Origin of the sequence: Flagellimonas sp. CMM7, from assembly GCF_021390195.1 — a bacterium.
In the GTDB taxonomy this organism is placed as follows: Bacteria; Bacteroidota; Bacteroidia; order Flavobacteriales; family Flavobacteriaceae; genus Flagellimonas.
Genome location: NZ_CP090003.1, coordinates 936,714 through 994,384 on the forward strand (window position 1 = coordinate 936,714; position 57,671 = coordinate 994,384).

The following is a 57,671-nucleotide window of genomic DNA, read 5'->3' on the forward strand; positions in this document are numbered from 1 at the left end:
CAGGGTTTCACTTGATGCATACCCCCAGTATTTAGTCCGCACTTCTTTATGGAGGTATTCCGCAAGGGCCTCTGCCAAACGGTCTGCCAAAGCCTTAATCATTATGGAACTGTAATCGTCAAGGTTCTTTTCAAATTCTGCAGCCAATTCTTGAGTGCCAAATCCGGTAGTAACGCAAAAACAACCCATATAATCTTGAATCCCCGTTTCTTTTGGAGCGATAAAATCTGACAGTCCTATGTTTGGGACTCCCGCTCTTTTTTTAAGTTGCTGACGAAGGGTTCTAAAAATATATTTGGGATCTTTGTTCTCGACTGCGCTCGAACTGACAGGAGAGGCAATAACCTCAATATCGTCGTTATTGATGGTGTTTGCAGGAAATAAACCAAAAATAACTTTGGCTTTCAACAATTTTTCATCCAAAACTCGCTTCAGCATAACCTGTGCATCTTCAAAAAGTTCTGTAGCTTGATTTCCAACTACATTGTCTTTTAAAATGGCTGGATATTTTCCATGTAAATCCCAACTTCTAAAGAAAGGTGTCCAATCTATAAAGTCCCTAAGTTTCTTTAAATCAAAATCTTCCCATACCTGAACACCTAATTCATTTGGTTTTTTGATATCTGAAGCGTTCCATTCTATTTGAAGTTTATTTTGTCTGGCTTCTGCCAATGTCAAATATTCTTTTTGTTTGGTTCTATTCAAAAACTTATCTCTAAAACTCTCATAATCCAACTTGATGGATTTTTTATAGTTATTAGAAGTCTCTTTCTGTAGTAAATCTCCAACAACTGTCACTGCTCTTGAAGCATCGTTAACATGAACCACTGCTTGACTATATTGAGGATCAATCTTTACTGCGGTATGAGCTTTACTCGTAGTAGCACCACCTATTAACAGGGGAACAGTAAATTCTTGTCGTTCCATTTCTTTGGCCAAAAAGACCATTTCATCCAGAGATGGTGTAATCAACCCACTTAAACCAATAATATCGACCTGTTCTTCTTTGGCTTTTTGAATGATTTTTTCAGGGGGAACCATGACCCCCATATCTACAATTTCATAGTTGTTGCAGGCAAGAACCACACTTACGATATTTTTTCCAATATCGTGAACATCTCCTTTAACAGTAGCCATTAACACCTTTCCAGCTCCTTGTGAGGTGTTAAGATCAGGATTGTTCTTTTTTTCTTCTTCTATAAAGGGTTCTAAATACGCTACGGCTTTTTTCATCACTCGTGCCGATTTTACCACCTGGGGAAGGAACATTTTCCCACTTCCAAATAAATCCCCTACCACATTCATTCCGGTCATCAAGTTCCCCTCGATAACCTCCAACGGTCTGGAAGCATTTGAGCGTGCTTCTTCAATATCTTCAAGAATAAACTGATCAATTCCTTTCACCAAAGCTCTTGTGATTCTGGCCTGCAAAGGTTCTTCTCTCCAAGACAAATCAACTTTGTTTTCCTTTGCCTTCCCTACAACAGTTTCTGCAAATTCCAATAATCGTTCGGTAGCATCATCTCTGCGGTTTAGGATTACATCTTCAACATGTTCCAACAAATCTTTTGGAATATCATCATAAACTTCCAACAAAGCGGGGTTTACAATACCCATGTTCATTCCTGCATTAATGGCATGATACAAAAACACAGAGTGCATTGCTTCCCTGACTGGGTTATTTCCTCTGAAAGAAAATGAAACATTGCTCACTCCGCCACTAACACTGCAGTGAGGGAGATTCTCCTTTACCCATTTAGTTCCCTGAATAAAATCCAAGGCGTTTAACCGATGTTCTTCCATTCCGGTTGCAACAGGGAAAATGTTAAGATCAAATATGATATCCTCAGCTGGGAATTTGACCTGATCCACTAAAATTCGATACGATCGCTCCGCAATCTCTTTACGTCGTTCCAGATTATCTGCCTGACCTACCTCATCAAAAGCCATAACGATAACAGCAGCACCATATCGTTTTATCAATGTAGCTTGATGTATAAATTGCTCTTCTCCTTCTTTTAAACTGATGGAATTTACTACGCACTTTCCCTGAACTACTTGAAGACCAGCTTCAATGATTTCCCATTTGGAACTATCTATCATTATGGGAACCCTTGCTATATCTGGTTCGGCCACAATTAAGTTTAAAAACCTGACCATGGCTTCTTTTCCATCAATAAGGCCGTCGTCCATATTGATGTCTATTACCTGAGCTCCTCCTTCTACCTGGTGTCTGGCTACATCCAACGCCTCATCAAATTTTTCTTCTTTGATTAACCGAAGGAATTTTTTTGATCCAGCCACATTGGTTCGTTCCCCAACATTTATAAAGTTGCTATCCGGGGTAATAACTAATGGCTCTAGTCCACTAAGTTTTAAATATTTTGGTTTGATCTTAGTCATTAGCTATAATGTAATACTTTAGGAAAAGGGTCGTAAAAATGATGTAATAACTTTTTCCACTCTTGATAATCCTGGGATTGACGAAAACCTATTTCATGATCTTCCAAAGTTTGCCAGTTTACCAAAAGAATATATTGGTCTTCTATTTCAATACACTTTTTAAGTTCGTGGGAGACATACCCTCGCATTGATGAAATTATTGAAGAAGCTTTAACATAGTTTTCTTCAAACGCCGTCTGCTTCTCTTGTTTAACTTGTAAAATAGCTACTTCCAAAATCATACGTTTTCTACTAAAGCCTTACGTGGTTCATATTCTATTGTCAAATCCGCAATGGCCTTAATGTGCTCTGGGGTAGTTCCGCAACAACCGCCCACAATATTTACAAGACCTTTTTCCAAGTATTCTTTTATTTGACTTGCCATTTGCTCAGGAGTTTCATCATATTCCCCAAAGGCGTTTGGCAATCCAGCATTAGGATGGGCAGAAACCCCATAATTTGTTTTTGCTGATAATACCTCTAAATGAGGTACCAGTTGTTTTGCGCCTAAAGCGCAATTAAACCCAACAGAAATAATAGGAATATGAGAAATGGATATTAGAAAAGCTTCTGCCGTTTGACCAGATAAAGTACGCCCTGAAGCATCGGTTATGGTTCCACTGACCATTATGGGCACTTTAATACTTCTTTCCTCTTTGACTTCTTCAATAGCAAACAATGCCGCTTTGGCGTTTAAGGTATCAAAAATGGTTTCTACCAATAAAACATCTGCTCCCCCATCCAACAATGCTTCCACCTGTTCTTTATAGGCTATCCGTAATTCATCAAAAGAGACTGCTCTATATCCAGGGTCATTTACATCTGGTGACATGCTGGCTGTTTTATTCGTGGGGCCAATACTTCCTGCAACAAATCTTGGTTTATGAGGTTCCCTTGCCGTGAACTCTTCAGCTACTTTTTTGGCAATTTTGGCAGATTCATAATTGAGTTCATAGACCAAATCTTCCATATGATAATCCGCCATGGCGATGGTCGTTCCAGAAAATGTATTGGTTTCTACAATATCTGCTCCGGCTTCAAAATACTTTTTGTGTACTTCCGCAATGGCATGTGGTTGGGTCAATGATAAAAGGTCGTTATTCCCCTGAAGAGGATGTTTCCAATCTTTGAACCGCTCCCCTCTAAAATCTTCTTCCTGAAATTTATACCGTTGCAACATGGTACCCATGGCACCATCCAACACTAAAATACGCTCTTGTAAAACAGCTTCAATATTATTCATAACACAATTACCCTTTATTAAGAGTTATACTATTGTATCAAGAAAAGTGTAGGAAATACAGTGAAAAGTATTCGTTACGTTATCCTTCCTAAAACCAAGAATTTGATTTAAGGTAGAATTTAGCACCTTCTTTAAGAGTAAAGGGTTGCTAAGGTTTCATAGGGTCTAATCCCTCCGCCTTTCTTGATAACAATCTCAAATTTATAAATGAACTGAGAACAAAATAACCACTCTTTGGCTTCAAAAACAACTTTAATTCTCTTTTTGTAGCGTTAAAACCTCCCTAAGTGGCCACAAAGGAAGGTTTTTGACTAACTCAAATAATCTAAAAAAACTTTAGACTATACTTTGTACCACTTCTTTTTTGGCTTCTTTTTTAGTTCCGTCAAAACCTTCAACTCCACCAACTGTGGTATATTTCATCACAAATCGTTTATCTGGGTTTATAATTTGATATGCAAACTGACACATTACGGCAGCCTCATGGAATCCAGATAAAATCAATTTTAATTTTCCCGGGTAAGTGTTTACATCTCCAATGGCAAATACTCCTGGTATATTGGTCTGGTAATCTTTTCCGTTATTTACTTTGATAGCATTTTTTTCAATCTCCAAGCCCCAGTTCCCTATTGGTCCAAGTTTTGGGGAAAGACCAAACAATGGAATAAAACTATCTGTTTCCAAATACGTTTCTCCTTTGGTTTCATTATTATGTTTGATGACAACGGCCTGAAGTTCGTTTTTGCCATGTACCTCTTTTACTTCTGCTTCGGTGTACAGCTGAATTTTACCCAATTTGGCCAATTCCGAAGCTTTTTCAACGGAATCCAAAGCACCTCTAAATTCATTCCTTCTGTGTACCAAAGCCACTTCTGAAGCCACATCTACCAAATAAATGGCCCAATCCAATGCGGAATCTCCACCACCTGCAATGACCACTTTTTTATTTCGATATACTTCCGGGTCTTTTATGATATATGAAACTCCTTTGTCCTCATAATCGCCAATATTGGGGATAATCGGTTTTCTGGGTTCAAAAGAACCTAGTCCCCCAGCTATAACCACAATTGGGGCATGATGTTTAGTTCCTTTGTTTGTGGTAACAATAAAAGATCCATCTTCTTGTTTATCTAGGGTTTCTGCACGTTCTCCTAAGGTAAAACCGGGTTCAAATGGTTTTATCTGCTCCATTAATCGATTCACCAAATCACCAGCTAAAATCTCTGGGTAAGCAGGAATATCATAAATGGGTTTCTTTGGGTAAATTTCTGAGCACTGTCCACCGGGCTGAGGCAATGCATCTATTAAATGCGTCTTCAGTTTTAGTAAACCTGCTTCAAATACCGTGAATAACCCTGTAGGACCTGCTCCTATGATAAGTATATCTGTTTTAATCATCTTATTCTTTTTCTAATAACACTATTTCTTTCTGATTGTATTCTCTTTGGACTTCCAGTATTCTTTGTCGATGACTGACCACCTCGCCAATAATAATAATGGCAGGATTGGATAACTGCTGCTCCCTTGCCTTGTACTCAATAGAAGCAACAGTACCAATACCTATTTTCTCTTTATCCGTAGTGCCATTTTGAATAATAGCAACTGGAACGTTCGATTTCCCTTCATTCTTAAAGAGCTCCATTATTTCTGTCAGCTTTGACATTCCCATCAAAATCACCACCGTGGCATTTGATTTTGCTGCCAAGGCAACATCTTTGGATAGTTTATGCTCCTTCGTAGTCCCTGTGATTACCCAAAAACTCTCTGTAGCTCCTCTTTTGGTTACAGGAATATTTTGAAATGCTGGTACGGATACCGAGGAAGAAATTCCTGGAACTACAGCTACTTCAACACCTTGTTTAGCTGCATATTCCATTTCTTCAGCTCCTCGACCAAAAACAAAAGGATCTCCTCCTTTTAATCGCACAACATGCTTATTCAAATGAGCACGACTAACTATAAGTTCATTAATCTGATCTTGCTGATAGGCATAACAGCCTTTTCGTTTACCTACAAAGATTTGCTCTGCATTTGGTGCATAATCCAACAGCTGAGGATCTACCAAGGCATCATATAAAACTACATCTGCAGCCTGCAATGCCTTCACACCCTTAAGGGTAATTAAATCGACATCTCCAGGACCTGCTCCTACTACTGTAAGTTTTCCTCTATACATGCGCCAATTCTAATTTTCTATATGCTTCCAACTGCTCCAATACTGCTTTTGCATCCTCAAGGAAGCTTTCAGCAAACGCTTGAGATGGTCTATTTTTGTTCAACTGAAGTGCTAAATCTTCAAAACTTACGGCTAAATCTATCTTGCCGGTCTCCACATACAATCTGTCAAAATCCTTGATGATACTGGCATGATTGTTCGTCTTTACTTTTTCTGAAGTTAAAAGCGCTTTGGCTGAGTTTACAATGGATTGATATGAATAGTAAATGCTTGCGGCCCATTTTTCTTGTGCTAACGCATCTGCAGCATTTTGAATCTTCTCCTCGCTTTCAAAGAATAATGTTGCTACCAAATCGACTATCACTCCTGCGCATTCCCCAATGCCAATCTCTTTCTTATATTTTTCAGCATTCCCCCAATCAATGAAATCATCTTGGGTAAGGTTCTCTATATTTGAAAGTGGCTTTAGAAAATCATAGAAGTAATGCTCTCCTTTTTCTGCATAATAATCTGCAAAAGAAGTTCCATTACCGTTTGCATTAAAATCGTCTAAAATCAATCTTAAGGCTTGAGGTCCTCTTTTACTTGGAATTTTCACCACTTTATCTGCAAATCTTCCTTTTCCATCTCCGAAGTTACCTCCGCCCAATAAAACCTGTAAGGCTGGTGCAACTAATTTATCCTTGGTACGAATAGACATTCCTTGGAAACCAATATTTGCCATATTGTGTTGTCCACAGGCATTCATACAACCACTAATTTTAATGACCACATCAGGGTTGCTGATGTATTGTGGATATTCCGCTTTAATTACGCGCTCCAATTCTTCAGCTATTCCTGTACTACTGGCAATACCTAAATTGCAGGTATCGGTTCCTGGGCAAGCTGTGATATCCAATGCTTTATTGTATCCTGCTTCTACAAACCCCAATTTTTCCAATTCTGCATAGAAAAAAGGGACTAATTCTTCTTTTACGTATGGAATTAGAATATTTTGTCTAAGTGATAATCTCAACTCTCCTGCTGCATAGTATTTTACCAGTTTCGCTAATTTCCTGGCCTTGTCAGTGTAGAAATCACCCAACAAAACTTTAATACCTATTGCAACAAAACCTTCTTGTTTTTGAGGCACCACATTAGTAGATTTCCATTGGTCAAATGCATCAGTGTCTTCAATTTCTACTAAAGGAACCTCAGCAATTGCCACTTGCGGTTTTGGATAATTTTCAAAATCAATCGGGTATGTTTGGTGCGGAATTGCCAATTGTTCTTCTTCCAACAAAGCTTTGAATCCATCCAAACCAATGTCTTTCAACAAGAACTTCATACGAGCTTTTGCCCTACTTTTTCGTTCTCCATATCTATCAAAAACGCGGATTACGCCTTCCATCAAAGGAATTATTTTATCTGTTGGCAGAAAATCATACAATTCATCCGCATGTCTGGGTTGAGACCCCAAACCTCCTGCCAACATTACTTTAAAGCCTCTTTCTCCATTTTGGATTTTGGCAATAAATCCTAAATCATGCATATAGGAAAGTCCAGTGTCTGAATCACTTGCTGAAAAGGAAACTTTAAACTTTCTTCCCATTTCCTGCCCAATAGGGTTTCTAAGGAAATATTGAAAAACGCCATGTGCATAGGGAGAAACATCAAAAGGTTCGTTTACATCTATACCGGCCGTTTCACTGGCGGTTACATTACGCACTGTATTTCCGCAAGCTTCACGCAGGGTAACATCGTCTTTTTCCAATTGCGCCCAGAGTTCTGGAGTCCGATCCAAATCCACATAGTGAATCTGAATGTCTTGGCGCGTAGTAATATGGAGTCTTCCTCTAGAATATTCATCAGAAACATCACAAATACGAAGTAATTGGTTGGATGTTACTTTACCATAGGGCAACTTAATACGTATCATCTGAACCCCTTCTTGGCGCTGTCCGTAAACTCCTCTGGCCAAACGAAGGCTTCGAAATTTCTCCTCATCTATTTTACCTCCTTTAAACTGACGAATCTTATTCTCCAATTCAATAATATCTTTCGCTACTACTGGATTTTCGATTTCTGTTCTAAAGCTTTGCATATATTTCTATTTTTCCTATCTGTTTAATAGGTTTTAAAATGTGTTTATTTAATCCCTAAGAGTGTTTTTGGTCAAATTGTTAGTTTATAAACCCTACTCCGGCGGTGTTATTTGTTCTGCTATCTAAAATGATAAAGGAACCATTGGTACGATGATCCTTGAAACGATCATAGAAAATTGGTCTATTCAATTTTAAACGGACTTTGGCAATATCGTTCATTTGCAAAGTCGATACATTTTCTTCAATACCAGAGTAATCTGGATGTATCTTGTGCTCAATGGCATCCACTTTTGCCAATACTTTGTTTACTCCATGCTGAACTACATATTTTCCTCCAGTTCTCAAATTATCCGAGTCCATCCAAGATATCGTTGCTGTTAGCTCCTTATCTATGGTAGGCAAATCCCCAGTTTTAACCAACATGTCACCTCTGCTAACATTCACCTCATCTTCCAAAGTAATGGTAACCGATGAGCGTCTTGGCGCTGTTTGGTATTCTTGATCATGAAAGTATATGTTCTTGATCTTACTGCGGGTCATAGATGGTAACACCACCACATCATCCCCTACACTCAACTCTCCACCATATACTTTTCCAGCGAATCCACGAAAATCATGGAACTCTTCTGTTTTTGGTCTAACTACATATTGCACCGGAAAACGTGGAGTGCCCACATTTGATACCGCGGCCAAATCCAAACCTTCTAAATGCTCTAATATGGTTTCACCATGGTACCAAGGTGTATTCTGAGATTTACTTACTACGTTATCTCCTTTTAGAGCACTAACAGGAATAAATGTGATTTTTTGGTCTGCGTAATCGCGTTTACCCATTAATTGCTCAAAATCAGCTTTGATAGCATTATATTTTTCTTGTGAAAAGTCTACCAAATCCATTTTGTTTACAGCAACAATCACTTCTTTAACCCGAAGAAGATTATTGATGAAAAAGTGTCTATTAGTCTGCTCTATTACCCCTTTTCTGGCATCTATTAAAATGATGGCCGCTTGGGAAGTAGAGGCACCTGTTACCATGTTTCTGGTATATTCCACATGACCGGGAGTATCCGCAATAATGTAACTTTTTGATGCTGTTGAAAAGTAAATATGAGCTACATCAATAGTAATCCCTTGCTCTCTTTCTGCCACCAAACCATCTGTAGCTAAGGAAAAATCAAGATAATCGTATCCTTTTTGCTTACTTGTCTTTTCAATGGCCTCTAATTTATCATCTGTCAACGATTTGGTATCATAAAGCAGTCTTCCTATCAAGGTACTTTTACCATCGTCCACACTACCTGCTGTTGCTATTTTTAAAACTTCCATTTTTTCTTTTTGATGGCTGTTAGAAATATCCTTGTTGTTTACGTTTTTCCATTGCTGCTTCTGAACGCTTGTCGTCAATTCTTGCGCCACGTTCGGAAATCTTAGATTCTCGAATTTCTGAAACTACCTTTTCAATGGTGTCTGCATAGGATTCTACCGCTGCTGTACAAGACATATCTCCCACCGTCCTGAACCTTACCATGCGTTCCTCTACCTTTTCGTCGTCTGCTCTAAACACCACATCATCCTCCGCAGACCAGATTAGTCCATCTCTTAAAAAGATATTCCTTGGATGTGCAAAATAGATGGATGGTATTTCAATGTTCTCTTTTTGGATATAACTCCACACATCTAATTCCGTCCAATTACTGATAGGAAATACTCTTACGTTCTGACCTATTTCAATCTCGCCATTCAACATATCGAACAACTCTGGGCGTTGGTTCTTTTCATCCCACTGACCAAAATCGTCACGAACAGAAAAAATGCGCTCCTTTGCTCTTGCTTTTTCCTCGTCTCTTCTTGCTCCACCAATACAGGCATCAAATTTGAATTCTTCAATGGCGTCCAGTAAAGTGGTCGTTTGTAACATGTTTCTACTGGCATACTTCCCCGTTTCCTCAATTACTTTGCCTTGATCTATTGAATCTTGTACATTTCGCACAATCAATTCTACTCCTAATTCCTCAACCAACTTATCTCTAAACTCTATGGTTTCTGGGAAGTTATGCCCGGTATCGATATGCATTAATGGAAAAGGAATTTTTGCTGGCCAAAATGCCTTTTGTGCCAAACGTACCAAGGTTATAGAGTCTTTTCCTCCTGAAAACAGCAATACTGGTTTTTCAAACTGCGCCGCTACCTCGCGGATAATATAAATGGCTTCGTGCTCCAATGCGTTGGCATTTGGTCTATTCAACAAGCCAAGTGTATTGGGGTTTTGTATTTCTTCTAGTAGTGTATCCAAAACTTTATTGATTTAGGTGTGTAATCCACATTCACGGTTTTCCAAAACCTTGGTTGGATCAAAATATTTATGTTCGTTTGGTAATTGATGCTCTTCCAAATAGGCATCCAATTGCGTGTCGTTCCAATAATAAAAGGGACTTACTTTGAGCACCCCATCATTACTTAAACTTAACACATCCAATGAATCTCTATGTGCTGTTTGTCCTTTTCTGAGGTTGGTAAACCATACATCTGGCTTATGCTCCTCCATTGCTCTTCTAAACGGTTCCAGTTTTACTTGTTCTGTAAACACACTATGTAAAGGGTCATCAATTTGTGGAATTCCCATTATGGAATCGCGATGTGCCGATGTCTGTTTTGGAACATATAATTTGATATTCAACCCTAAACGGGAAATCAGCTCCTCGGCATGTTTGTACGTGTTGGGGGTATTGTACCCAGTATCACACCAAAGAATGGGAATCTCTATAGAGACGTCGGTGACCGCATGAAGAATGGCAACCTCGTATGGTCTAAAATTGGTGGTGACCACCGGTCGCTTGCTATTGTTTAAAGCCCAAGAAATAATCTCCTGTGGAGCTATCCCTCTAAATTGACGGTTTAAACTTTCTATTTCTTCTTTTAAGAATGCCATATTTTCAATTGTTTATTTACCCCAGTTAATACTGTTCCAAATTCTTTCGTGAAAAAAATACAGCACCATTTTTGTAACCAGTTCAACCATTCCAATTGAGAATGCCAATGATAAGGTTCCGGTTACCACCCAAGAAATAAGAATAGTATCCAAGGTCCCAATTATTCTCCAACTAACTGATTTTGCAACACTGCGTTTGGGTTTTTCAGAAGTTTTGTCCTTTGAAAAAGTATTTTTATTTCCCCTACTATTGATTACTAACTGATCTGCTATCATTTGTAAAATTATATTCCTATAGATTTAATAGGATAATCAAAAATAGAATTATTTATCAAAGTAAATCGTTAAAAGGGTAATAAAATTACATTTACCCTATGGTTTTTGTAGATTATAACAAATGCCATATGATTTATTATAAATATTTCGACCAGAACTCAAAAAAATTGAGGAATATTAATCTAGGAAATCAAATCTGCCAAGGTGTTGTTTCGGTATACTTCGAGCGCGCTGTCCCTGACTTGGAGCATTAGTTTATTGACTGAACATTTGTTTTCATCGGGGCAATCATCACATTTTTCGTAGAAATTAAGACTTACACAAGGTACCATCGCAATTGGTCCCTCCAAAACCCTCATCACGGAAGTCATTAAAATATCTTTAGGTTCTTTAATAAGATAATATCCCCCACCCTTTCCTTTTTTGGAACCTAGAAATCCATTTCGCCTTAGCGTCAACAAAATACTCTCTAAAAACTTTTGGGAAATGTTCTCATGTTTGGCTATTTCAGCAATTTGCACAGGCTCCTTACTATCAACTGAGGCTAGATATGTAAGGGCTTTTAAGCCATATTTTGTCTTCTTGGAGAGCATCTTACGAATATAGGGAAAATTAACAATTGACTTCCCCTATATAAAGACCGTTTTGACCTTCTAGTCCAGTGCTTGCTCAATATCTGCAATAATATCATCAATATGTTCCAAACCAACGGAAATCCGCACCATACCATCAGAAATTCCAACTGACTCCCGCTCTTCTTTAGTCAATTTACTGTGGGTGGTTGATGCTGGGTGCGTCACAATACTTCTTGAATCCCCTAAATTGGCAGAAAGGGACAATAACTTAATTGCATCGAAGAACTTTTTTCCCTCTTCTATGCCTCCTTTTACTTCAAAAGCCACCACACAACCTCCAGCTTTCATCTGTTTTTTAGCTACTTCATATTTGGGGTGGGATTTTAAAAATGGATATTTTACCCAATCTATTTTTTTATGACCTTCTAAGTATGTTGCTAATTGCAATGCATTGGAGCAATGTCTATCAACCCGAAGTGCCAAAGTTTCTAAACTTTTGGATAACACCCAAGCATTAAATGGGGAGAGTGACGGTCCAGTAATACGGGAAAAACGATAAATCTTGTCTATGAGTTCACTGTTCCCAACCGTAATTCCGGCCAAAACCCTTCCTTGACCATCCATTAACTTTGTCCCAGAATGAATTACCAAATCTGCTCCAAATTTTATGGGTTGCTGTAAATAGGGTGATGCAAAACAATTATCAATAATAAATATGAGGTTATGTTTTTTGGCAATGTTTCCTAAAACTTCCAAATCCAAGACATCCACACCTGGATTTGTAGGGGATTCAGCATATATAATTTTTGTGTTGGGAGTAATTAGTTCCTCAACAGCCCCTAAATTGTTGATATCAAAATAGCTTGTGCCGATATTCCATTTGGGGAAAAACTGAGTGAAAAGTGTATGTGTTGAACCAAAAATACTTTTGGCAGAGACAATATGATCTCCACTCTGCAATAAAGCGGCAAATGTGGAAAATACCGCTGCCATCCCAGAAGCAAAAGCAAAACCATTTTCCGCACCTTCCATTTTACACACCTTATCTATAAACTCTGAAGAGTTTGGATTGGAATATCTTGAATAGATATTATGTTCTTTTTCCTCCGCAAACGAAGCTCTCATATCCTCTGCATCCTCAAACACAAAACTGGATGTTAAGTACATTGGAGTGGAATGCTCCAAAAATTGGGTACGCTCCAGCTGTGTTCTTATCGCCTCTGTTTCAAATTTTCTCTCCTTCTTCATTATATTTTTTCTGCTATTCTTAAAATATCTCCAAAAACTCCTCTTGCGGTAACAGCAGCACCCGCTCCTGCCCCTTGAATCACCAAAGGATTTTCCCCATATGATTCGGTATAAATTTCAATAATAGAGTCTGAGCCCTTAACCTGCCCTAATGCGCTTTCTTTTGGAACGGAAACCAGTTTTGCCTCTAGTATTCCCTTATCCTGTTGCAAGTCTCCATGCAAATCTCCAATGTACCGCAATACAAATCCATCCTTTTGATCTTGTTTGATCTTATCGAATTTCTCATCCATTACAGATATCGCGCCCATGAACTCTTCAAAACTGACGGACTGCAAATCTTTTGGTATTAAGTTGTCTATTTCAATGTCTGTAAACTCATTTTGAAGGTCCAATTCACGTGCTAAAATCAATAATTTCCTACCTACATCATTACCTGAAAGGTCTTCTCTTGGGTCTGGCTCGGTATATCCTTTATTCATTGCTTCTTTTACAATGGTTGAAAATGTTGCTTCTTTTTCTGAAAAAGTATTGAATATATAGCTCAAAGAACCCGAGAAAACACCCTTTATTCGGGTGATATTCTCCCCTGAAAGATGTAATAATTTTATAGTATCTATAAGCGGCAAACCAGCACCAACATTGGTTTCATAGAGATACTGCTTTTGATTTTTTTCAAGATGATTTCTAATTGATTTATAATAATCAAAACCTAAAGTATTGGCAATTTTGTTTGATGAAACCAAATCAAATCCATTTGTAATGAAAAGTTCGTAGTTGGATACAAAAACTTCATTTGCCGTGTTGTCCACAGCTATTAAATTTTCCAGATGATTCGCTTGCGCAAAAGATATGATGTCCTCAATTTGATAGGGTTTTCCTTCCGTATCCAAATCTCTTTTCCAATCTTTTGTTATCCCATTTGCATTGAGCAATACTTTCTTTGAGTTTGAGACAGCAAATACTCTAAGGTCTATTCCTTTTCGTTCTTCAATATTCTTTTCAGAGTATAAAATCTGATCTATAAGGGTCCCTCCAACATTACCATGTCCAAAAATGGCCAGATTGATTTTTTTTGCAATTCCAAAGATTTGACCATGAACCACATTTATTGCCTTATGCAAGTCAGCTTTTTTGACCACCAAACTCACATTCTTTCCTGAAACTGTATTATTAAAAAGTAAAGGGGTTATTTGGTTTTTCACCAAGGCATTGAACGGCTTATGAAACGTACTTAAATCCATACCTACAATTGAAATTACAGATACATCCTCCATCAAAGTAATCTGGTTGATATCATAGGAGCTATAATCCGTTTCAAATTCCAAATCCAATACTCTTTTTGCCTTTTGGGCCTTTTTGGATTCTACTACTAACCCAATACCTCTTTCGGAAGAGCCTTGGGAGATTATCCCAACATTTATATTGTTTTGTCCTAAGGCCTTAAAAATACGGGCGTCAATTCCTACTTTACCTAAAAGACCTCTTCCCTCAAGATTAACCAACGCAACATCCTCTATTACAGACAAGGATTTTATACCCCCATTATCAGTTTTAGGGCCTACAAGTGTTCCTCCATTATCACTATTGAATGTATTAAGAATCCGTAAGGGAATATTTTTCTCAATAAGTGGTATAATTGTCTTAGCGTGTAGAATGTTAGCTCCAAAATTTGCAAGTTCGTTAGCCTCAGCATAAGAAATAACATCAATCAACTTGGCATCGCTAACTAAATCCGGATTGGCCGTAAAAATACCATCCACATGGGTATAGTTTACCAGTTCTTCGGCATCTAAAAAATTGGCCAACAGCGCCGCAGAATAATTACTACCATTTCTTCCTAAAGTTGTAGTCTCCCCTTCTCTATTAGATGCTATAAAGCCTGTGATAATGGGTACAACGTCTGAATCCAGTTCTTTAAAACAACGAATTACATTTTCTTTGGAAATTGCTTCGTCAACCTCAGCATTATTAAATGTATCATCTGTTTTAATCAATGCTCTGGAATCAATAAGCTGTGCTTTGATTCCAGATTTCTCCAATAACGAGCTTACAACTTTTCCTGAAAGCAATTCCCCATAGGATAATAGTTCATCCTTAGTTTTTAAGCTGTAATCCCCAGTAAGTGAAACCCCTTTTAAAAGCTTTTCTATTTGCTGAAGTTCTTCTTTTATATCAATCTTAGAAGTATTGCCTTTTTGATAGCTTGAAAAAACATTTAAGTCTTCACTGAAATCCTTTCCTTTTGATGCTTTTTTAAGCATTGATTCCAATTGATCCGTTGCTTTATCTCTAGCTGAAAGTACTACCGCAAAATTCTCCCTTTCTTTTGCTTTTTTTGAAATGATATTCAGAACATTTTCAATCCCTTCTCCATTGGCCAAGGATTTACCTCCAAACTTCAGGATTTTTATGCCATCTGTTTTTCCGTTTTTTTGAAAAACTGGTTCCAAAAGCTTTTCCAATTGTTCAAATTCAATTAAAAAAGCATCATGCCCATGCAAAGATTGTATCTCGCCATATGTTACGTTTGCATTGGCCTGAGCCAAATGCCTAAAAGTTTCCTTGTTTTCTTCTGCAGTAAAAAACAAATCCGAGTTAACACCAACAATATGAATTTTTGTGTCACTTTGTTCAATCAAGTCAAAAGCATTATCCCCATTTCTGGTAACATCAATGGTCTTCAACAACTGATTCATTAGTTTATATGCCGAAAGTTGAAATCGTCCCTGAAGTTTTTCACCATGATGCATCAACCAACTTTCCACATTGAAAACCTGGAGTTCTTCATTGGTGCTTCTTTTAAAGCGTTCCTTAAAAGATTCCGGAGTACGATAACAAAGCATAGCGTGCATACGAGCATCATGAACAGGTTGCTTGGAATTCACTAAAAATTGTTCCTGAATTTGGCAATTCGCTATCAACCAATCTGTAGACTTCCAATCAGAAGCAACAGGAATTAAATGCTCTGTAATTTTTGGATTCAGTACAGTCATTTCCCATGCTACACCACCGCCCAAAGAACCACCAATAATTGCATACAGCTTTTCAATTTTAAGTTGCTTCAATCCCAAAAGAAAAATCCGTGCAATATCACCAGCAACAAAATCCTTGTAATTATCAATGACAAAACCGTCATATCCATTTCCTGGAATATTGAAAGCCAAAATGGTATAGGTATCTGTGTTGATACATTTATCCTTACCAATTAAATCTGACCACCACCCTTCTTCTCCCGTAACATTGGAATTCCCTGTAAGCGCATGATTTACCAAAACAATGGGTGCAGTATGCAATTCCCTACCAAATACTTGATAAGACAATTGTAAGTCTTGAACAACCTCACTGAGTGTATTGTAGTTTTGAATTTTTAAGTGCTGAAGCATGAAATCTTAATTATTTACTTTGCTGAAACGGATTAACCTATAGCTGTGAAAGCCTGCACCAAATCAGCCTTTAAATCAGATAAATCTTCCAGCCCGACTGATAATCTAATCAAGTCTTGAGATACCCCTGCATCGGATTGTTGTTCTTCTGTCAATTGCTGATGCGTTGTACTTGCTGGATGAATAATTAAAGATTTGGTATCACCAATATTTGCCAATAAGGAGAATATCTTGGTTGCATCAGTCAACTTTTTTGCAGCTTCAAAACCTCCTTTCACCCCAAAGGTCACTAATCCACTTTGTCCTTTTGGCAAGTATTCTTTTGCCAGCTCATAGTATTTGTTCCCTTTTAGTCCTGGGTAGTTTACCCAAGCTACTTCTTCTCTACCTTGTAACCATTCTGCCAAAGCCAAAGCATTTTCACTATGCTGCTTGATTCTTACAGGCAAAGTTTCCAGGCCTTGAATAATTTGAAAAGCATTAAAGGGACTTAAAGCGCCACCAAAATCACGCAAACCTTCCAAAATCAATTTAAACGTAAAGGCAGCTGCGCCTAATGCCTCACTATAAACCAAACCATGGTACCCGGCAGATGGTTCTGTAAATTCAGGAAAATTACCATTGGCCCAATCAAAGGTTCCGGCATCTATAATGGCACCACCCAAAGAGTTACCTTGTCCTCCAATATACTTGGTCAATGAATGAATCACAAGATTTGCACCATGTTCAATAGGATTTAATAGTCCTGGAGTTGCCACGGTGTTATCAACAATAAATGGCACTTTAGCAGCTTTCGCCTCCTTAGAAATCGCTTTTAAATCCAACACATCCAATTTTGGATTGCCCAAGGATTCAACGAAAAACGCTCTGGTATTTTCTTGCACTGCATCTTTGAAAGTAGAAGGATCAGAGGCATCTACAAACGTGGTAGTAATACCCAATCGAGGTAAGGTTACGTTTAGCAAATTAAATGTACCTCCATATAAACTGCTGGAAGCCACGATATGATCACCAGCCTTTAACAACGTCAACAATCCCGTGGAAATGGCGGCTGTACCAGAAGCAAAAACTACAGCTCCCACTCCACCTTCTATAGCAGCAAGCCTTTCTTGAAGTATTTGATTGGTAGGGTTATTTAAACGTGTATAAATAAACCCAAGTTCCGCCAATGAAAATAGATTGGCAGCATGTTCCGTGTCGTTAAACACATAAGATGTTGTTTGGTAAATAGGTACTGCCCTGGTGCCACCGGTTTGCGTGGTGTCATGTCCTGCATGCAAGGCATTGGTTGAAAATTTTTGATCACTCATGATTTTAGTTTTTTAAATTATTAGAATCGATAAAATAAAAAGCCAAACCCTACTCAATCCATAGGATGATAGGATAAATCAAAAAGTTATAAGAAAGAGAAAAAACAGCTTTCGCTATTTGTTTTTCGTTATCTATTCCACATCTGTGGATAGAATTTAGCACCTTCTTTATATGGAACAAAGGGTTGCTAAGGCTTCATAGGGTCTAATCCCTCCACCTTTCTTGATAACTATTCAATACGTGTTTGAACTTATGAGGACAAATATAAAGGCAGAATCTTCTAATATCCTAATGATTTTTAGAAATTTTGCGAATTCCACTGATTTTCCAAGGATATGACCGATAGATTTCTCATACTCAAAACATTTTAAACAAGGTTGTTACCAATCTTCCATTATGATCTGGTGATTTAAGGGACAACAGCTGTTTTGCTTCCTTTGCATTTAAATGGAATGGGGCTTTACATATATCCACGCCACTTTGTTTTTTCAATCGAATTCCCTGACCCGAAATGATATCGGTATTGGGAGAGAAATCACCTTGAGGCAAATGCTCCGTTAAAATCACATATTTAAAGTTATAGAGTTTGTCCACAATATTTCTGATTTCCGAATTCGATAAATGTTGCAGCACTTGCCTTAAAATGGCACAATCCGCTGCTGGTAATTTATCCTTCGCTATATCCAAACAACGGAATTCCAAATTTGGACTTTGGAATTTCTTCGTGTTAAAGTTGATCAGATGTTCAACAATATCCACCGCAATGTATTTTTTGGCGTCTCCAGCCAATGCTGCGCCAATATTGAAATCTCCACAACCTAAATCACAAACTGTTAATGGATTTTCAAAAGATTTTAAAAACGATTGCAAGACATCGACATACGGGTTGACCAATTCAGGAAGATGCGATCCATTCCCTGAATAAAAATCAGAACCATTGCCTCCCCAAAGCTTAGCCTCATAAATTTGTTCCATAACCGCTTTAGTGGGCCATGGTTGCTTAATTTTCTTGGCTGAAGCTATTTTCATTTTAAAATTGAAAACTCAATATTGGAGTCCGTAAAGACCGTATGGGTCTGTGTTTTAAAATCTTCTGCATCCGCTTTGAATATATTTTCAACGTAGGTTTGCGGATTTAAATCTATTAATGGAAACCAAGTGCTTTGTACCTGTATCTGAAGCTTGTGGCCTTTCTTAATGGTATGAAAAACATCTTGCAATTTAATGGTGACATCGGTCTTTTTATTTGGAGTGAATGGCTCCGGGTTTGAAAAACTGTTTCTAAATCGTCCGCGCAGCACCTCACTTCGAATCATTAAATGGTAATTGCTCATTTTAAGATGATCCTGCATTTCTTCATTGGTTTCTGTATTTGCAGGATGTACATCGATAATCTTTACAATCCAATCTGAAGCAGTCCCAGTAGTAGCTACTTTTAGCTTTGCCAAAATATCGCCTGCCAAGGTTAAATCTTCTTCCATCATATCGGTTTCAAAAACAAGAACATCTGAGCGACGGGCAGCAAAACGCTGATCATCTGTCATATATTTTCTTGGTGTAAGTACGGATTTAATATCTTCGGAATAGGGAACCGGTTTTTTGACATCACTTATAAACTTGATTCCCGAAACGTCGTTTTGCTCACTGGTTAACTCCTGATTTTCTGAAAGAAACATAGTTTGCTTTTCAATGCCTTTTGGTGGCCAAGAATCATATTCTTTCCATTCTTTGCGTCCTGAATCAAAAACATAGGCTTCAGGAAGTCCACTATTTTTGTCCCCTTCTCCTTTTAGAAAATGATTAAAGAATTTCGTTTCAATCTTTTCTTGGTAAAATTCTGATATGGAATCACCAAAATAGTAGTTGCCAACCAAACTTCTTCCATTACGTCTTGCCCAGCGCCCATGGTCCCAAGGACCAAAGACCATAGTGTTGTACCCATCAGTATGTTTTTCAATATTCTTATAAGTTTCTAAAGGACCATATAAATCTTCTGCATCAAACCAGCCTCCAACAATCATTGTAGCCACGTGTGATTTGGATTTATCCAAATGTTGAATCAACCCACGACTCTGCCATAGCTCATCGTAATTGGGGTGCTCTTTTAGTTCATTCCAAAAATAATCGTCTGTTACTCCTTCTGGTCGCATAGTAGGTGTATCAACAGTTTCGTACTCAAAAAATGAGTTGAGGTTTTTTAAAGGGCCAGCATCCAAAAAGAATTGATATTGATCCTCTGTTTGTATGTCTGGAAAAGAATACCAAGCGGTGTCAATGGGCTGGTCATTATTTGGCCGTGGCGTACCAAAAAGTGATGTTACTCTAAAATAGCTCAATAGATATGCCCCGTTATGGTGAAAATCATCAAAAAAGAAATCGCCAATACACGCTTGGGGAGAAGATGCCTTCAACGCAGGATGTGCATCAATAGTGGCATAGGTTGCGTAGTAGCCAGGGTAAGAAATTCCCCAAACACCCACCTTACCATTGTTGTTTTCAGCATTATTTATCAACCACTCAATGGTATCATAGGTATCCGTGCTTTCATCTACTTGCTCATTGGAAGTTTTATTTGGAATATAGGCACGCATATTTTCGTAATGCCCTTCGCTCAACCACCTACCTCGCACATCTTGATACACAATAATATTTCCTTCTTTCATTAAGTGAATGTTGGGCCCAATTTGTTTTCTAAAATTCCCTTCACCGTATGGTCTTGAGCTGTAAGGAGTTCGTTGCATCAATATGGGGTATTCTTTAGAGACATCCTTTGGAGAATATATAGTAGTATGTAAAGTAACACCATCACGCATCTCAATATCAACTTCCTGCTTCGTATAATTATCAGCCACATATGTATCCTCTTGTTCAACAGCATCTTGTTTAACGGTTTTTTTACAACTAACAACTGCTAACAGAAGACAAATACTTAAAAATGTAAATTGAACGGTACTTTTCATAAAGAAGAATTTTATTTCATAAAACTACTAAAGTTCATACGAGTATGCCAATAAAAAAAGGGAACCAAACAATGGCTCCCTTTTAATTTTGAAACAAAATCTAATTTATAAACCAAATGCGGTTTTTACCGCTTCGACCATATCCAGTTTCTCCCACGTAAACAACTCCACGTCCTTTTCAATCTTTCCATTATATGGCGATTCAAAAACTTTAGTAAGGGTTTGGGGTTGTTTTCCCATGTGGCCATAAGCGGCTGTCTCTAGATAGATAGGATTTCTAAGTTTTAAACGTTCTTCTATTGCAAATGGTCTCATATCAAACAACTCCGAAGCTTTTTCAGCTATTTCACCATCTGACAAACCAATATTGGATGTACCATAAGTGTCCACAAAAATTGAGGTGGGCTCTACCACTCCTATTGCGTAACTCACCTGCACTAGAATTTCATCAGCTACACCAGCAGCAACTAAATTCTTTGCCACATGCCTTGCAGCATACGCTGCACTCCTATCCACTTTACTCGGGTCTTTTCCACTAAAAGCACCACCTCCATGGGCTCCTTTCCCCCCATAAGTATCCACAATTATTTTACGCCCGGTAAGACCTGTATCTCCATGTGGTCCACCAATCACAAATTTTCCAGTTGGGTTTATGTGATAGTTGATTTGGTCATCAAAAAGAGCTTGAATGCTTTTCGGGAGTTTATCCACAACCTTTGGAATAAGAACAGAGATAATATCTTCTTTGATTCTTGATAGCATTTGATCATCCGAATCGAAATCATCATGTTGCGTGGAAACCACAATCGTATCTATACGCTGGGGCACGTTATCATCAGAATACTCAATAGTTACCTGTGCTTTTGCATCTGGTCTTAAATAACTTATTTGAGTGCCCTCTCTTCTAAGTTCTGCCAATACTTGAAGAATCTTATGAGATATATCTAATGCCAAAGGCATGTAATTTTCAGTCTCCTTGGTCGCATAACCGAACATCATCCCTTGATCTCCAGCGCCTTGTTCTTCCTTTTTCCCTCTATCAACCCCTTGATTTATGTCTTGTGACTGCTCATGAATTAAAGAAATCACTCCACAAGAATCTCCACTAAATTGATATTCTCCTTTGGTATATCCAATGTTATTGATAACCCCACGGGCAATATTTTGAACATCTAAATACGTGTGGCTTTTAACCTCCCCGGCCAATACTACTTGACCAGTGGTGACCAAAGTTTCGCAGGCTACTTTGCTTTCAGGGTCAAAAGCCAAAAAATTATCCAAAAGTGCATCACTAATTTGATCCGCTATTTTATCTGGGTGTCCTTCACTAACAGATTCTGATGTAAACAGATATGGCATATATATAAAATTTGTTGGAGGAGATTTGACGGCAAAGCCCAAAGAAGTTTACACCACTTTTTAGCATTTTTTATGGAGGTTGCAATCGGTCAAATCTTTCCTCAATAATTGAGGCCAAAAATATAAAAATGTTTTGGTCTTTAAAACCCAATAAAATTTTAAAGTTTCATTTCAAGAAAATATCCCTTTTATGCGTATTTTGTTCAATGACTAACACACATCAAAAATGAAAAACAAAATAGTACTCTCCACCCTCCTTGTCCTATTTACATTCTGCTCTTTTGGCCAAGAAAAAAAAGATGACAAAAAATGGGATGTTTCTAATCCATATACCGATTGGAAAATCAATGATATTACCTTGGAAACTGATGAAGGAACATGGATGAATCTTGACGTTAGCCCAGATGGTAGTCAAATTACATTTGATATGTTAGGAGACATTTATGTTATGCCGATAACTGGTGGAACTCCAAAAGTGCTGCGTTCTGGACTACCGTTTGAGGTGCAACCACGTTTTAGTCCAGATGGAAAAAAAATATCCTTCACTTCTGATGCTGGCGGTGGTGATAATATTTGGATTATGGACACTGATGGAACGAATGCAAAGCAAATTACCAAGGAGAAATTCAGGTTACTGAACAATGCTGTTTGGACTGCAGATAGGAATCACATCATCGCTAGAAAGCATTTTACTTCCCAACGTTCATTGGGGGCGGGAGAATTATGGCAATATCATATTACCGGTGGGTCTGGCTTGCAACTGACCAAGAGGAAAAATGACCAGCAAGATGTAAATGAGCCTTCCATTTCCAGTGATGGAAAATACCTCTATTATTGTGAAGACATGTATTCTGGAGGTTTTTTTCAATATAACAAAAACCCAAACTCACAGATTTATGTTGTTAAACGATATGATTTTGAAACTGGAAAAACCATTACTATAACTGGTGGACCAGGCAGTGCATCTAGACCAACCGTATCGCCAGATAACAGAAAACTAGCTTTTGTTAAGCGTGTCCGCACCAAAACTGTTTTGTTCATTCATGATTTAGAAACAGGGGAAGAATGGCCCATATATGATGCGTTGAACAAAGATCAAATGGAAGCCTGGGCCCTGTTTGGCACCTATCCAAATTTTAGTTGGACACCCAATAACAAGGAAATTGTCTTTTGGGCAGGTGGAAAAATTCAAAAAGTGAATATTGAAACCTTAAAAGTAGACCCTATCCCTTTCAAAGTAAATACGACACTAAAAATAGCGGAAACCCATCGTGCTAAACATCAAGTAGATTCAGAAGAGTTTACAGCTAAGGTTATTCGTCATGTAAAGACTTCACCAGATGGAAAGAGGATCGTATTTAGTGCTCTTGGACACTTATGGACCAAGACATTACCTAATGGCAAACCCAAACGTTTGACCAATAGTGATGCCCTTGAATTTGAACCTTCATTTTCGCCCAATGGAAAGGAAATTGTTTATGTTTCTTGGGATGATGAACAACTAGGTGCTATTCATAAAATAGCCTCAAATGGCGGTTCATCCACAAAAATGACTTCATCAAAAGGTATATATCGTTTTCCTTCCTTTTCTAACAATGGAAAACATCTCGTTTATGGCAAGCAAAGTGGCAATAATGACCAAGGCCGCACTTTCACCAAAGAACCTGGAATTTATGTAATGTCTGCCAATGGAGATAATACAAAGAAACTAACCGACAATGGTTTAACCCCAACTTTCGGGAAGAACGACCAACGTATTTTCTTTCAGACAGGGGGACAATTCTTTGGTGCACTTACAAAAGAATTAAAAAGTGTGAATCTTAATGGCAAGGATGAACGGGTTCACTTTAAATCTAAATATGCCAATCATATTGTACCGTCGCCAGATAATAAATGGCTACTATTCTCCAATCTGCACAAAGCATATGTTGCGCCAATGACAATCACAGGTCAAACCATTGAATTTGACCCAAAAAGCAAGGCTTTTCCAATAACACAGGTAACCAAAGATGCAGGCTATAATTTGCACTGGTCCAACAACAGTAAAAAGTTGCATTGGACCTTAGGTAGTCAATATTTTTAAATGATATAAATCAACGCTTTACTTTTCTTCAAAATTCTCCGGACAGTATTCCACCAATGACCGAGAAAGGGATTGATGTTGGTTTAATTGCCAAAACTGATAGACCCAAAGGCAGCATTGCTTTTACCAATGCCAGGATTATCACCATGGAAAATGATGAGGTTTTAGAAAATGCAACTATCATAATTAAGAATAACAAAATTGAAGCAATCGGTGCCTCATCAGAAATTTCTGTACCTGCCAACGCAACGGTATTAGATGTGAATGGGAAAACCATTATGCCCGGCATTGTGGATGCCCATGCCCATATTGGTGCTTTTAGAGCTGGCCTGAATACCAAAAAACATTGGCAATTATATGCCAATCTTGCCTATGGCGTGACGACTGCCCATGATCCATCCGCAAATAGCGAAACCGTCTTTGGGTTGTCTGAACTTGTAAAAAGCGGAGAGATGGTGGGCCCTCGTATTTATTCCACTGGCTTTATCCTCTACGGTGCGGATGGTGATTTTAAAGCGGTTATCAATAACTTGGAAGATGCTCGTTCTGCGATTAGAAGAACAAAAGCATTTGGGGCCACCTCCGTTAAAAGTTATAACCAACCACGCAGAGAACAGAGACAACAGGTTATGCAAGCAGCCAAAGAGCTAGGAGTAAATGTTGTTCCTGAGGGCGGTTCTACATTTTTCACCAACATGACCATGATTATGGATGGTCATACGGGAGTAGAACATAACATTCCCGTGGCGCCTGTATATAAAGATATTGTTACGTTATGGAGCAATAGCAATAGTGGTTATACACCTACTCTTATTGTAAATTATGGTGGAATGAATGGCGAATATTTCTATTATGAACGAGATAATGTTTGGGAAAATGAAAAACTATTGAAATACACTCCTAGACACATTATTGATTCACGCAGTCGTCATAGAACCAAAGTTCCACAGGAAGAATATAAAAACGGCCACATTTTAGTTTCTGAAACCGTAACCAAACTTTCAAATGCTGGTGTAAAAACAAATTTAGGCGCACATGGGCAATTGCAAGGCCTTGGGGCACATTGGGAACTTTGGATGTTAAAAGCTGGTGGTATGTCCAACATGGAAGCCTTAAAAGCTGCCACTATAAACGGTGCAGAATATATTGGAATGGGTGATGAAATAGGCTCTTTAAAAGTTGGTAAACTTGCAGACTTGATTGTTTTAGATGAAAATCCTTTGGAAAATATTGAAAACACCAATTCGGTCCGCTACACCATAATCAATGGACGATTATATGATACGGACACCATGAACGAAATTGGAAACGAAGCAAAAGAACGTGGTAAATTCTATTGGGAAAACAATAAGTACAACCAAGCATTTCCTTGGCATGAACAAACCCAAAGTTTTAGCATTCCTGGTTGCAGTTGCTATGCTTTAAAACATTGATAAGGGTGATTTTGTCGAAAGGTTAATAAAAGGTGCAAGGTAGGTTTTACCTTGAGCAAGATTCGTTGTATATTGTATCCCTTTCAATTAAACATAACAGTCTAATAACCATTCAACAACAAGCCCATGCACATTGCGGTAGCCGGAAACATTGGAGCAGGAAAAACTACATTAACTAATTTATTAGCAAAGCATTATAAATGGGAAGCCCATTTTGAAGATGTAGTGGACAATCCATATTTGGATGATTTCTATACGCAAATGGAGCGTTGGAGTTTTAACCTTCAGATATACTTTTTAAACAGTCGTTACCGTCAGATTTTAAAAATTCGTGAAGGGGGCAAAAAAGTTATTCAAGACCGAACCATTTATGAAGATGCCCATATTTTTGCACCCAATCTTCATGCAATGGGGTTAATGACCAATCGCGATTTTGAAAATTACTCCAGTCTTTTTGACTTAATGGAAACGTTGGTTCAACCGCCTGATCTTCTCATCTATTTACGCAGCTCCATTCCTAATTTGGTAAATCAAATCCACAAACGCGGGCGGGATTATGAAAACAGTATCTCCATAGATTATTTAAGTAGATTGAATGAACGCTACGAGGCTTGGGTAAACACCTATGAAAAAGGCAAACTTCTTATTATCGATGTGGACAACATCAATTTCGTTGATGAACCTGAAGATTTGGGTACTGTAATCAATAAAATTGATGCTGAAATTCATGGGTTGTTTTGATACAAACCTCTTCCAGATAAAAAAATAAATTCTCCCTCGATCAAAAAGGTCATTCACTCATTATGACTTTTCTTCGGATGGTTTTCAAAGTAGTTTAGTTTGGGTTTAAACACTCAACAGTATTAACTACACCTTTCATTTTGAAAGGCAAAAATTTGAAGATTATGGAACTTAAAAAAAATCAAGATTTAGAACTGAAAAGAAACAGCGTGCTCTATTTCTCCATTGGAATGGCCACAGTGTTATTATTAGCATATGTTGCCTTGGAATGGAAAACGTATTACCCAAAAACTGATTGGGATGTAGCGGAACTCAATAAAATTGATGAACTTGTTGAAGAACCACCCATCACCTTCCAAGAACTTAAACTTCCTCCACCAAAAATTCAGACACCACCAGTTATTGAAATTATTGACGATGAAGAAGATTTGGAAGAAACCGTAATAGAATCCAACGAACCTGATCAGGATACTGAGATTGCAAATATTGAAGATATAGCTGTGATTAAAGATCCTATTGATGAAGTAATACCTTTCGCTGTCATTGAAAATGTACCTGTTTTTCCAGGTTGTGAAAACGAGAGCGACAAAAGAGCTTGTTTTCAGGAAATGATGCAAAAGCACATTAGAAGAAATTTTAAATATCCTGAAAATGCAATCGACATGAACTTAGAAGGGAGAGTTCATTTACAATTCACAATTCAAAAAGATGGAAGTATTGCTGAATTAAAAATGCGAGGACCTCATAAAGTTCTAGAAACAGAAGCTGCAAGGATTATCTCGAAATTGCCTAAAATGACACCAGGAAAACAAAGAGGAAACCCAGTTAAAGTGCCTTTTTCCATACCTATTACTTTTAGACTTCAATAAAAGCAATAAAAAACCACGCATTAAGCGTGGTTTTTTATTATCCGAAAAAATATTTAAAAACTACTCTTTGGATGCAGCTTTATAAGTATCTACCAATTTTTGAACTTCTTCTTTCGTAGCTCCAGTAAATTCTTTTATTTCTTCTTTTGCTTCCCCAGCAACTTCATACGTTGATGTTACTACTGCCCTGTACAATCCTTCGGCAGTGTTGCTCATTTCAACACGCACTTGTTTTTCAACAGGTACGCTCTCTTTCATTCCTTCAGTCGTGATAGAAATTTTAGTACCATCTTCTTTTAGCATACTAACCTCATCAGCTGGAGCAAGGCTCACCAAACTTGGTGCAATAACCAAAGCAACAACAGACATCAACTTTAATAAGATGTTCAATGAAGGTCCAGAAGTATCTTTAAATGGATCTCCAACCGTATCACCAACAACAGCAGCTTTATGCGCATCAGAACCTTTACGTCCGTCAGATTCAATCATTTTTTTGGCATTATCCCAAGCGCCACCAGCGTTAGATTGGAAGATTGCCATTAATACACCACAAGTGGTTACACCAGCAAGTAGACCCCCCAACATTTCTGCACCGCCAATAAAACCAACAGCAACAGGAACGGCAATTGCCAATAATCCTGGCAATACCATTTCTTTAATAGAGGCTTTCGTAGAAATATCTACACACTTGTCGTATTCTGCAAGTCCGTCAGCTGCATCAAAAGTAGCGCGTTGTTCTGGAGTTGCTTTTGACATATCTGAATCAACAGCTCTCATTACTTCAAGTGCCGCTTTCAATTGTGGGATATCTCTGAACTGACGACGCACCTCTTCAATCATTGCCATGGCAGCACGACCTACTGCATTCATTGACAAAGCAGAGAATACAAAAGGAAGCATTCCACCAATCAAAAGACCCGCCATTATTTTTGGTTGTGATACATCAATGGAATTTACATTTGCTACTTTCATAAAAGCAGAGAACAAAGCCAACGCCGTTAAGGCAGCGGAAGCAATTGCAAAACCTTTACCAATAGCCGCAGTTGTATTACCAACAGCATCCAATTTATCCGTACGTTCACGTACTTCTGGGTCTAACTCAGCCATTTCAGCAATACCACCGGCATTGTCAGAAATTGGTCCGTATGCATCAACAGCTAATTGAATACCTGTATTGGCTAACATACCTACAGCAGCGATTGCAATACCATATAAACCTGCGAAATGGTGGGATACCAAAATCGCAGCAGCAATTAATAAAATAGGAATCATAGTAGACATCATACCCACACCTAATCCTGCAATAATATTTGTTGCCGCGCCTGTTTCTGATTGACTAACAATTGAGTTTACAGGTTTTGTACCTGTACCTGTATAATATTCTGTAATTTTTCCGACACCTAAACCTGCAACAAGACCTGCTAAGGTAGCCCAGAAAATTCCCATTGCTCCAAATGGCAAACCTTCGACGCTCTCAGGAATTAAAGCATGAATAATAAAGTAAGAAGCAACAACCATTAGGCCAGCCGAACCAAATTCACCAATATTTAATGCAGTTTGAGGGTTCCCGCCATCTTTAACTCTAACAAAAAAGGTTCCTACAATGGACATTAAAATACCTACCGCAGCTAATACCAAAGGAAGGTAAACCGCACCTAAACCTGCAAAATCAGGTGTAATAATGAATGCTCCCAATACCATGGTACCAATAATAGAACCAACATAAGATTCAAATAAATCAGCTCCCATACCAGCAACATCACCTACGTTATCACCAACATTATCCGCAATTGTTGCAGGGTTTAGTGGATGATCTTCAGGAATACCCGCTTCTACCTTACCAACCAAATCTGCACCTACATCTGCTGCTTTAGTATAAATACCACCACCTACACGTGCAAAAAGGGCAATAGATGAAGCTCCCAATGAGAATCCTGAAAGTACATTTAATACCAATCCTAAGTTTTCTGCACCCGGCCAAATAGTTTGGTACACTATGAACAAACCGCTAAGTCCTAAAACACCAAGACCTACTACGCCTAATCCCATTACTGCGCCACCTGCAAAAGCAACTTCCAATGCTTTGCCTAAAGACGTTTTTGCTGCTTGGGTTGTTCTAACATTTGCTTTTGTAGCAACTTTCATCCCAATAAAACCAGCCAAAGCTGAGCAGATAGCACCAACAATGAATGATAATGCTACCATTCCGTTAGACCCCTCTTCATTACTTCCTTTAAGGAATAAAAGGATAGCAACAGCAATCACGAAGATGCTCAATATTTTATATTCTGCTTTAAGGAAAGACATTGCTCCATCTGCAATATTTTTGGCAATCCTTGCCATTTTAGCATCTCCCTCATCCTGCTTTCCTACCCACACATTCTTAATGAATACAAAGACTAGTGCCAGAATACCAAAAACGGGCAGAAATTTTACGATTAAATCCATAGTATTATAGTTATTTTAAGAGTTTTTTAGTGGCAGCAAAAGTAGTAAAATACAGACTAATAAAAAAAATGCCCTTTTGAAAGTCAAAAGGGCATAAATCTTAAGTTGATATAGCCTTAAATTGTAAAGGTTCGTTTCTTTTTATGCTCGCTTTCGTCGTAGCGTTTTACGCATTGATGGTAAATGTCTATCGCCTCATTTACATCTCCCCAGCCACCAGTATCTACTTTCTTTTCTTCCAAATCTTTATATACTTGGAAAAAGTGTTCAATTTCTTTTAATCGATGCGGATTTAAATCACTGATATCTTCTCTTTTGCTCCAAATAGGGTCAGAAATAGGAACGCAGATAATCTTTTCATCAGGTCCTTTTTCATCAGTCATATGGAAAACCCCAATAGGTTTAACTTCCATTACCACCATTGGATATGTAGGTTCTGTACCTAACACCAATACATCCAAAGGGTCTTTATCTAAAGCCAAGGTTTCTGGCACAAAACCATAATCCCCGGGGTACATCATTGAAGAGAAAAGGGTTCTATCAAAACGGATTTTATGCAATGTGAAATCGTATTCGTACTTGTTTCTGCTACCTTTTGGAATTTCTATAAGGACATCAAAAGTAACTTCTTCTTTTTTAGACATTTTGAAGCGTTTATTTTTTGCAAAAATAGCTAGTATTACCTGAATAAGTTAAAGAAATTGTGTTCTTATTTTGAATTAAAAATTAAATCCGAACGTCCCGGTAATACCAAATGGCCGTGCATCTGGGTTATCCAAATAATTCCCTCTAAAATTAAAATCAATTCTAAGAATCTTAAAGATATTGCCTATTCCGAATGAATACTCCCAATAAATTTGGTCTTCAGGCGCGATCAATGGAATATTGGAGGGTGCATTCAAAGCTATATTTTCATCCGAGAGTTGACCCCATGCTCCTCGTATTCCCACAATTTCTCTAAGGTTTAACTTTCTTAAAAATGGGATTCTTGAGAATAACCGTCCATTAAAATTATGTTCTAAGTGTAATGTAGCATAAGTATCCGTTACAAATTCATAAAAATCCAGATTAGGAAAAGTATTATATAAGGTAAAAAGTGTCTGGTTTCCAGGAACTACGCTTAATAAACTCAACGGTACCTCACCAAAAGTTTTACCAAGTTCTATACTGCTCGTTAACCTACCAAAACCACCTATTTGCCATGGTTGTCTGTACGAAAATTGAATCTTCTCGTAATCAAAATCACTTTCCAAGAATCCACGCACTCCTTTGGTATAATTAAGAAGAAGTGTGCTATGGTCATCATTTATGCTAACACGTTCTACTCCATAACCTATAGTTCTTTTTCCAGGGGTGTATATTAAGGTGGTGTTTAGGTCAAATTGTTTTACTTCGGAAGAAATACCTGTTGGGGAATCTGGATCAATATAATCCAGGCCAAACGCATCGGGCAAAGCAGAACTCAATGTTCTGAAAGAACCGCCTAACCTTAATCTTAGGTTCTTTGCGGGTTCTACTTCAAAATTTAGTGTTGATAGATTTATATTCGTCAGCCGATCATTGGCACCAACCGTTACCAAAGATGAAGAAGCAATACTCCTGCCCAAAACATCATTGGTACTTGTGAGACTTAATCCCAACTGTTCAATATCCCTCCGATTACCCCCTGAGAAAATTAACCTTGATTTCCTATCCAATAAAAATTTAGCGGAAAAACCATGTTTGGCTTTCTTATCGGTAAATCCGTAGGCCATATATCCTTCTAAGCGCCAAGTATCATTCTGACCAAAGTAAGTTCTCGCGCCTAGTCTAACGCGAGTTCCTTCAGCGTCGTTGAACCCGAGAACACTGTAGATATTACCTATATCAATATTCCATTTATCAATCTCTATATAACCAGAACCAAGTATACTGACAATATCATAATAGGTTCTAAATTTAGGAACCGTTTTTAAGGTATCCAACAATTTAAATATACCAGATTCATCTTCGTTAAGTGTTTCAAGCCTAGCATTTTTCCAGAAGGTACTATCTCTTGAAAACACTCGAGGGTCGTAGGGGTCAGATTCAGCTTTGTAAAATTCTTCCGGACGCTCTGTATCGAATTTATAATTATCAAAAACTGTGGTCCGCTTGCCATAAACACCTCGTGATTTTTCCTTTTTGGAAAAACTAAAATCACTCAACATATAATCTCTTTTGAGCAGAAAGACAGAATCGTTAACAACATCAAATTCTTGCTCAATATAAATTTCCTTTACCCAATTTATGTTGGCACTTTTAGTTACTTGAAGGTTAATTTTTTTAATAGCGTAGGTAGTATCGGCTACCCAAAAATCCCCTTTAAACGTAAGTTCATTTTGTCGCCTGGGATAGTAAATAATATTGTAACACCACTTATTATCAATAAATGTACTATCAGATAGTACATAATTATAGGTATCCACACCTGTTTTGGAAAGCGGGCTGGTAAAACTCTTATCAAAAAACTTTAGGTAATTATCATAAATGTCATAATCTGAGTACAAATCTTCAACAAAAGCAGTTATGGCCTGGTTTCCACTAAAGCCTGAGTTTTTATTCCCCAATACATCTTCTTTTTCTTCACCTATAATATTGTCACCATAAATTTTGGAAAAACTCTCGTTTAAAAACATAGGTAGGTAGGTCTTACCTGTTATTCTTGAAGTATCCAAGTCCGCAAACATGAACTCCAAACCTTTAAAGAGTTTACTCTTGATCAAGGCACTATCTATGGTATTAAGATCAAATTCTACCTTTTCATATTTGTCGTATTGGTATTGCTTAAATTTTCGAACTCCATTTTCCCGTTTCTTTGCCCATATCTTTTTCAATATTTCTATGGCGGGATTGTTCTTTTTTGATTGTTTACCGGTGTATACGATTACTTCCTTGAGCTGCTCGGCAGATTCCTGCAAAGCAATCTCCATATTGTAGTTTACCTTCTGGTCAAGCACAATTTCTTTTGTTTCATATCCTATAAAAGAAATAAGAACTGTACTATAGGTTTCATCGGACTCTAGATAAAAACGTCCATTATCATTAGTAATAGTTCCTTCGGAAGAATCTTTAAAAATAATATTGGCAAAGGCTACAGGAGAACCTGTTTCATCCACAACAATACCTCCAACCTTTGTTTGGGAGAAAGCAAAAAAACAAGATGAGAAGAAAAAAATAAAAAGGAAGCTTTTCATGTTTTGATATCTGTAGCATTAGAAAATCCCCAAGTAGGGTTTCAGAAGTGCATGGTCAATTTGGTTTAAATGTAATTTCTTATCAAAAACTATTCCTTAAAAAAAGCCTCGTCAACTTTTGTTGAAGAGGCTAATATACTTTACAAATATAAGTCTGTTATTTATATAACACTTTCTTAACAGCTTTGATCACATCTTCATGATTTGGTAACCATTCCGCCAACAGCACAGGAGAATAGGGTGCTGGAGTATCTGCCGTGTTTATTTTTACAACTGGAGCATCTAAATAATCAAACGCTTTGTCTTGTACTTGGTACGTAATCTCAGTAGCAACATTGCCAAAAGGCCAAGCTTCTTCCAAAACTACCAGTCTATTGGTTTTCTTAACAGAAGTTAAAATAGCATCATAATCCATGGGGCGAACCGTACGCAAGTCAATAATCTCACAACTAATTCCTTCTTTTTGAAGTTCATCCGCAGCCTTATATGCTTCTTTTATAATTTTTCCAAAAGAAACGATGGTTACATCTGTTCCTTCCCTTTTTACATCCGCAACACCTATTGGAATAGTAAATTCTCCTTCGGGCACCTCTCCCTTGTCTCCATACATTTGTTCTGATTCCATAAAAATAACTGGGTCATCATCACGGATTGCAGATTTTAATAATCCCTTGGCATCAGCTGGGTTAGACGGTACAACAACTTTTAATCCTGGGCAATTGGCATACCAGCTTTCAAAAGCTTGGGAATGTGTTGCCGCCAATTGTCCTGCGGAAGCCGTTGGCCCTCTAAAAACTATGGGGCAAGGAAACTGACCAGCGGACATTTGTCTGATCTTCGCAGCATTATTTATAATTTGGTCAATTCCTACCAAAGCAAAGTTGAATGTCATAAACTCAATAATTGGTCGGTTTCCAATCATTGCAGAACCCACACCAATACCTGAAAAACCTAATTCAGAAATTGGAGTATCAATGACGCGTTCTGGACCAAACTCATCCAACATTCCTTTAGAAGCCTTATAGGCCCCATTGTATTCAGCAACTTCTTCTCCCATTAAGTATATGGAATCATCTTTTCGCATCTCTTCGGACATTGCCTGTTGGATAGCCTCTCTAAACTGTAGTGTTTTCATTAAGTAGTACTAATAATATTAGTTGGTGCGCACAAAAATGCAAGCAAAAATAGGAAAATATACAGGAATAATCAGGTGGTAAAAACTAAAAAAAAGAACAAAATTTATTATGCATGCATAATAAATATCAGATTTTTATGGCTATCTTTGATGCGTTAAACGTAATGAAAATATGAAGATTTTAGTTTGCATTAGCAGCGTACCGGACACCACTTCTAAAATCAATTTTGCGGAAGGGGACACCAAGTTTGATACAAACGGCGTACAATTTGTGATTAATCCCAATGATGAATTTGGATTAACCCGAGCCATGTGGTTTAAAGAAAAACAAGGAGCCGCAGTGCATGTAGCAACGGTAGGTGGAGCACAAACCGAGCCTACAATACGCAAAGCACTGGCCATTGGGGCTGACGAAGCCATACGAATAAACGCAGAGCCCACTGATGGTTTTTTTGTTGCAAGACAATTAGCAGAAGTAGTGAAAAATGGCGGATATGACCTTGTCATAGCCGGAAGGGAATCTATTGATTACAATGGTGGTATGGTTCCCGGAATCTTGGCCACACTTTTAGATATGAATTTTGTGAATACCTGCATTGGTCTTGAAGTTGATGATAGCGGTGCAACTGCCATGCGTGAGATTGATGGCGGTAAAGAAACCATTAGCACCTCTCTTCCTTTAGTAGTAGGAGGTCAAAAAGGATTGGTAGAGGAAAGTGACTTACGCATTCCCAACATGCGTGGAATCATGATGGCGAGAAAAAAAGCATTAAATGTGGTTGAGCCAATAGATGCACCAAAACTCACCAACGATCAAAAATTTGAAAAACCTGCCGCCAAGGGACCCGTTAAATTGGTCGATGCGGAAAATGTGGGAGAGTTAGTAAATCTGTTGCATAACGAAGCTAAAGTGATTTAAGAATTAGAATCTAAAAAATATGTCAGTATTAGTTTATACCGAATCCGATAAAGGAAAATTTAAAAAGAATGCGTTAGAAGTAGCTTCTTATGCCCATAAGGTAGCACAAGAACTTGGTACAAACGTTACCGCTGTTACCATCAATGCGGACGACGATGCATCATTGGGTAATTACGGAGTTTCCAAAGTCCTTAAAGTCACCAATGACCAATTGGATACCTTCAATGCAAAGGCTTACGCAAATACTATTGCTCAAGGAGCAGAAGCAGAAGGCGCTAAAGTCATTATTATCAGTTCAAGTGCAGACACAAAGTTTTTAGGACCTATTCTGACTGCAAAATTAAATGCAGGCTATGTACCCAATGTGGTTGCCGCTCCTGATAGCACTTCTCCTTTTGTTGTAAAAAGAACAGCATTTAGTAATAAAGGTTTTGCCCATACCGAAATCTCTTCGGAAACCAAAATTGTTGGAGTTTCTAATAACGCATATGGCGTTCATGAAAATACTGTTTCTGCATCAGTAGAAAGTTTTAGTCCCACCCTTGGTGATTCTGATTTCACTACTAAATCAATTGAAATAGACAAAGTTGTTGGAAAGGCCACTATTGCTGATGCAGATGTGGTTGTTTCAGGAGGTCGAGGACTTAAAGGTCCAGAAAACTGGGGCATGATTGAAGAATTGGCAGAGGTACTTGGTGCTGCCACGGCTTGCTCCAAACCTGTTTCAGATTTAGGATGGCGCTCTCATGGTGAACATGTAGGACAAACAGGTAAACCAGTTGCCAGTAATCTATACATAGCCATTGGTATTTCTGGAGCTATTCAGCATTTAGCTGGAGTAAGCGCTTCTAAAACCAAAGTAGTCATCAACAATGACCCTGAGGCTCCGTTCTTTAAGGCCGCAGATTACGGAATTGTTGGGGATGCCTTTGAAGTCGTGCCTAAACTCATCGAAAAATTAAAGGAATTTAAAGCCCAGAACGCTTAATTTTTGTTAATTTGCCCATTGCAAGGGGCTGTTCAGATGACTGGTATTGCCACTTATTTGAACAGCCTTTTTTGGTTTTAGGAAGATAATATGAGCTTAGTACGATTAAAAATAAAGGGGATATCTTACAGCCAGACACAAAATGGTGCGTATGCCCTTATTTTAAATGAAGTTGAAGGAGATAGAAAACTTCCAATTGTTATTGGTGCCTTTGAAGCACAATCCATTGCAATTGCCCTTGAAAAAGAAATAAAGCCTCCTAGACCTTTAACCCATGATTTGTTTAAAAACTTTGCGGACAGATTTGCTATTGTGGTCAAGCAGGTTATCATCCACAAACTTGTGGACGGCGTTTTTTATTCAAGTATTATCTGTGAAAGGGACAAGGTTGAAGAAATTGTAGATGCCCGCACAAGTGATGCCATTGCCCTAGCGCTTCGCTTTGATGCTCCAATTTTCACCTATAAAACCATTTTGGACAAGGCAGGAATCTTCCTTAAATTCTCCTCCAAGGAAAATGAGGAAAACGATGATGATGACAGTATAGTGGTGGACGAAATCCTTCAGGAGGGGGAAACGGTTGAAATTGAGTCTGGAGCATCATCGCAAGGATATAGAGAACTTACCCTAGAAGAATTACATAAAGAATTGGATAAAGCAGTTGCCAATGAAGACTACGAAAAGGCTGCCAAACTACGAGACGAAATTTCCAAGCGCAAATAAACCATTTACATGGGTAAGAAAACCAAAAGTTTCCTAATACTTTTATTATTTATCTGTGTCACATCTTATGGGCAAACCGTTGTACCAGCAGATTCTTTGAACAACGTTATAGACACAACTATTATTGATGACATCTCTACACAGGAACCACCTCAATTAATCCCTAATCAAGGGTTTACATTCAATACGTTATGGAGAGGAGTTTTGGGAATGGCCGTATTGATTTTTATATCATTTCTTTTCAGCTCCAACCGAAGGGCCATCAATTGGAAAACAGTGGGGATTGGTCTTGGATTACAATTATTGATAGCTATAGGTGTTCTAAAAGTGCCTTTGGTAAAGTTGATTTTTGAGAAAATTGGAGAAGTATTCGTCAATATTCTCGATTTTACACGAACGGGAAGTAAATTTTTGTTCGAGGGCCTTGTGGTGGATATGGATACCTTTGGATTTATTTTTGCTTTTCAGGTATTGCCGACTATCATCTTCTTTTCGGCATTGACATCCGTGTTGTTCTATTTGGGTGTTATCCAAAAAGTGGTTAAGGCCTTGGCTTGGTTGTTGTCCAAATCCCTTGGTATTTCTGGAGTAGAAAGCCTTTCCATAGCAGGAAATATATTTTTGGGCCAAACAGAAGCACCTCTATTGATTAAGGCCTATTTGGAAAAAATGAACAAGTCCGAAATCCTTTTGGTCATGATTGGTGGTATGGCCACCGTTGCAGGTGCTGTGTTAGCTGCGTACATCGGATTTTTAGGCGGAGATGACCCTGCTTTACGCCTGGTTTTTGCCAAACACCTATTGGCTGCATCGGTAATGGCTGCACCTGGTGCCATTGTAGTTTCCAAAATCTTATATCCCCAGACCGAAAAGGTGAATATGGATTTAACAGTTTCCACAGAAAAAATCGGCGCCAATATTTTAGATGCCATTGCCAATGGAACTACAGAAGGCTTAAAACTAGCCATGAATGTAGGTGCCATGCTCTTGGTTTTTGTTGCTTTTATAGCCATGATCAATGGAATTTTAGGTTGGGTAGGAGATTTCACTTCACTCAACACTTGGATCGCAGCCAATTCACCCTATGACAGTTTCTCACTCGAAGCTGTTTTGGGAACTATTTTTGCTCCGCTTATGTGGCTGATTGGGGTCGCCAATGAGGATATCATGCTCATGGGACAACTACTGGGCATTAAACTTGCGGCCAGTGAATTTGTTGGATATATCCAGTTGGCAGAATTAAAGACCATGACCAATAGTTTACATTTCACCTATAATAAATCCGTTATTATGGCAACTTACATGCTCTGCGGTTTTGCAAATTTCGCATCTATTGGCATTCAAATTGGCGGTATAGGCCCCTTGGCACCTGGTCAGCGCAAGACTTTATCAGAATTTGGAATGAAGGCTGTTTTAGGAGGTTCTTTGGCATCACTCCTATCTGCTACAATAGCCGGAATGATTTTGGGCTAAGTATCTTAATCCGTTGATAAAATCTTTATAAGTCAGTCCACATTCCTTTTCCATAACTTCATTCTTGAAGTATTTTAGACAGATTTAATTTTTATGTCACATCGAGCGCAGTGGAGATGTCTTTTAAAGATTACCCCTCATTATAAGCGTTCGAAATGACAAACGGTAATTTGATGAAAGAATGAAGCAATACCACGACTTACTAAAACATGTATTGGAACACGGAAACCAGAAAGGTGACCGCACAGGAACAGGAACCCTAAGTGTTTTTGGTTATCAAATGCGGTTTGACCTATACGAAGGTTTTCCTATGGTGACCACTAAAAAATTGCACTTAAAATCTATTGTGCACGAGTTATTATGGTTTTTAAAAGGTGATACCAATGTGGGTTATTTGCAAGAGAATGGAGTCCGTATATGGAATGAATGGGCAGATGAAAATGGGGATTTAGGACCCGTTTATGGCCACCAATGGCGCAATTGGAACAGCGAAGAGATTGACCAAATAAAAGAAGTGATTGCAACCCTAAAAAGCAATCCCAATAGTAGACGTATGTTGGTATCCGCTTGGAACCCAAGCGTATTGCCAGACACATCGGTTTCTTTTTCTGATAATGTGGCGCAAGGTAAAGCGGCTTTACCTCCTTGTCATGCATTTTTCCAGTTTTATGTGGCGGATGGAAAACTTTCCTGTCAACTATACCAACGAAGTGCAGATATCTTTTTGGGCGTACCATTCAATATTGCTTCTTATGCATTATTTACCATGATGATGGCTCAGGTATGTGGGTACGAACCTGGGGATTTTATCCACACCTTTGGTGATGCCCATATTTACAATAACCATATGGAGCAAGTGGAACTGCAATTAAGTCGTGACCAAAGACCATTGCCCAAGATGAACCTCAATCCTTCAGTAAAAGACATTTTCCAATTTACTTTTGATGATTTTGAGTTAGTAGACTATAATCCACACCCGCATATAAAAGGGATTGTGGCGGTGTAGGCATTTCGGCATCCTGCAGTTTTGGTTTTATTGGGTAATATAAAGGTGTATATTATAGCTAATTAAATAAGTTAAAGCAAACCTACCTATGAGACTAAAAATTGGAAACATCTTTGTGCTGGCATGCTCTTGTTTGTTATTATGTTCTGTTAAAGGTTTTGCTCAGGAAAAACCACATCCAAACGTTATATTGATCATGACCGATGATCAGGGCTATGGTGACCTTGGCATTACAGGAAATCCACATGTACAAACCCCAGTGATAGATGAATTCGCTGCCGAAAGTGTTCGTTTTAACAACTTTTATGTCTCCCCGGTATGTGCTCCAACCCGTTCAAGTCTTTTGACAGGGCGATATTCGTTGCGCACAGGCATAAGGGATACGTACAATGGCGGTGCAATAATGGCATCAAGCGAGGTTACCATAGCCGAAATCCTAAAACAAGGAGGTTACAAAACAGGAGTTTTTGGCAAATGGCATTTGGGTGATAATTACCCAAGTAGACCAAATGACCAAGGTTTTGATGAATCCTTGATACATCTTTCCGGTGGAATGGGACAAGTCGGTGATATCACCACATATTTTAAAGGTGACAGAAGTTATTTTGATCCCGTACTGTGGCACAATAATAAGAAAGAAGCCTATAACGGTTATTGCTCGGATATTTTTACAGAAGAAGCTATAGTGTTTGTTGAAAAAAATAAAGATTCGCCCTTCTTCTGTTATCTCTCTTTTAATGCTCCGCACACACCTTTACAAGTGCCGGAAAAGTATTATCAAAAATATAAGGACATTGACCCGGCATCTGGTTTTGAGGATGATAGCAGACCCTTTTCAAAAATGACAGAAAAAGATAAAGAGGATGCCCGAAAAGTGTATGCTATGGTATCAAATATTGATGACAATTTAGGCAAACTCTTTAAAAAACTGGATGATCTAAATATTTCAGATAATACGCTCGTAATTTTTATGACCGACAATGGTCCGCAACAAACCAGATATGTGGGTGGTATGCGAGGTCGTAAAGGAACTGTTTATCAAGGCGGGGTCCGAGTGCCATTTTATGTTAGACATCCTTCATCTTTTGAGAAAAATATTGATATTGAAACCATGGCCTCACATATTGATGTCTTGCCAACAATAGCGCAAGTGTGCAATGTTGATTTACCGAAAGAAAGAACAATTGATGGTAAAAGTCTGTTACCCCTAATCATGGACAAAGAGGTTGATTGGGGCAACCGCCCCATGTTTTTTTATTGGACAAGACGTTATCCAGAACCTTATTTTAATATGGCATTACAAAAAGGAGGTTATAAACTGGTTGGAAAGACAAATTACAATGCCCCTATCAAGGACTTTGAGTTGTTCGACCTTGTAAAAGATCCATACGAACAAAATAACATCGTATTGGAAAATAAAAATCTAGCAAAAGACTTAAAAGCAGAGCTTGATGGTATCTACAATGAATTGATAGCTTCTGAGAATCTCATTGACCAACCCCGTATTATTGTTGGAAGTGAACAGGAGAATCCTATCATTTTAAACAGAAATGATGCTGGAGGACAACGTGGAATTTGGGATCAGGAGGAAATATATGGTAAATGGAGGGTCAGTATGGAAAAAGGGCACTATAACATAAAAATTAAGTTTATTAAGCCCGTTAAAGCCAATGGCAAAATGTATATAGAAGCCAATACCTTGGTGAAACAAATGGTAAACAAAAAAGAGGATACTGACATTATTGAGATGAAAAACGTCTTCTTTCCTAAAATGGATTGCGATTTGATACCCTTCTATGCCATCGACTCAAAAAATATATTCCCATTTTGGGTTGAAATGCAAAAGATAGATTAAGACCTGGCCTGTAAAAATAACTATAGATAATTGGGTTGAAAGTAGCATTATAAGGAGCATGTGTAATCAACAAAGTGTCAAGTTGGTTGTTCTTTTGAAGATTTTGAATTGCCTAACCACATCATATTAAAAGAGTTGCAATGATTCAAGCTAAAGAATGTAATGATAAGTGGAAAATCAAAAAAAATGATATACGAAACGCTTTTGCTTTAAGAGTCAACAGGTTATGACTTTTCCTTAACTTTATGTTTTTAGAACATTGTTATGAATCTCGACATCCTTCAACAACCTTTTCCTTTAAGCAAGGCACAAATCGATTTTTATCAACAAAATGCTTTTATAAAAATCAAAGAAGTACTGCCTCCAAACGTGCTTGCCCATATCAATGCAGTGATATCAACCAAAGTAAACGAGCTAAATACCCAAACCACTGCCCTTGATGAGCGTGATACCTATGGCAAGGCTTTTTTACAGATTTTTAATCTATGGACCCAAGATGAACAGATCAAGGAAATTATGTTCAGTAAACGGTTGGCACAATTAGCTTCTGATCTCATGGAAGTAGATGGTGTGCGTATGTACCATGACCAAGCTCTCTTTAAAGAAGGTGGTGGAGGCATAACCCCTTGGCATGCCGATCAGTATTATTGGCCATTGTCCACCGAAAAGGTCATTACCGCCTGGATTCCCTTACAAGGAGTACCCATGGAAATGGGACCACTTGAATTTGCCGCTGGCAGTCAAAACATTTTAACAGGCAGGGACTTATCCATTAGCGATGAAAGTGAGGCCTTAATTGGAGAAAAATTACGTTTAACAGATTGTACCAAAATATCTGAACCTTTTGATATTGGGGAAATTAGTTTTCATTCTGGATGGATTTTCCACAGAGCGGGTGCAAACACCACCGATCAAACCAGAAAGGTGATGACAGCCATTTACATGGACAAGGACATGGTTTTAAAAGAACCGGAAAACGATGGTCAAATAAATGACTGGAAAACATGGTGTCCAGGCGTGAAAATTGGTTCGATCATCGATTCACATCTGAACCCTGTTCTTTTTGAGCAATAAAGCATACTAGGAAATCCCTTTGATTTTGTTTCTTAACCATTTATCTTGACGAATCATTACCACCGCTTCTTATGAAAAAGCTACTTTTTTTGGGTTTTATTTTTTGCTTTCATACTGCTATTGCACAACAACAGTATAGGTACAAAGTTAATGAAGTGGATGAACTTCCTATTATTAACAAAATCGAATGCCAAATTCCTGCTTCGCTAGAATGTTTCACCCTACAGTTAAATGCCCATATCGCGACCAACTTTCAGTATCCTGCAGAAGCCCTAGAAAAGGAAATAACCGGAAAAGCGTATGTGCAGTTTTTAGTTGACTCGTTGGGAATGATTTCCAAAATTCAAGTCAGATCCATGGAAAAATCTTTTGAAGAGGAGAGTATTCGAATCATGAAGACTCTACCTCAAATAGTTCCTGCTAAAAAAAATGGAAAACCTGTTGCATTTTCTCATAGTTTTCCCATAGTGTTCAACCTGAAAATGGAAAAAGAGCCTGTATTGGAGAGAATTCCGCCAATAGCCTGTGAAGACGCTGCTGTTCCTCCAGTTTTTATTGGGTGTAGAAAATCCAAAAATGGAAAAAAATGCTTTGAGGAAAGGCTTTTTGAGCTTATTACCAAGTCCAAAAAACTCTATTTAGGGGATGGTGAAAAATTTAGCGGTAAAGTCAGCGTCTATTTTGAAATCAACAAAGACGGAATTATTTCAAACGCTATTGCAGTAACCACCTTTCCGGAAGCCAAAAAAGCTGTCGAAAATTATCTTACCTCAAAAGAAGTAATACTAGAGCCTGCAAAAAACAAAGAACAACTACCTATAGATTCTTATTTTAAAACTGATTTCAATTTACTTGCGGTTGGACGAACATCTAACCGCTGATGATCAAAACTATGAAAAAGGAACTCTCGCTAATTTGTTGTCTGTTTTGCTTTTCCTTTAGTAATGCTCAATCACAGATTGAGTATTTTCCGCAAGAACAGCTGATTCATCCAAATAATTCAACGGAGCAAAATCATAACACCTATTTGTTCAATGACGTAAAAAACAAAATGTTCTCTGTTCTATCACAAAAAAAGAATTTATCAGCTTTTAAGAAATATAGAAATGATACTATCAACTTTGTTCTGGGTTTTATAGTAGATGCCCAAGGCAGGCTAATTCTAGAAAAAAGTGATTTTAATTGTAGCAAGTCAAAACTATTGCAAAAGTTTGATGATGACATGAAAGAAATATTGGCATCGCTTCCAAAATTTGAAATAATCAATAGAAAGCCTGAACCCGTAATCTCCCATCACTTTCTATACTATCGGTTTGCGTTACAGGGCAAAAAAAGTCCAGTTTTAAAATATATTCCTAGTGCAGATGAGTATTTAGGAGGAGTTATTCAAGAAATTCCCATTTTCCCAGGCTGTGAAAATCTTTCACAGGAAGAAACGGCCCAGTGTCTTCAAAGTATGATGGAACAGCATATTGCCAAAAATTTCATTTATCCAAGTGATGCCTATGAAAACAGGATATCTGGGACAGTAAATGTGGTTATGGACATTACTGAAGAGGGGATAACTGAAAACCTACGCGTTCTGGGAAGACCGCATGGATCATTGCGAAAAGAAGCTTTTAGGATAATAAAACTTTTGCCCAAAATGCAACCTGGTAAGCGCAATGGAAAACCAGATGAGTTCACGTATTCCATACCCGTGATATTTCAACTATAAAAAAACACCCAAGTCTTCACTTGGGTGCTTAACAAACAATTAAACAAAGTCACTTCTTTTCTTTTTCATGCTTACCTTTCTTAATGGGGCAGTTCTCTTTTCACTTTTATGGAATTGGAAAGGTCATAAAAGCCATTCAAGTCAGCCACGTTCATTCCAGCTTCCAATCCAGATAGACTTTCCTCATAGGTAATATGCCAGATAAAGCATACTCCAACACCGGCAGCATCAAAATCCACCCCTTCAACAGCGTCTATTGTTGGTGGCAAGCCTAGAATGTTATTATTCTCGTCTGTGATCACCCAGCCTTGTTTTGATCCATTCAAATTGGCATCATCCAAATAGATTCCACTTACCATATCTGGGGTGCCATCTACCTTAAATAAAAATGGACCTCCACTAATGTACCCTGCATTCAATGGATTTCTGTTGACCACCACAAAATTGGAAAGGTGAAAATTACCAGACAGGTCGTTTAAATTCTGTCCACCCTCCAATCCGGACAGTTCCCCGGAATAGGTTAAATGGAATATGTAACAAGAACCTACACCCGCGCCATCAAAATCAACTCCTTTTACAGCATCTAAAGTAGGAGGTACTCCCAAAATGTTTTTGGAATCGTCCGTGATCACATATGTCTGTGCAGCGCCATTAAGTTCTGAGTCATCTAAGGCAATAGCACTTACCATATCTGGTGTACCATCCACAACAAAGTTATATGGTCCCCCTGCAAGGGTTCCAGCGTTCAATGCATTTCTATTAACCACTACAAAGTTGGAAAGAGCAAAATTGCCCGACAGGTCATTCAAGTTCTGTCCACCTTCGAGTCCGGACAAATCACCAGAATAGGTCAAATGGAATATATAGCAAGAACCTACACCTGCTCCATCAAAGTCAACACCTTTTACAGCTTCCAAAGTAGGAGGTATTCCCAAGATATTTTTAGAATCATCCGTAATTACATAAGTCTGGGCATCACCTGAAACCTCAGAATCATCCAACGCAATAGCACTCACCATATCTGGTGTGCCATCTACAATAAAGTTATATGGACCTCCAGATAATGTTCCTGCATTTAATGGGTTTCTATTAACCACTACAAAGTTGGAAAGAGCAAAATTACCCGACAGGTCATTCAAGTTCTGTCCACCTTCCAATCCAGTTAACTCACCAGAATAGGTTAGATGAAAGATATAGCAAGAGCCTACTCCTGCTCCATCAAAATCAACCCCCATTACAGCTTCTAAAGTAGGAGGTATTCCCAAAATGTTTTTAGAATCGTCCGTGATTACGTAAGTCTGTGCGTCACCAGAAAGCATTGTATCGTCTAAAGTAACAGTGCTCACCATATCCGGTACACCATCTACAACAAAATTGTATGGGCCGCCAGATAGCATTCCCGCATTTAAACCATTTCTAGTAACGGTCAATGAATTGGAAAGGTCATAATCACCTGCTAAGCCGCTAGTATTTAAACCAGCTTCCAATCCTTGGAGTCCATCTTCATAAACAATATGCCATATAAGACATATTCCTGCTCCTGCCTCATCAAAATCCACCCCTTCTACAGCTTCCAATGTAGGTGGAAGTCCTAAAATATTCCCGGCATCATCTGTAATTACATACCCTCTATTACTACCAACTATATCATTGGCATCTAAGGTAATTCCACTTACCATATCAGGAGTTCCATCAACGGTAAAAGTAAAAGGCCCGCCAGATAAGATTCCCGCATCTAGCACAATGGGATTGTCATCATCTGTATCTCCTTTACAAGAGACCAGCAGTATTCCGATACTCATTAGCATCAATACTGATTTTAAGTTGCTCATTTTCGTGTGTTTTTAAATTGTTCCACAAATGAAAGAGGAAGTTGTTGCAGAAGTATCACATAAAAATCAAAATTCATTACAGTTTGATTATCAGATTATTAATATAAAAACAATGACTTTTTGTAAAGATTTGGCCCAAAAACTGACTTCTTAAGGAGTATCCTATTAAAAATTTGTAGAAAACGGTGAACTTTCCGTGATACTTTAGCATTTAATTCGTTGCGTCATGAAAAAAGTATTGATTGTTGAGGATGATATTGAAATCATCCGACTTTTAGAAATACACCTTAAAGATTTGGGCTGTCAGGTTATAACAGCCAATAGAGGTGATGTTGGGTTGAGAAAGGCAATCAATGAAAATCCAGACTTGGTTATTCTAGATGTAATGCTTCCAGAAATGGACGGAATTGAAATCTGCCAGAAGATTAGAGCGAACAATATTAAATCACCTATTATGATGCTTACTGCTCGTTCTGAAGAGATAGATAAGGTATTGGGATTGGAAGTGGGTGCTGATGATTATTTAACGAAGCCATTTAGCGTTCGTGAGTTTATTGCCCGAGTGAAAGCTATTTTCAGAAGACAGAAGATGGATATTATGGAACCATCTTCGGAGAAAAACGCCAAATTGATGGAATTTGATATACTTTCCATAGATATAGATATGCGCAAGGTGCTTTTAGATGGCAAGAAAATAGAACTTTCTCCCAAAGAATTTGAACTCCTGGTGCTTTTGTCCTCCAACCCCGGTAAGAGCTATGATCGCACAAAATTATTGAACATGATTTGGGGGTATGATTTTAAAGGATATGAGCATACAGTAAATTCCCATATTAATCGTCTACGTTCTAAAATTGAACCAGACATGAGCAATCCAAAATTTATTTTGACCACATGGGGAGTAGGATATAAATTCAATGAAGAGCTTATGGAAGCCTAACCAAACCGCTACACATGAAAAACAATATACTATCTGTTAGATTTATCCTAAAACTCACCCTTTCTTTCTTAGCCATTCTTTTGTTGGCGGGTATTGGATATACGATTACCTCCATCTATTTATCTAATAAGTATTTCTACGAGACCACACAACGTTTACATGCCAATCTTGCACAAGATTTAATTGAAGAAAAATTTAAGGACACTCATCCTTTTGATTCTACTGGAACGGTGAACAAAGCTCTTTTTGGAGACATTATGCACGATATGATGGCCGTGAACCGAGCCATAGAAGTGTATTTATTGGATAATTCTGGAAACGTACAGTATTCAGTTGTCCTTGACCATGATGCCCCAGAAACCAAGCAGAAAAAGGTCAATCTAGCTCCCATAAAAAAGTTCATCAATGAAAAAGGCAGTAGTTATACTTTAGGTGATGACCCTAAAGATTTATCTAAACAAACCATTTTTTCGGCGGCCCATTTTAATAAAGATGGACATGAAGGTTATGTTTACATTATCCTGGCCGGAGAAGATTTTTTAGCTACACGTAGTGATTTATTCAACAGTTATTTTATGCGTTTAGGACTTGGCGGGTCATTGTTAACATTGGTATTTGCAACCCTTTTGGGCATATTGGCCATTTGGTACCTCACCAGAAGTTTGAGGAAAATTATTTATGCCGCCAAACGGTTTCAACAAGGTGATTTAGAATATCGAATTGAAAATGCAGAAAGAACAGATTTGGCCAATGTGGCCAGTACTTATAATAGCATGGCAGACACCATATTATCTGATATTGAAAAAATAAAATCTGTTGAACAGTTACGACAGGAATTGATTGCAAATATTTCCCACGATTTACGCACACCACTATCCATTATACAGGGCTATATTGAAACACTTCACATGAAAAACGATGAGCTTTCTGCTGAGGAACGGGCCAAATATCTAAAAACCGTTACCCGCAGTAGTGAACGTCTTTCCAAATTGGTCTCCCAGCTTTTTGAATACTCAAAGCTGGAGGCCAACCAAATTCAGCCCGAAAAAGAACCTTTTTTAATTAGCGAGTTGGCCAATGATATTCACAGGAACTATTCCTTATTGGCCGAACAAAAGAACATTGATTTAAAGTTATCCATGGCGGAAGGTGTTCCATTGGTTTTTGCTGATATCTCCCTAGTTGAAAGAGCTATCCAAAATTTGATGGATAACGCTTTAAAATTCACTCCGAAAGGTGGTGAGGTTACCGTAAAAATTGAAACGGAAAACGATCATGTCGAGGTGATCATTCAAGATTCCGGTCCAGGAATTAAAAAAGACAATCAAGCATTGATTTTTGAGCGGTACAGACAAACCAAAGTGGGGCAAGAAAAGGAGGGTGCTGGTCTAGGGCTTGCCATTGTAAAGAAAATTATGGAGATACATGATAGTAGAATCAAGGTGTTCAGTAAACCAAATGAAGGCACTTCCTTTAGTTTTAGTCTTCCCGTTTATGCGGTAAACTAGGCCTTATTCTTTATCTTTAAGGTGTAAAACGTTTCTATGATTCTTACCGATTCCCTCTTGGATTCCTTTTTGGAAACCAGAAAACATTCCGAAGATATCTGTCAACCTTTAGAAATTGAAGACTATGTAGTTCAACCTGTGATAGATGTAAGTCCACCTAAATGGCACTTGGGGCACACCACCTGGTTTTTTGAGGAATTTGTTCTAAAACCCTATGCCAAGAATTACACCTTGTTTGATGAAGATTTTTCTTTTGTCTTCAATAGTTATTATGAAACCGTTGGAAAAAGAGTGGTCCGTTCAGACAGAGGGAACTTATCCAGGCCATCCGTAAAAAAGGTTTATGAGTATAGGAAATATGTTACCGAGGGTATTAAAAAGTTTTTGGAAACAAGCCAAAACGAAGAGGTCAATTCTATTCTAGAAATAGGTATCCACCATGAAAAGCAACACCAAGAACTGTTATTGACGGATATTAAATACATCCTGGGAAACAACCCATTACTGCCTGTATATTCAAAAACATTTGAAGATTATCCTATTGAAAGCCACCGGCAAGATTGGATTGCTGTGGAAGAAGGAATTTATGAGATAGGGCATAATTCCAATGATTTCTGTTTTGACAATGAATTGGGAAGACACAAAGTATATCTGCACCCCTATGAAATTTCCAACAAATTGGTTACCAATAGAGAGTTTATTGAGTTTATTAAAGCAGGAGGCTACCAACGTTTTGACATTTGGCATGCCGAAGGATGGGATTGGGTGACCCAAAATCAAATTGTTGCACCTTTCTACTGGCATAACATTGATGGAGAGTGGCACAACTACACTGCCCAAGGTCTTCAAAAAGTAAAAGAAGAAGCCCCATTAACCCATATTTCTTATTTTGAGGCTTTTGCCTTTGCACAATGGAAAGGGTTAAGGCTGCCAACAGAATTTGAATGGGAAGCCGCCCAAACATTTTTTCCATGGGGCAAACGTTGGGAATGGACTGAAAGCGCCTATCTTCCCTACCCCAATTATCAAAAAGCAGATGGTGCTCTAGGTGAATACAATGGTAAGTTCATGGTTAGCCAAAAAGTACTGAGAGGAGGCTCTGTAGCAACACCCATAAAGCATACAAGACATACCTATAGAAATTTTTTCCACCCCCAATTAAGATGGCAATTTACCGGTTTAAGGTTAGCCAAATAACTACGACATATCTACTATGCAAAACAATGAAGTAACAACCTTTGCCTCAACTTTTGAGCAAGAGGTCTATGAAGGGTTAACCGCATATCCCAAGCATTTGTCTTCCAAATATTTTTATGATGAAATAGGCGACAAATTGTTTCAAGATATTATGGCCATGCCCGAATACTATCTCACGGATTGTGAGTTTAACATTCTTGAAGAAAACAAAGCTGAAATTGCAAAACTTTTTGGAAAAAGTGGCGAACCTTTTAGTCTTTTTGAATTAGGGGCGGGAGATGGAAAAAAGACAAAGATTTTACTGCGCTATTTTACAGAAAATAATATCTCTTTTGATTATAGACCTATTGATATCAGTCAAAACGCACTTGATCAATTGGAAGAATCCTTAAGTAAGGAAATCCCAGAAGTTGAAATAAATACCCTGCAAGGCACTTATTTTGACACTTTGAGAGATATTGACAATGCCAACGGAAGAAAAAAGGTAATTCTATTTCTTGGCTCTAACATCGGCAATCTCTTACATCCTCAAGCTATAGAGTTCTTAAGAAATATGAGGGATTCTATAAATGAAGAAGATTTGATCTTTATGGGATTTGATCAGAAAAAAAATCCACAGACCATATTGGACGCTTATAACGACAAAACGGGCATTACCGAAGCTTTCAACAAAAATATTCTAGCCCGCATCAATAAAGAAATGGGCGGAAACTTTAATTTGGACAAGTTTTTACATTGGGAAGTATATGATCCAGAAACAGGAACCGCCAAGAGTTATTTGGTGTCAAAAGAAGAGCAAAGCGTTTGGATTGAAAGTTTGGAGCTAGAAATACGTCTTAAAGCATGGGAAACCATTCATACTGAAATTTCCCAAAAATACGATGATGTTATTGTGGAATGGTTGGCAGAAAAAGCCGACCTAAAAATAGTCACAGAATTCACCGATACTGAACAACAGTATAAAAATTATGTTTTTAAAAAATAGTTTATGAAAGCAATTTGGAACAACACGGTAATAGCAGAAAGTAATGATACAGTAGTTATAGAAAACAATCACTATTTCCCCGAAGAAAGCATTAAAAAGGAATTTTTTAAGCCCAGTGACACACACACGACCTGTCCGTGGAAAGGTGTTGCTTCTTACTATTCATTGGAAGTTGATGGAAAACAAAATGCAGATGCAGCTTGGTATTACCCAGAAACAAGTGAACTTGCAAAATCCATTAAGGGAAAGGTTGCCTTTTGGAAAGGAGTCACCATTGAAGCATAACCTTCAATGGCGACTTTAAAAGATTTATATCTCTAGAACGGCATTTTCTGTTCCAGCATAATCGTTCCATTGAAAACGGTCAGCGTCTGTATCATTAATATATGATCCATCTACCAAGTATCTAAACTCATATGTATTTTCTTTAGGCAGTTCAAACGTTCCTTTGAATGTTCCGTTTTTCAACTTTTTCAAAGTACTTCCTTTTGGGTTCCAATTGTTGAAATCGCCAACTACTGCTACTTTCTTTGCTTCTTCTGCAGGCACAGTGAATGTAACTTTACAAACAGGCTTGCTTTTAAGGTATTGTTTTTTTATCGCCATGGTATTTTTCTTTTTAAAATCAGACGCAAAACAATACATAAAACGGCTTACTTACAATAAGTTAAGTTCGATTTATCATATTAATAAAATGCGACTAACAATAGGGTTACATCTACAAAATTAGTGTTTGATTTTTCAAAAAAAATGATATTTATCACTTAGGGTTTTAGCATATCCACAATTGCATCAATCTCATTTTCCGTGTTATAGAAGTGAAAACTTAAGCGAATACCGTTACCCCGTAACGCACAAACAACATTTTGTTCCTCAAGCTTTTTAAAAAGTTGGTTATCTCCCTTAATGTTAAAGATGGTACTATGTTGGTTTCTGTGCACAACACTTTTTTCCAAAAGATTCAATGTGGAAAATTCTGCTTTGGCTTTGGATGACAATTTTTCCATTTGGGTTGAAATATGATTCATACCAATGTTCTTCAAAAAATTCAATGAAAATTGTAGGCTTCCAAAGTTGAATGAGTCCAAATGCCCTGGCTCTAAATATTTACAGAAAGGGATATCGTCTCTTTTATCAATCTCTCTATCCACAGAACCATTTCCTATAAATTTAAGATCAAAACGTTCTTTAGCTCCTTCCTTAACCAAAACAAACCCATTACCATAACCAGACAACAACCATTTATATGAGCTTGCTCCCAAAACATCTATACCAGAATCTTGAAAATTGAATTCTTGTGTACCACAGAATTGAGTGCCGTCAGCAATAATCAATAGGTTTTTAAAATCGTTTTTAAGTTTCTTCAGAAAATCTAGATCTATCTTGATACCGTTCACCCATTGTACAATACTCAGTGCCAAGACATCAATTTTTCCCGTCTGTATCTTCTCGTAGATTCTCTCCTCCAGTTTTTCACCAATTTCAACATATTCTCTATTAAAATCCCTAGTCTCAAAAGGCCAATTTAAAGATGGATAATCATCCTTTAAAAGAAGTATGTTTTGTTTCTTTGGCAATCCCTCTAGGAGCATATTAAGACCTAAAGTAAAATTGGGCACCAATGCAACATTTTCTGTTTTACAACTAAAAAAATCACCTACTGCATCCCTTACATTCGACATATCCTCAAAACTCTTCATTTTCATCTCACTCCCTCCGATCAGATAATCTAAATCATGTTCTTGCCTCCATTCCAAGAGATCTTCATATAATAGACCGGTTGCTGCAGTATTCGCGTATATGCATTGCTTTAAAACAGGGAATTTCTTTCTTAAGTTTTGCATTGATAATGTTTTGTATGTAATTCAATTATATTTGCTTATAAAGATAGCCATTCAATGTTATCAAGAAAGAAAGAACAAAACCCTGTTGATATTGAACAGCATGAACTTTTGGAAAATGCCCAAAAGCGAATTCGTCAAAAAAAAAGACTGTTTTCCCATTTTGTACTTTTTCTAATAGGTAGTGTTTTTCTTGTCTTAATCAATAAAATCCTAAAGTACGGTGAAGCCTACGATTGGTTTATTTGGGCCATTCTTTTATGGGCATTTTTGTTCATAATACATGCATTCAATGTTTTTGTTACCCATAAGTTCATGGGACAAAATTGGGAGAGACAACAGCGAGAAAAATTGGTGAGCAAACAAAAGAGCCGTATTGCAGAAATTCAAAAGGAAATTGATACCGATTTCCCACTTTCTAAAATCAATAAAAAAAAAGATTTGTGAGGCGATTGATTATTATTGCAGCAGCTGGAGAGAACAACGCCCTAGGCATAAACAACGATCTTCCTTGGCATCTACCGGATGATTTTAAGCGTTTCAAAGCTTTGACCACTGGCCATAAAATTATTATGGGTCGTAAAACCTTAGAAAGTTTTCCAAAGGCACTACCAAATAGGGAACATATTGTAGTTACAAGAGATAAAAATTACAACCCTAAATTTCCCTGTACAATGGCACATTCAATAGAGAATGCTATAGAATTAGTAATAGATAAAGAGTCTGCATTTATTATCGGGGGTGGCGAAATCTATAGACAAGCTATGGAATTTGCAACAGATATTGAGTTAACAAGAATTCATGATTCTTTTGAAGCTGATACTTTTTTTCCACCAATTGATACAAACGAGTGGGAACTGGTCAATGAAGTTCACCATCCAAAAGACGAGAAACATCAACATGATTTTACTTACCTCACCTATCGTAGAATGTAAGTACTAGAAATCTAGATAGTCCACTTCAACATCTGTATCATCTACCAAACTTTTAAGTACGTCTACATTTGAATTGGAGAAGAACATATGATTGGCGCGGCTTCCTTCTTGAGCCAATAACTGGTTTTTAATCAATATTGCGTTTGTTTGTCGTGCCACGGCCTCTCCAGAATCTATTATAGTTATCCTTTGCGAAAGAAGTTTCCTAAGTACAGGTATTAGATAAGGGTAATGGGTACAACCTAAAACAAGGCAATCAATATCTTCTGCCAACATTGGGTCTATGTACCTCTTTAAAAGCTCTTTTGTTGCTTTTGAGTTGACTTCCCCCGCTTCAATCAATTCAACCAAACCAGTACCTTCTTGTTCCAGTACCGTAATACCTTCGGCAAACATTTTTGAGGTACTATGAAACAGACTACTGGACAAGGTCCCTTTGGTTGCCAAAATCCCTATTTTTCTTGTTTTTGTGTGCAGTGCAGCTGGTTTTATGGCGGGTTCTATTCCTATGAACGGAACTTTATAATTAGCACGTAAATAATCAATGGCATTTGTGGTAGCAGTGTTACAGGCAACTACAATCAACTTACAATTTTTTTGAAGTAAAAGCTCCGTATTTTTTATACTAAGCTCTAAAATTTCCTCTTTAGATTTGGCACCATATGGGGCATTCTTACTATCGGCAAGGTAAATGGTGTTTTCATTAGGAAGTAACTTCTGTATTTCCTTCCAAATAGATGTTCCTCCAATACCTGAATCAAAAATCCCAATGGGCTGTTGCATACTCAAAAATAGACACTAATAATAGAAAATAAAAAACCGCTTTATCAATTAGAGAAAGCGGTTGTAATCTTATAAAAGTAAAAGTGTTAGAATCCTAGTTCTTGTTTTACTGAAGGCAATAAGTCTTTTCCTTTGGCTACAATAAGACTAAGTCCTGGACTGGCATCCACTACGTAATCAAAACCTTGGGCAGCAGCAACCTTTTCAATAGCTGTTTTTGCTTTGTCAGAGATAGGGGCAAACAATTCTTGTTGTTTCTTTTGCATCTCCTGAACTGCAGCTTGTTCAGCTTCTTGGATGTTTTTTTCAAAACCTTGAAGTTCAACAGCTCTTTTTTGGTTTTCTTCTTCTGATTTAGAGGTAGCCTCATTAGAGTATTGAGTGTATTTATTTTTAAGTTCGGTCATGGAACTCTCTATGTCGGCTCTATAGGTTTCCTGTAATTTTTTAAGTTCTGCTTGCGCGGCTTTCATCTCCGGCATTTCAGACAATAATTGCTGCACATTGATGTGGGCAACCTTGCTCTGCGCGTTTACAAAACTAGTAGCCGCCACAAATAATACTAAGGCTACAGCGATTTTCTTTACATTTTTCATGATTCTAAGTTACTATTTGAATGTTAATTTTAGTGTTTCAATATTTATTGTTGTATTGAATCCTTTTGTTGTTCTTGCGCTTTTTTCCTTTCTTCCAATTTTCCTTTTCGTTTGGCCTCGCGCTCTTCCAATAATTTTTTTCTTCTTTCTTCGTATGCCTTCTTCCGTTCTTCTCTAAGTCTTAACTGCTCCGCTCTTCTATCTTCAACTTCCTTGGTCTTGGCATCTCTAGCATTCTCAGCTTTTGCTTGCCGCTCTTTTAACGCCTCACTTATTTCTTTATCAGCTTCAACCTCTTCTTCTTTAAACTTGTCTAAGCGGCTCTTTTGCTGCTGTTTTTTATTGGATTTGCTTACCTTTCTTGTCCGAGCTATCTCCCTTAGAACCAAGTCACTTATGTCATGTCTTTTTTCGGAATACAACATTACAACATCTGCCGATTTATCAAAAATAAAATCGTATCTTTTATTTCCACCAATTTTTTGGACTTCATTAAAAACTTGGTCCTGTATAGGTTGAATCAAAAGTTGTTTTTGCAACACCAAATCTCCTTGCGGACCAAAACGATCCTGTTGATAATCCAACATTTCTTTTTCCAAAATCTGGATTTCTTCTTCACGCTCGGCAATTAACTCATCTGTTAAAAGCACTTTCTCCGCCATTAAATCCTTCTTTATCTGCTCAACAACGCTTTGTTTAAGCTCAATTTCTTGTTTCCACTTTTGGGCTTTGGCATTTAATTGCTCTGTTGCGTCCCTATATTCTTCAACATTTTCCAGGATATACTCCATATCCACGTATCCAATTCGCACTCCTCTTTGCGAGAAGCCATAAAAGGAAGACATCAAAACAACTAATGACAAAAGAACTTTGGTATTCATTTTTGATTCCGCTTTTTACTAAGAAAATATCGTGCCAAAATAACTAAATAATTTAAAATGAGCTACTTAGAAATTATAAAACAGTATTTCTTTTCTGATTAAAACTGTTGCCCGATGATGAAGTGCGTTTGCCAGCCGCTTGGCCCAACTGATCCTGGTCTGGCATCGGTGTCAAACCCATACCCAAAATCAATACCCAAGAGACCAAATGCCGGCATAAAAATACGTAGCCCCACTCCGGCAGATCTTTTTAATTCAAACGGATTATACTCATTAAAATTGTTAAATGCGTTCCCAGCTTCTAAAAAAGAAAGCGCATAAATGGACGCTGAAGGTTTCAATGTGAGAGGGTAACGCAATTCCAAAGAGAATTTGTTATAAATAGTACCTCCATCTTGCTCCTGTCTTCCGGTTATTGGATTTGTAATAAAAGGAGTCAAAGAACTGTTTTCATATCCTCTTAATTGAACTACATCCCTTCCATCTAAAGTAAAGTTCCCTAAACCATCTCCACCAACAAAGAAACGCTCAAATGGCACATTACCTATATCATTATTATAGCTCCCCAAAAAGCCGAATTCTGCATTGGAACGCAATACCAATTTATCAACCAATCTTGTGTACCAGTCACCTTTAAATTTTACTTTGTAGAATTCCAATAGCTTAAAGCGTTCCTCCTCCAGTCTTTCCAATTCATCGCTTAGCTCTTCAAATTCCAATTGTTCTTCAATGTTTGCCGGAGTAGCTCCAATCTCAAAAAGTCTTTCAGTGGTTTCTTCTATATCGGTCCTAATTTCTTTAAAGTTCTTGCCACTTAAAAGTGAATATGGCGGGGTAAATTTTGCTGTAAGTTCAAAATTTGATCCACTTAACGGAAATATTCTACTTGGTCCTTGTGAGCTTCTTGATATTCCAAAAGTATAGCTCAAAGAGTTGGAACTACCATTACCAAAATTGAAAAGTCCATTATTAAAGTCGTTGAAGTCATATAACTGATAGCTCAAAGAATGGGAAATTGTAAAGAAATCATCTGGCCATTGTACTCTTTTAGCGAGCCCCGCCGAAATCCCTGTTATTGAAAATCCTCTATCCCTGTCAACATCCAATCTACCCTGATTATTAAAATTAGTGGCGAATTGCTGAGTTCTTGACAATGAAAAGTTAAACCTCACGGGTTTTCTGCCACCTAACCATGGCTCTGCAAAATTCAAACTATATACACGGAATGTTCTACTCGCTTGTAAACGAAGTGCAAATGTCTGACCATCTCCCATAGGAACCGGTTTGTAAGCTTCGCCGTTAAAAATATTTCTTAATGAGAAATTACTAAAAGACAGACCTAAGGTTCCAATAAATCCGCCACCGCCGAAACCACCTTGCAATTCTATTTGGCTAGAACCGGATTCCACCAAACTATATTTTATGTCTACCGTACCGGCATTTGGGTCTGGGTTTTGAATGTCCGGCACTATTTGCTCCGCATCAAAAAATCCTAATTGCCCTAATTCCCTAATACTACGTACAATGTTATCCTTGCTGTATTTCTGACCCGGTCTAGTGCGCAATTCTCTAAAAATTACATGGTCATTGGTTTTATCATTTCCAGAAACAGTAACATGATCTAAGAAAGTTTCTTTACCCTCTATAATACGTATCTCAAAATTGATGGTGTCATTTATGGCTGATACCTCAACTGGATTAATGCTTGAAAATAAATACCCATTATTTTGATAGAGGTTGGTTAGGTCCTCACCATCAGGTTTTGAATCATCAGCTATTCGTTTTTTAAGCAATACCCCATTGTATGTAGCACCTTTACGAATACCCAATACCTGAGCCAATTGCCTGTCCGTATAGACTGAATTACCAACAAAATTGATATCTCCAAAATAGTATTTATCTCCTTCTTCAACACTTATTTTTAAATCGATGTTGTTTTCATCAACTTTCACAAAAGTGTCCGATAAAACTCGAGCATCTCTATATCCTCTCTCTGCGTATGCATCTACCAGACTAGAAAGGTCTTCTTTGTAATCAGCCTCTATATATTTGGATTTCTTCCAAAAGCGGTAAAACTTTTTCTTCTTTGTCTTTTTTAATGATTTTGCAAGTCTTTTGTCTGTAAGCTTTTCATTGCCTTCAAATACTATTTTTCGGATTTTAACCTTATCACCCTTTTTTACATTGATGACCATACTTTTTGTATTGGTTCCAGATGTATCCGCGGCCGTGGCTATATTTACTTTAGCATTTAAAAAGCCTTGCTTTTTGTATTTGTTTTGAAGGTAATTTTTAGTGTTGGCAATTAAACTCTCGGTGATTTTTTTCCCTTTTTTAAGGTCTGTATCATTAATAATATCTTCTACCTTTCGTTTTTTAACACCATATACCGTAACATTTGAAAGTGTTGGTCGTTCTAAAATGTTTAATTCCAAAAAGATTTTATCGCCTTCTATTTTGGTGTAGTAGATTTCAACATTGCTGAACAATTCTAAGCCCCATAAC

49 protein-coding genes and 2 riboswitches (2 of these 51 cut by a window edge) are annotated in these 57,671 nt (G+C 37.8%); of the genes, 21 read left to right on the forward strand and 28 right to left on the reverse strand.

Translation table 11 applies throughout. From position 1 onward, the window contains the following. The 17 genes from metH to metK form a co-directional block, all read right to left on the reverse strand. Positions 1-2,403, reverse strand: the 5' portion of a protein-coding gene (gene metH / locus LV704_RS04370) for a methionine synthase (protein ID WP_163421558.1). The gene continues 318 nt to the left of window position 1, outside the view; only the first 2,403 of its 2,721 coding nucleotides appear in the window; the start codon lies at positions 2,401-2,403; its stop codon lies off the left edge, out of view. Further along, positions 2,403-2,684 (reverse strand): antibiotic biosynthesis monooxygenase, encoded by a 282-nt coding sequence (locus tag LV704_RS04375; RefSeq protein ID WP_163421557.1) that lies wholly within the window; start codon positions 2,682-2,684, stop codon positions 2,403-2,405. The genes metH and LV704_RS04375 overlap by 1 nt, the downstream gene beginning before the upstream one ends. Then, complete coding sequence (locus LV704_RS04380) at positions 2,681-3,685, reverse strand: homocysteine S-methyltransferase family protein (RefSeq protein WP_163421556.1); 1,005 nt, start codon at positions 3,683-3,685, stop codon at positions 2,681-2,683. The genes LV704_RS04375 and LV704_RS04380 overlap by 4 nt, the downstream gene beginning before the upstream one ends. 76 nt (positions 3,686-3,761) lie before the next feature. Beyond that, positions 3,762-3,878: riboswitch (SAM riboswitch) on the reverse strand. 143 nt (positions 3,879-4,021) lie between these two features. Further along, the gene (locus tag LV704_RS04385; protein ID WP_163421555.1) at positions 4,022-5,083 is read right to left on the reverse strand and encodes an NAD(P)/FAD-dependent oxidoreductase; all 1,062 of its coding nucleotides are present in this window, start codon (positions 5,081-5,083) and stop codon (positions 4,022-4,024) included. 1 nt (position 5,084) lies between these two features. Further along, a complete protein-coding gene (gene cobA, locus LV704_RS04390) occupies positions 5,085-5,861 on the reverse strand; it encodes a uroporphyrinogen-III C-methyltransferase (protein WP_163421554.1) in 777 nt (258 codons plus the stop codon). Continuing rightward, positions 5,854-7,944, reverse strand: coding sequence for a HEPN domain-containing protein (locus LV704_RS04395; protein ID WP_163421553.1), 2,091 nt, complete (start codon positions 7,942-7,944; stop codon positions 5,854-5,856). The genes cobA and LV704_RS04395 overlap by 8 nt, the downstream gene beginning before the upstream one ends. A 79-nt stretch (positions 7,945-8,023) precedes the next feature. Further along, a complete protein-coding gene (locus LV704_RS04400) occupies positions 8,024-9,271 on the reverse strand; it encodes a sulfate adenylyltransferase subunit 1 (protein ID WP_163421880.1) in 1,248 nt (415 codons plus the stop codon). 19 nt (positions 9,272-9,290) lie between these two features. Further along, positions 9,291-10,193 (reverse strand): sulfate adenylyltransferase subunit CysD, encoded by a 903-nt coding sequence (gene cysD, locus LV704_RS04405; RefSeq protein ID WP_163421879.1) that lies wholly within the window; start codon positions 10,191-10,193, stop codon positions 9,291-9,293. Positions 10,194-10,250: 57 nt separating this feature from the next. Then, a complete protein-coding gene (locus LV704_RS04410) occupies positions 10,251-10,874 on the reverse strand; it encodes a phosphoadenosine phosphosulfate reductase family protein (protein WP_163421552.1) in 624 nt (207 codons plus the stop codon). Between the two features lie 12 nt (positions 10,875-10,886). Next, entirely contained in the window at positions 10,887-11,150 is a 264-nt protein-coding gene (locus tag LV704_RS04415; protein WP_163421551.1) for a DUF2061 domain-containing protein, read from the reverse strand. A 182-nt stretch (positions 11,151-11,332) separates the two neighbouring features. After that, on the reverse strand, positions 11,333-11,743 hold the full coding sequence (locus LV704_RS04420; RefSeq protein ID WP_163421550.1) for an Rrf2 family transcriptional regulator: 411 nt from the start codon (positions 11,741-11,743) through the stop codon (positions 11,333-11,335). Between the two features lie 60 nt (positions 11,744-11,803). After that, entirely contained in the window at positions 11,804-12,973 is a 1,170-nt protein-coding gene (locus LV704_RS04425; protein ID WP_163421549.1) for a PLP-dependent aspartate aminotransferase family protein, read from the reverse strand. Then, positions 12,973-16,359, reverse strand: a complete 3,387-nt coding sequence (gene thrA, locus LV704_RS04430; protein WP_163421548.1) for a bifunctional aspartate kinase/homoserine dehydrogenase I — start codon at positions 16,357-16,359, stop codon at positions 12,973-12,975. The genes LV704_RS04425 and thrA overlap by 1 nt, the downstream gene beginning before the upstream one ends. 32 nt (positions 16,360-16,391) lie before the next feature. Next, positions 16,392-17,669, reverse strand: coding sequence for an O-acetylhomoserine aminocarboxypropyltransferase/cysteine synthase family protein (locus LV704_RS04435; protein ID WP_163421547.1), 1,278 nt, complete (start codon positions 17,667-17,669; stop codon positions 16,392-16,394). A 125-nt stretch (positions 17,670-17,794) separates the two neighbouring features. After that, a riboswitch (SAM riboswitch) is annotated at positions 17,795-17,902 on the reverse strand. A 125-nt stretch (positions 17,903-18,027) separates the two neighbouring features. Beyond that, positions 18,028-18,699, reverse strand: a complete 672-nt coding sequence (locus LV704_RS04440) for a class I SAM-dependent methyltransferase (RefSeq protein ID WP_163421546.1) — start codon at positions 18,697-18,699, stop codon at positions 18,028-18,030. Next, positions 18,696-20,630, reverse strand: a complete 1,935-nt coding sequence (locus LV704_RS04445) for a CocE/NonD family hydrolase (RefSeq protein WP_163421545.1) — start codon at positions 20,628-20,630, stop codon at positions 18,696-18,698. The genes LV704_RS04440 and LV704_RS04445 overlap by 4 nt, the downstream gene beginning before the upstream one ends. A gap of 105 nt (positions 20,631-20,735) precedes the next feature. Further along, a complete protein-coding gene (metK, locus tag LV704_RS04450) occupies positions 20,736-21,989 on the reverse strand; it encodes a methionine adenosyltransferase (protein WP_163421544.1) in 1,254 nt (417 codons plus the stop codon). A 226-nt stretch (positions 21,990-22,215) separates the two neighbouring features. Between metK and LV704_RS20025 the strand changes: the two genes are divergently transcribed. From LV704_RS20025 to LV704_RS04465, 4 genes are all read left to right on the forward strand, one after another. After that, on the forward strand, positions 22,216-24,072 hold the full coding sequence (locus LV704_RS20025; RefSeq protein WP_317164630.1) for a hypothetical protein: 1,857 nt from the start codon (positions 22,216-22,218) through the stop codon (positions 24,070-24,072). A 56-nt stretch (positions 24,073-24,128) separates the two neighbouring features. Beyond that, positions 24,129-25,505 (forward strand): amidohydrolase family protein, encoded by a 1,377-nt coding sequence (locus LV704_RS20030; RefSeq protein ID WP_317164629.1) that lies wholly within the window; start codon positions 24,129-24,131, stop codon positions 25,503-25,505. A 126-nt stretch (positions 25,506-25,631) separates the two neighbouring features. Then, entirely contained in the window at positions 25,632-26,246 is a 615-nt protein-coding gene (locus LV704_RS04460; protein WP_163421543.1) for a deoxynucleoside kinase, read from the forward strand. Positions 26,247-26,410: 164 nt separating this feature from the next. Then, a complete protein-coding gene (locus LV704_RS04465) occupies positions 26,411-27,115 on the forward strand; it encodes an energy transducer TonB (RefSeq protein WP_163421542.1) in 705 nt (234 codons plus the stop codon). A 60-nt stretch (positions 27,116-27,175) separates the two neighbouring features. Here LV704_RS04465 and LV704_RS04470 read toward each other — a convergent pair whose 3' ends face one another. The 4 genes from LV704_RS04470 to LV704_RS04485 form a co-directional block, all read right to left on the reverse strand. Further along, the gene (locus LV704_RS04470; protein ID WP_163421541.1) at positions 27,176-29,563 is read right to left on the reverse strand and encodes a sodium-translocating pyrophosphatase; all 2,388 of its coding nucleotides are present in this window, start codon (positions 29,561-29,563) and stop codon (positions 27,176-27,178) included. A 116-nt stretch (positions 29,564-29,679) separates the two neighbouring features. Further along, positions 29,680-30,207 (reverse strand): inorganic diphosphatase, encoded by a 528-nt coding sequence (locus tag LV704_RS04475; protein WP_163421540.1) that lies wholly within the window; start codon positions 30,205-30,207, stop codon positions 29,680-29,682. Between the two features lie 75 nt (positions 30,208-30,282). Next, positions 30,283-32,778, reverse strand: coding sequence for a DUF5686 family protein (locus LV704_RS04480; RefSeq protein ID WP_163421539.1), 2,496 nt, complete (start codon positions 32,776-32,778; stop codon positions 30,283-30,285). 157 nt (positions 32,779-32,935) lie between these two features. Continuing rightward, entirely contained in the window at positions 32,936-33,913 is a 978-nt protein-coding gene (locus LV704_RS04485) for a pyruvate dehydrogenase complex E1 component subunit beta (RefSeq protein ID WP_163421538.1), read from the reverse strand. Positions 33,914-34,085: 172 nt separating this feature from the next. Here LV704_RS04485 and LV704_RS04490 point away from each other — a divergent pair, with 172 nt between their 5' ends. The 9 genes from LV704_RS04490 (at position 34,086) to LV704_RS04530 (ending at position 43,668) form a co-directional block, all read left to right on the forward strand. Then, positions 34,086-34,832 carry an electron transfer flavoprotein subunit beta/FixA family protein gene (locus tag LV704_RS04490; protein WP_163421537.1) on the forward strand — a complete coding sequence of 249 codons (747 nt, stop codon included), beginning with the start codon at positions 34,086-34,088 and terminating at the stop codon, positions 34,830-34,832. 19 nt (positions 34,833-34,851) lie between these two features. Then, positions 34,852-35,820 (forward strand): electron transfer flavoprotein subunit alpha/FixB family protein, encoded by a 969-nt coding sequence (locus LV704_RS04495; protein WP_163421536.1) that lies wholly within the window; start codon positions 34,852-34,854, stop codon positions 35,818-35,820. Between the two features lie 90 nt (positions 35,821-35,910). After that, the gene (locus LV704_RS04500; RefSeq protein WP_163421535.1) at positions 35,911-36,543 is read left to right on the forward strand and encodes a bifunctional nuclease family protein; all 633 of its coding nucleotides are present in this window, start codon (positions 35,911-35,913) and stop codon (positions 36,541-36,543) included. Positions 36,544-36,552: 9 nt separating this feature from the next. Further along, positions 36,553-38,016, forward strand: a complete 1,464-nt coding sequence (locus LV704_RS04505) for a NupC/NupG family nucleoside CNT transporter (RefSeq protein WP_163421534.1) — start codon at positions 36,553-36,555, stop codon at positions 38,014-38,016. Between the two features lie 181 nt (positions 38,017-38,197). Next, on the forward strand, positions 38,198-39,022 hold the full coding sequence (locus tag LV704_RS04510; RefSeq protein WP_163421533.1) for a thymidylate synthase: 825 nt from the start codon (positions 38,198-38,200) through the stop codon (positions 39,020-39,022). Between the two features lie 88 nt (positions 39,023-39,110). Next, positions 39,111-40,877: an arylsulfatase gene (locus LV704_RS04515; protein ID WP_163421532.1), complete on the forward strand. Its 1,767-nt coding sequence runs from the start codon at positions 39,111-39,113 to the stop codon at positions 40,875-40,877. 264 nt (positions 40,878-41,141) lie between these two features. Then, complete coding sequence (locus tag LV704_RS04520; protein ID WP_163421531.1) at positions 41,142-41,951, forward strand: phytanoyl-CoA dioxygenase family protein; 810 nt, start codon at positions 41,142-41,144, stop codon at positions 41,949-41,951. A gap of 71 nt (positions 41,952-42,022) precedes the next feature. Further along, the gene (locus tag LV704_RS04525) at positions 42,023-42,832 is read left to right on the forward strand and encodes an energy transducer TonB (protein WP_163421530.1); all 810 of its coding nucleotides are present in this window, start codon (positions 42,023-42,025) and stop codon (positions 42,830-42,832) included. Between the two features lie 11 nt (positions 42,833-42,843). Beyond that, on the forward strand, positions 42,844-43,668 hold the full coding sequence (locus LV704_RS04530) for an energy transducer TonB (RefSeq protein WP_163421529.1): 825 nt from the start codon (positions 42,844-42,846) through the stop codon (positions 43,666-43,668). Between the two features lie 80 nt (positions 43,669-43,748). On the opposite strand, the gene LV704_RS04535 is transcribed toward LV704_RS04530, so the two are convergent. Beyond that, positions 43,749-45,500: a hypothetical protein gene (locus LV704_RS04535; RefSeq protein ID WP_233782143.1), complete on the reverse strand. Its 1,752-nt coding sequence runs from the start codon at positions 45,498-45,500 to the stop codon at positions 43,749-43,751. Positions 45,501-45,528: 28 nt separating this feature from the next. Between LV704_RS04535 and LV704_RS19965 the strand changes: the two genes are divergently transcribed. From LV704_RS19965 to LV704_RS04560, 6 genes are all read left to right on the forward strand, one after another. Then, positions 45,529-45,654 (forward strand): hypothetical protein, encoded by a 126-nt coding sequence (locus tag LV704_RS19965; RefSeq protein ID WP_255695622.1) that lies wholly within the window; start codon positions 45,529-45,531, stop codon positions 45,652-45,654. A gap of 72 nt (positions 45,655-45,726) precedes the next feature. Next, positions 45,727-46,440 (forward strand): response regulator transcription factor, encoded by a 714-nt coding sequence (locus LV704_RS04540; protein ID WP_163421528.1) that lies wholly within the window; start codon positions 45,727-45,729, stop codon positions 46,438-46,440. Positions 46,441-46,454: 14 nt separating this feature from the next. Further along, a complete protein-coding gene (locus LV704_RS04545; protein WP_163421527.1) occupies positions 46,455-47,948 on the forward strand; it encodes a cell wall metabolism sensor histidine kinase WalK in 1,494 nt (497 codons plus the stop codon). Positions 47,949-47,984: 36 nt separating this feature from the next. Beyond that, positions 47,985-49,145 carry an ergothioneine biosynthesis protein EgtB gene (gene egtB, locus LV704_RS04550; protein ID WP_163421526.1) on the forward strand — a complete coding sequence of 387 codons (1,161 nt, stop codon included), beginning with the start codon at positions 47,985-47,987 and terminating at the stop codon, positions 49,143-49,145. A 16-nt stretch (positions 49,146-49,161) separates the two neighbouring features. Beyond that, positions 49,162-50,130, forward strand: a complete 969-nt coding sequence (locus tag LV704_RS04555; protein WP_163421525.1) for an L-histidine N(alpha)-methyltransferase — start codon at positions 49,162-49,164, stop codon at positions 50,128-50,130. Between the two features lie 3 nt (positions 50,131-50,133). Further along, on the forward strand, positions 50,134-50,415 hold the full coding sequence (locus tag LV704_RS04560) for a DUF427 domain-containing protein (protein ID WP_163421524.1): 282 nt from the start codon (positions 50,134-50,136) through the stop codon (positions 50,413-50,415). Between the two features lie 24 nt (positions 50,416-50,439). Here LV704_RS04560 and LV704_RS04565 read toward each other — a convergent pair whose 3' ends face one another. Both LV704_RS04565 and LV704_RS04570 read right to left on the reverse strand, forming a co-directional pair. Beyond that, entirely contained in the window at positions 50,440-50,736 is a 297-nt protein-coding gene (locus LV704_RS04565; RefSeq protein WP_163421523.1) for an isoamylase early set domain-containing protein, read from the reverse strand. Between the two features lie 158 nt (positions 50,737-50,894). Beyond that, positions 50,895-51,974 carry an aminotransferase class V-fold PLP-dependent enzyme gene (locus tag LV704_RS04570; RefSeq protein ID WP_163421522.1) on the reverse strand — a complete coding sequence of 360 codons (1,080 nt, stop codon included), beginning with the start codon at positions 51,972-51,974 and terminating at the stop codon, positions 50,895-50,897. Between the two features lie 54 nt (positions 51,975-52,028). Here LV704_RS04570 and LV704_RS04575 point away from each other — a divergent pair, with 54 nt between their 5' ends. Then, a complete protein-coding gene (locus LV704_RS04575) occupies positions 52,029-52,418 on the forward strand; it encodes a 2TM domain-containing protein (RefSeq protein WP_163421521.1) in 390 nt (129 codons plus the stop codon). Continuing rightward, the gene (locus tag LV704_RS04580; RefSeq protein ID WP_163421520.1) at positions 52,415-52,906 is read left to right on the forward strand and encodes a dihydrofolate reductase; all 492 of its coding nucleotides are present in this window, start codon (positions 52,415-52,417) and stop codon (positions 52,904-52,906) included. Before LV704_RS04575 ends, LV704_RS04580 begins: the two co-directional genes overlap by 4 nt. Positions 52,907-52,909: 3 nt before the next feature. On the opposite strand, the gene murI is transcribed toward LV704_RS04580, so the two are convergent. The 4 genes from murI to LV704_RS04600 all read right to left on the reverse strand — a co-directional run. Continuing rightward, a complete protein-coding gene (gene murI / locus LV704_RS04585) occupies positions 52,910-53,689 on the reverse strand; it encodes a glutamate racemase (protein WP_163421519.1) in 780 nt (259 codons plus the stop codon). Positions 53,690-53,775: 86 nt separating this feature from the next. Further along, positions 53,776-54,285, reverse strand: coding sequence for an OmpH family outer membrane protein (locus tag LV704_RS04590; protein ID WP_163421518.1), 510 nt, complete (start codon positions 54,283-54,285; stop codon positions 53,776-53,778). A gap of 44 nt (positions 54,286-54,329) precedes the next feature. Then, positions 54,330-55,166, reverse strand: a complete 837-nt coding sequence (locus LV704_RS04595) for an OmpH family outer membrane protein (RefSeq protein ID WP_163421517.1) — start codon at positions 55,164-55,166, stop codon at positions 54,330-54,332. A gap of 98 nt (positions 55,167-55,264) precedes the next feature. Continuing rightward, positions 55,265-57,671: the 3' portion of an outer membrane protein assembly factor gene (locus tag LV704_RS04600; RefSeq protein ID WP_163421516.1), read on the reverse strand. 263 nt of this gene lie beyond the right edge of the window; only the last 2,407 of its 2,670 coding nucleotides appear in the window; its start codon lies beyond the right edge, outside the window; its stop codon occupies positions 55,265-55,267.

Bases quoted from the DNA above. Each gene is read 5' to 3' on its own strand.
- LV704_RS20025 (WP_317164630.1), top strand. From the start codon at position 22,216: ATGAAAAACAAAATAGTACTCTCCACCCTCCTTGTCCTATTTACATTC.
- LV704_RS04435 (WP_163421547.1), bottom strand. From the start codon at position 17,669: ATGAGTGATCAAAAATTTTCAACCAATGCCTTGCATGCAGGACATGAC.
- LV704_RS04525 (WP_163421530.1), top strand. From the start codon at position 42,023: ATGAAAAAGCTACTTTTTTTGGGTTTTATTTTTTGCTTTCATACTGCT.
- metK (WP_163421544.1), bottom strand. From the start codon at position 21,989: ATGCCATATCTGTTTACATCAGAATCTGTTAGTGAAGGACACCCAGAT.
- LV704_RS04530 (WP_163421529.1), top strand. From the start codon at position 42,844: ATGAAAAAGGAACTCTCGCTAATTTGTTGTCTGTTTTGCTTTTCCTTT.
- LV704_RS04520 (WP_163421531.1), top strand. From the start codon at position 41,142: ATGAATCTCGACATCCTTCAACAACCTTTTCCTTTAAGCAAGGCACAA.
- LV704_RS04380 (WP_163421556.1), bottom strand. From the start codon at position 3,685: ATGAATAATATTGAAGCTGTTTTACAAGAGCGTATTTTAGTGTTGGAT.
- LV704_RS04485 (WP_163421538.1), bottom strand. From the start codon at position 33,913: ATGAAAACACTACAGTTTAGAGAGGCTATCCAACAGGCAATGTCCGAA.
- LV704_RS04480 (WP_163421539.1), bottom strand. From the start codon at position 32,778: ATGAAAAGCTTCCTTTTTATTTTTTTCTTCTCATCTTGTTTTTTTGCT.
- LV704_RS04490 (WP_163421537.1), top strand. From the start codon at position 34,086: ATGAAGATTTTAGTTTGCATTAGCAGCGTACCGGACACCACTTCTAAA.
- LV704_RS19965 (WP_255695622.1), top strand. From the start codon at position 45,529: ATGAAAGAGGAAGTTGTTGCAGAAGTATCACATAAAAATCAAAATTCA.
- LV704_RS04535 (WP_233782143.1), bottom strand. From the start codon at position 45,500: ATGAGCAACTTAAAATCAGTATTGATGCTAATGAGTATCGGAATACTG.
- LV704_RS04460 (WP_163421543.1), top strand. From the start codon at position 25,632: ATGCACATTGCGGTAGCCGGAAACATTGGAGCAGGAAAAACTACATTA.
- LV704_RS04440 (WP_163421546.1), bottom strand. From the start codon at position 18,699: ATGAAAATAGCTTCAGCCAAGAAAATTAAGCAACCATGGCCCACTAAA.
- cobA (WP_163421554.1), bottom strand. From the start codon at position 5,861: ATGTATAGAGGAAAACTTACAGTAGTAGGAGCAGGTCCTGGAGATGTC.
- LV704_RS04500 (WP_163421535.1), top strand. From the start codon at position 35,911: ATGAGCTTAGTACGATTAAAAATAAAGGGGATATCTTACAGCCAGACA.
- murI (WP_163421519.1), bottom strand. From the start codon at position 53,689: ATGCAACAGCCCATTGGGATTTTTGATTCAGGTATTGGAGGAACATCT.
- LV704_RS04565 (WP_163421523.1), bottom strand. From the start codon at position 50,736: ATGGCGATAAAAAAACAATACCTTAAAAGCAAGCCTGTTTGTAAAGTT.
- LV704_RS04475 (WP_163421540.1), bottom strand. From the start codon at position 30,207: ATGTCTAAAAAAGAAGAAGTTACTTTTGATGTCCTTATAGAAATTCCA.
- LV704_RS04560 (WP_163421524.1), top strand. From the start codon at position 50,134: ATGAAAGCAATTTGGAACAACACGGTAATAGCAGAAAGTAATGATACA.
- LV704_RS04515 (WP_163421532.1), top strand. From the start codon at position 39,111: ATGAGACTAAAAATTGGAAACATCTTTGTGCTGGCATGCTCTTGTTTG.
- LV704_RS04570 (WP_163421522.1), bottom strand. From the start codon at position 51,974: ATGCAAAACTTAAGAAAGAAATTCCCTGTTTTAAAGCAATGCATATAC.
- LV704_RS04415 (WP_163421551.1), bottom strand. From the start codon at position 11,150: ATGATAGCAGATCAGTTAGTAATCAATAGTAGGGGAAATAAAAATACT.
- LV704_RS04470 (WP_163421541.1), bottom strand. From the start codon at position 29,563: ATGGATTTAATCGTAAAATTTCTGCCCGTTTTTGGTATTCTGGCACTA.
- egtB (WP_163421526.1), top strand. From the start codon at position 47,985: ATGATTCTTACCGATTCCCTCTTGGATTCCTTTTTGGAAACCAGAAAA.
- LV704_RS04495 (WP_163421536.1), top strand. From the start codon at position 34,852: ATGTCAGTATTAGTTTATACCGAATCCGATAAAGGAAAATTTAAAAAG.
- LV704_RS04590 (WP_163421518.1), bottom strand. From the start codon at position 54,285: ATGAAAAATGTAAAGAAAATCGCTGTAGCCTTAGTATTATTTGTGGCG.
- LV704_RS04395 (WP_163421553.1), bottom strand. From the start codon at position 7,944: ATGCAAAGCTTTAGAACAGAAATCGAAAATCCAGTAGTAGCGAAAGAT.
- LV704_RS04410 (WP_163421552.1), bottom strand. From the start codon at position 10,874: ATGGCATTCTTAAAAGAAGAAATAGAAAGTTTAAACCGTCAATTTAGA.
- LV704_RS04465 (WP_163421542.1), top strand. From the start codon at position 26,411: ATGGAACTTAAAAAAAATCAAGATTTAGAACTGAAAAGAAACAGCGTG.
- LV704_RS04375 (WP_163421557.1), bottom strand. From the start codon at position 2,684: ATGATTTTGGAAGTAGCTATTTTACAAGTTAAACAAGAGAAGCAGACG.
- LV704_RS20030 (WP_317164629.1), top strand. From the start codon at position 24,129: ATGACCGAGAAAGGGATTGATGTTGGTTTAATTGCCAAAACTGATAGA.
- LV704_RS04445 (WP_163421545.1), bottom strand. From the start codon at position 20,630: ATGAAAAGTACCGTTCAATTTACATTTTTAAGTATTTGTCTTCTGTTA.
- LV704_RS04555 (WP_163421525.1), top strand. From the start codon at position 49,162: ATGCAAAACAATGAAGTAACAACCTTTGCCTCAACTTTTGAGCAAGAG.
- thrA (WP_163421548.1), bottom strand. From the start codon at position 16,359: ATGCTTCAGCACTTAAAAATTCAAAACTACAATACACTCAGTGAGGTT.
- LV704_RS04385 (WP_163421555.1), bottom strand. From the start codon at position 5,083: ATGATTAAAACAGATATACTTATCATAGGAGCAGGTCCTACAGGGTTA.
- LV704_RS04575 (WP_163421521.1), top strand. From the start codon at position 52,029: ATGTTATCAAGAAAGAAAGAACAAAACCCTGTTGATATTGAACAGCAT.
- LV704_RS04595 (WP_163421517.1), bottom strand. From the start codon at position 55,166: ATGAATACCAAAGTTCTTTTGTCATTAGTTGTTTTGATGTCTTCCTTT.
- LV704_RS04400 (WP_163421880.1), bottom strand. From the start codon at position 9,271: ATGGAAGTTTTAAAAATAGCAACAGCAGGTAGTGTGGACGATGGTAAA.
- LV704_RS04545 (WP_163421527.1), top strand. From the start codon at position 46,455: ATGAAAAACAATATACTATCTGTTAGATTTATCCTAAAACTCACCCTT.
- LV704_RS04505 (WP_163421534.1), top strand. From the start codon at position 36,553: ATGGGTAAGAAAACCAAAAGTTTCCTAATACTTTTATTATTTATCTGT.
- LV704_RS04540 (WP_163421528.1), top strand. From the start codon at position 45,727: ATGAAAAAAGTATTGATTGTTGAGGATGATATTGAAATCATCCGACTT.
- LV704_RS04510 (WP_163421533.1), top strand. From the start codon at position 38,198: ATGAAGCAATACCACGACTTACTAAAACATGTATTGGAACACGGAAAC.
- LV704_RS04420 (WP_163421550.1), bottom strand. From the start codon at position 11,743: ATGCTCTCCAAGAAGACAAAATATGGCTTAAAAGCCCTTACATATCTA.
- LV704_RS04425 (WP_163421549.1), bottom strand. From the start codon at position 12,973: ATGAAGAAGGAGAGAAAATTTGAAACAGAGGCGATAAGAACACAGCTG.